Annotated in this window: 57 protein-coding genes and 1 pseudogene (2 of these 58 cut by a window edge); 21 read left to right on the forward strand and 37 right to left on the reverse strand. The window is 58.0% G+C overall.

The window, feature by feature from the left end; all coding sequences use genetic code 11:
- The 4 genes in view from phnF to arsJ are tightly spaced (at most 59 nt apart) and all read left to right on the forward strand, a layout consistent with a single transcriptional unit that may run on beyond the window.
- A protein-coding gene (gene phnF / locus Z945_RS0110415; protein ID WP_025052046.1) for a phosphonate metabolism transcriptional regulator PhnF crosses the window boundary here: on the forward strand, window positions 1-561 show its 3' portion. It extends 159 nt beyond the left edge of the window; the window shows 561 of its 720 coding nt (coding positions 160-720); its start codon lies beyond the left edge, outside the window; the stop codon is at window positions 559-561.
- A gap of 59 nt (window positions 562-620) precedes the next feature.
- The gene (locus Z945_RS0110420) at window positions 621-1463 is read left to right on the forward strand and encodes an arsenate reductase/protein-tyrosine-phosphatase family protein (protein ID WP_025052047.1); all 843 of its coding nucleotides are present in this window, start codon (window positions 621-623) and stop codon (window positions 1461-1463) included.
- Complete coding sequence (locus tag Z945_RS0110425) at window positions 1460-2458, forward strand: ArsJ-associated glyceraldehyde-3-phosphate dehydrogenase (protein WP_025052048.1); 999 nt, start codon at window positions 1460-1462, stop codon at window positions 2456-2458. The genes Z945_RS0110420 and Z945_RS0110425 overlap by 4 nt, the downstream gene beginning before the upstream one ends.
- A complete protein-coding gene (arsJ, locus tag Z945_RS0110430) occupies window positions 2455-3717 on the forward strand; it encodes an organoarsenical effux MFS transporter ArsJ (protein WP_025052049.1) in 1263 nt (420 codons plus the stop codon). Before Z945_RS0110425 ends, arsJ begins: the two co-directional genes overlap by 4 nt.
- A gap of 3 nt (window positions 3718-3720) precedes the next feature.
- Here the strand turns inward: arsJ and Z945_RS0110435 are convergent, their stop codons facing one another.
- The 5 genes from Z945_RS0110435 to phnC form a co-directional block, all read right to left on the reverse strand.
- Window positions 3721-4338 (reverse strand): LbetaH domain-containing protein, encoded by a 618-nt coding sequence (locus tag Z945_RS0110435; protein WP_025052050.1) that lies wholly within the window; start codon window positions 4336-4338, stop codon window positions 3721-3723.
- Window positions 4338-5651 (reverse strand): phosphonate ABC transporter, permease protein PhnE, encoded by a 1314-nt coding sequence (gene phnE, locus Z945_RS0110440; protein WP_025052051.1) that lies wholly within the window; start codon window positions 5649-5651, stop codon window positions 4338-4340. Before phnE (Z945_RS0110440) ends, Z945_RS0110435 begins: the two co-directional genes overlap by 1 nt.
- Window positions 5648-6523: a phosphonate ABC transporter, permease protein PhnE gene (gene phnE / locus Z945_RS0110445; protein ID WP_025052052.1), complete on the reverse strand. Its 876-nt coding sequence runs from the start codon at window positions 6521-6523 to the stop codon at window positions 5648-5650. Before phnE (Z945_RS0110445) ends, phnE (Z945_RS0110440) begins: the two co-directional genes overlap by 4 nt.
- A 67-nt stretch (window positions 6524-6590) precedes the next feature.
- Window positions 6591-7502 carry a phosphonate ABC transporter substrate-binding protein gene (phnD, locus tag Z945_RS0110450; RefSeq protein ID WP_025052053.1) on the reverse strand — a complete coding sequence of 304 codons (912 nt, stop codon included), beginning with the start codon at window positions 7500-7502 and terminating at the stop codon, window positions 6591-6593.
- Window positions 7503-7577: 75 nt separating this feature from the next.
- Entirely contained in the window at window positions 7578-8393 is an 816-nt protein-coding gene (phnC, locus tag Z945_RS0110455; RefSeq protein WP_025052054.1) for a phosphonate ABC transporter ATP-binding protein, read from the reverse strand.
- 279 nt (window positions 8394-8672) lie between these two features.
- Between phnC and Z945_RS0110460 the strand changes: the two genes are divergently transcribed.
- Window positions 8673-8900, forward strand: a complete 228-nt coding sequence (locus tag Z945_RS0110460; RefSeq protein ID WP_152541109.1) for a hypothetical protein — start codon at window positions 8673-8675, stop codon at window positions 8898-8900.
- A gap of 93 nt (window positions 8901-8993) precedes the next feature.
- On the opposite strand, the gene Z945_RS0110465 is transcribed toward Z945_RS0110460, so the two are convergent.
- The 15 genes from Z945_RS0110465 to Z945_RS0110535 form a co-directional block, all read right to left on the reverse strand.
- Entirely contained in the window at window positions 8994-9494 is a 501-nt protein-coding gene (locus Z945_RS0110465; RefSeq protein ID WP_025052056.1) for a DUF3299 domain-containing protein, read from the reverse strand.
- Window positions 9488-9994, reverse strand: coding sequence for a DUF3299 domain-containing protein (locus Z945_RS0110470; RefSeq protein WP_025052057.1), 507 nt, complete (start codon window positions 9992-9994; stop codon window positions 9488-9490). The genes Z945_RS0110465 and Z945_RS0110470 overlap by 7 nt, the downstream gene beginning before the upstream one ends.
- Window positions 9995-10011: 17 nt before the next feature.
- The gene (locus tag Z945_RS0110475; protein WP_025052058.1) at window positions 10012-11262 is read right to left on the reverse strand and encodes an ABC transporter permease; all 1251 of its coding nucleotides are present in this window, start codon (window positions 11260-11262) and stop codon (window positions 10012-10014) included.
- Window positions 11259-11960, reverse strand: coding sequence for an ABC transporter ATP-binding protein (locus Z945_RS0110480; RefSeq protein WP_025052059.1), 702 nt, complete (start codon window positions 11958-11960; stop codon window positions 11259-11261). The genes Z945_RS0110475 and Z945_RS0110480 overlap by 4 nt, the downstream gene beginning before the upstream one ends.
- Window positions 11961-11974: 14 nt before the next feature.
- A complete protein-coding gene (gene zrgA / locus Z945_RS0110485) occupies window positions 11975-12607 on the reverse strand; it encodes a zinc uptake protein ZrgA (protein ID WP_025052060.1) in 633 nt (210 codons plus the stop codon).
- Window positions 12608-12889: 282 nt separating this feature from the next.
- Entirely contained in the window at window positions 12890-14626 is a 1737-nt protein-coding gene (locus Z945_RS0110490; RefSeq protein ID WP_025052061.1) for a SulP family inorganic anion transporter, read from the reverse strand.
- Window positions 14627-14683: 57 nt separating this feature from the next.
- Window positions 14684-16363, reverse strand: a complete 1680-nt coding sequence (locus tag Z945_RS0110495; RefSeq protein ID WP_025052062.1) for a bifunctional protein tyrosine phosphatase family protein/NAD(P)/FAD-dependent oxidoreductase — start codon at window positions 16361-16363, stop codon at window positions 14684-14686.
- Between the two features lie 17 nt (window positions 16364-16380).
- On the reverse strand, window positions 16381-17283 hold the full coding sequence (locus Z945_RS0110500; RefSeq protein WP_037970993.1) for an MBL fold metallo-hydrolase: 903 nt from the start codon (window positions 17281-17283) through the stop codon (window positions 16381-16383).
- A gap of 36 nt (window positions 17284-17319) precedes the next feature.
- The gene (locus tag Z945_RS0110505; RefSeq protein WP_025052064.1) at window positions 17320-17808 is read right to left on the reverse strand and encodes a ferritin-like domain-containing protein; all 489 of its coding nucleotides are present in this window, start codon (window positions 17806-17808) and stop codon (window positions 17320-17322) included.
- A gap of 32 nt (window positions 17809-17840) precedes the next feature.
- Window positions 17841-18722 (reverse strand): MBL fold metallo-hydrolase, encoded by an 882-nt coding sequence (locus Z945_RS0110510; protein ID WP_037970995.1) that lies wholly within the window; start codon window positions 18720-18722, stop codon window positions 17841-17843.
- A 95-nt stretch (window positions 18723-18817) separates the two neighbouring features.
- Window positions 18818-19249, reverse strand: coding sequence for a DUF6691 family protein (locus Z945_RS0110515; RefSeq protein ID WP_025052066.1), 432 nt, complete (start codon window positions 19247-19249; stop codon window positions 18818-18820).
- A 3-nt stretch (window positions 19250-19252) separates the two neighbouring features.
- Window positions 19253-19684: a YeeE/YedE family protein gene (locus Z945_RS0110520; RefSeq protein ID WP_025052067.1), complete on the reverse strand. Its 432-nt coding sequence runs from the start codon at window positions 19682-19684 to the stop codon at window positions 19253-19255.
- Between the two features lie 3 nt (window positions 19685-19687).
- Window positions 19688-19900 carry a YgaP family membrane protein gene (locus Z945_RS0110525; RefSeq protein ID WP_025052068.1) on the reverse strand — a complete coding sequence of 71 codons (213 nt, stop codon included), beginning with the start codon at window positions 19898-19900 and terminating at the stop codon, window positions 19688-19690.
- 92 nt (window positions 19901-19992) lie between these two features.
- Complete coding sequence (locus tag Z945_RS0110530; RefSeq protein ID WP_025052069.1) at window positions 19993-20655, reverse strand: Crp/Fnr family transcriptional regulator; 663 nt, start codon at window positions 20653-20655, stop codon at window positions 19993-19995.
- On the reverse strand, window positions 20652-21122 hold the full coding sequence (locus tag Z945_RS0110535) for an Rrf2 family transcriptional regulator (RefSeq protein ID WP_025052070.1): 471 nt from the start codon (window positions 21120-21122) through the stop codon (window positions 20652-20654). Before Z945_RS0110535 ends, Z945_RS0110530 begins: the two co-directional genes overlap by 4 nt.
- Window positions 21123-21242: 120 nt before the next feature.
- Between Z945_RS0110535 and Z945_RS0110540 the strand changes: the two genes are divergently transcribed.
- Both Z945_RS0110540 and Z945_RS0110545 read left to right on the forward strand, forming a co-directional pair.
- Entirely contained in the window at window positions 21243-21905 is a 663-nt protein-coding gene (locus tag Z945_RS0110540; RefSeq protein ID WP_025052071.1) for a peroxiredoxin, read from the forward strand.
- 196 nt (window positions 21906-22101) lie between these two features.
- Complete coding sequence (locus Z945_RS0110545; RefSeq protein ID WP_025052072.1) at window positions 22102-23214, forward strand: aminotransferase class V-fold PLP-dependent enzyme; 1113 nt, start codon at window positions 22102-22104, stop codon at window positions 23212-23214.
- A gap of 7 nt (window positions 23215-23221) precedes the next feature.
- Here Z945_RS0110545 and Z945_RS0110550 read toward each other — a convergent pair whose 3' ends face one another.
- On the reverse strand, window positions 23222-24385 hold the full coding sequence (locus Z945_RS0110550) for a pyridoxal phosphate-dependent aminotransferase (protein WP_025052073.1): 1164 nt from the start codon (window positions 24383-24385) through the stop codon (window positions 23222-23224).
- Between the two features lie 69 nt (window positions 24386-24454).
- Between Z945_RS0110550 and Z945_RS0110555 the strand changes: the two genes are divergently transcribed.
- Window positions 24455-25177: an SDR family NAD(P)-dependent oxidoreductase gene (locus tag Z945_RS0110555; RefSeq protein ID WP_025052074.1), complete on the forward strand. Its 723-nt coding sequence runs from the start codon at window positions 24455-24457 to the stop codon at window positions 25175-25177.
- A 36-nt stretch (window positions 25178-25213) separates the two neighbouring features.
- Here Z945_RS0110555 and Z945_RS0110560 read toward each other — a convergent pair whose 3' ends face one another.
- A complete protein-coding gene (locus tag Z945_RS0110560; RefSeq protein ID WP_025052075.1) occupies window positions 25214-25972 on the reverse strand; it encodes an MBL fold metallo-hydrolase in 759 nt (252 codons plus the stop codon).
- A 24-nt stretch (window positions 25973-25996) separates the two neighbouring features.
- Between Z945_RS0110560 and Z945_RS0110565 the strand changes: the two genes are divergently transcribed.
- Together Z945_RS0110565 and Z945_RS0110570 are read left to right on the forward strand one after the other, a co-directional pair.
- Entirely contained in the window at window positions 25997-27127 is a 1131-nt protein-coding gene (locus Z945_RS0110565; RefSeq protein ID WP_025052076.1) for a pyridoxal phosphate-dependent aminotransferase, read from the forward strand.
- A 138-nt stretch (window positions 27128-27265) separates the two neighbouring features.
- Window positions 27266-27598 (forward strand): hypothetical protein, encoded by a 333-nt coding sequence (locus tag Z945_RS0110570; protein ID WP_152541110.1) that lies wholly within the window; start codon window positions 27266-27268, stop codon window positions 27596-27598.
- Window positions 27599-27660: 62 nt separating this feature from the next.
- Here Z945_RS0110570 and hemF read toward each other — a convergent pair whose 3' ends face one another.
- The 3 genes and pseudogenes from hemF to Z945_RS19615 all read right to left on the reverse strand — a co-directional run.
- Complete coding sequence (hemF, locus tag Z945_RS0110575) at window positions 27661-28542, reverse strand: oxygen-dependent coproporphyrinogen oxidase (protein ID WP_025052078.1); 882 nt, start codon at window positions 28540-28542, stop codon at window positions 27661-27663.
- 130 nt (window positions 28543-28672) lie between these two features.
- Window positions 28673-29689 (reverse strand): polysaccharide biosynthesis tyrosine autokinase, encoded by a 1017-nt coding sequence (locus Z945_RS0110580; protein ID WP_052862647.1) that lies wholly within the window; start codon window positions 29687-29689, stop codon window positions 28673-28675.
- A gap of 109 nt (window positions 29690-29798) precedes the next feature.
- Window positions 29799-30116 (reverse strand): annotated as a pseudogene (locus Z945_RS19615) (transposase); the annotation flags it as partial.
- Here Z945_RS19615 and Z945_RS0110590 point away from each other — a divergent pair.
- Window positions 30115-30387: a hypothetical protein gene (locus Z945_RS0110590; RefSeq protein ID WP_025052080.1), complete on the forward strand. Its 273-nt coding sequence runs from the start codon at window positions 30115-30117 to the stop codon at window positions 30385-30387. The pseudogene Z945_RS19615 and the gene Z945_RS0110590 overlap by 2 nt on opposite strands.
- A 298-nt stretch (window positions 30388-30685) precedes the next feature.
- Here Z945_RS0110590 and Z945_RS0110595 read toward each other — a convergent pair whose 3' ends face one another.
- Genes Z945_RS0110595 through Z945_RS0110630 form a run of 8 tightly spaced genes read right to left on the reverse strand, consistent with a single transcriptional unit; the run spans window position 30686 to window position 40221 of the window.
- The gene (locus Z945_RS0110595; RefSeq protein ID WP_025052081.1) at window positions 30686-31339 is read right to left on the reverse strand and encodes a YjbF family lipoprotein; all 654 of its coding nucleotides are present in this window, start codon (window positions 31337-31339) and stop codon (window positions 30686-30688) included.
- Window positions 31336-33471 carry a YjbH domain-containing protein gene (locus tag Z945_RS0110600; RefSeq protein ID WP_338152110.1) on the reverse strand — a complete coding sequence of 712 codons (2136 nt, stop codon included), beginning with the start codon at window positions 33469-33471 and terminating at the stop codon, window positions 31336-31338. Before Z945_RS0110600 ends, Z945_RS0110595 begins: the two co-directional genes overlap by 4 nt.
- A 50-nt stretch (window positions 33472-33521) precedes the next feature.
- Window positions 33522-34316, reverse strand: coding sequence for an ATP-binding cassette domain-containing protein (locus tag Z945_RS0110605; RefSeq protein ID WP_025052083.1), 795 nt, complete (start codon window positions 34314-34316; stop codon window positions 33522-33524).
- The gene (locus Z945_RS0110610) at window positions 34313-35182 is read right to left on the reverse strand and encodes an ABC transporter ATP-binding protein (protein WP_025052084.1); all 870 of its coding nucleotides are present in this window, start codon (window positions 35180-35182) and stop codon (window positions 34313-34315) included. The genes Z945_RS0110605 and Z945_RS0110610 overlap by 4 nt, the downstream gene beginning before the upstream one ends.
- Window positions 35179-36030: an ABC transporter permease gene (locus Z945_RS0110615; protein WP_025052085.1), complete on the reverse strand. Its 852-nt coding sequence runs from the start codon at window positions 36028-36030 to the stop codon at window positions 35179-35181. The genes Z945_RS0110610 and Z945_RS0110615 overlap by 4 nt, the downstream gene beginning before the upstream one ends.
- Window positions 36023-37033 carry an ABC transporter permease gene (locus Z945_RS0110620; RefSeq protein ID WP_025052086.1) on the reverse strand — a complete coding sequence of 337 codons (1011 nt, stop codon included), beginning with the start codon at window positions 37031-37033 and terminating at the stop codon, window positions 36023-36025. The genes Z945_RS0110615 and Z945_RS0110620 overlap by 8 nt, the downstream gene beginning before the upstream one ends.
- Window positions 37034-37093: 60 nt before the next feature.
- Complete coding sequence (locus Z945_RS0110625) at window positions 37094-38620, reverse strand: ABC transporter substrate-binding protein (protein WP_025052087.1); 1527 nt, start codon at window positions 38618-38620, stop codon at window positions 37094-37096.
- Window positions 38621-38652: 32 nt separating this feature from the next.
- On the reverse strand, window positions 38653-40221 hold the full coding sequence (locus Z945_RS0110630) for a phytoene desaturase family protein (protein ID WP_025052088.1): 1569 nt from the start codon (window positions 40219-40221) through the stop codon (window positions 38653-38655).
- A gap of 115 nt (window positions 40222-40336) precedes the next feature.
- Here Z945_RS0110630 and Z945_RS0110635 point away from each other — a divergent pair, with 115 nt between their 5' ends.
- From Z945_RS0110635 to ispD, 6 genes are read left to right on the forward strand one after another with little or no spacing between them, the layout of a single operon-like run.
- Window positions 40337-41128 carry a cyclase family protein gene (locus Z945_RS0110635; protein ID WP_025052089.1) on the forward strand — a complete coding sequence of 264 codons (792 nt, stop codon included), beginning with the start codon at window positions 40337-40339 and terminating at the stop codon, window positions 41126-41128.
- A gap of 5 nt (window positions 41129-41133) precedes the next feature.
- Window positions 41134-42696 (forward strand): phytoene desaturase family protein, encoded by a 1563-nt coding sequence (locus tag Z945_RS0110640; RefSeq protein ID WP_025052090.1) that lies wholly within the window; start codon window positions 41134-41136, stop codon window positions 42694-42696.
- Window positions 42693-43172 (forward strand): MarR family winged helix-turn-helix transcriptional regulator, encoded by a 480-nt coding sequence (locus Z945_RS0110645; RefSeq protein WP_025052091.1) that lies wholly within the window; start codon window positions 42693-42695, stop codon window positions 43170-43172. The genes Z945_RS0110640 and Z945_RS0110645 overlap by 4 nt, the downstream gene beginning before the upstream one ends.
- Window positions 43173-43181: 9 nt before the next feature.
- Entirely contained in the window at window positions 43182-45332 is a 2151-nt protein-coding gene (locus Z945_RS0110650; RefSeq protein ID WP_025052092.1) for a thiamine pyrophosphate-dependent enzyme, read from the forward strand.
- Entirely contained in the window at window positions 45329-46867 is a 1539-nt protein-coding gene (locus Z945_RS0110655; RefSeq protein WP_025052093.1) for an indolepyruvate oxidoreductase subunit beta family protein, read from the forward strand. The genes Z945_RS0110650 and Z945_RS0110655 overlap by 4 nt, the downstream gene beginning before the upstream one ends.
- Window position 46868: 1 nt before the next feature.
- On the forward strand, window positions 46869-47537 hold the full coding sequence (ispD, locus tag Z945_RS19620; protein WP_037970999.1) for a 2-C-methyl-D-erythritol 4-phosphate cytidylyltransferase: 669 nt from the start codon (window positions 46869-46871) through the stop codon (window positions 47535-47537).
- Here ispD and Z945_RS19625 read toward each other — a convergent pair.
- Window positions 47534-47722 (reverse strand): DUF2783 domain-containing protein, encoded by a 189-nt coding sequence (locus tag Z945_RS19625; protein ID WP_037971001.1) that lies wholly within the window; start codon window positions 47720-47722, stop codon window positions 47534-47536. The two genes, ispD and Z945_RS19625, sit on opposite strands and share 4 nt — an antisense overlap.
- On the reverse strand, window positions 47719-49356 hold the full coding sequence (locus Z945_RS0110670; RefSeq protein ID WP_025052094.1) for an FAD-dependent oxidoreductase: 1638 nt from the start codon (window positions 49354-49356) through the stop codon (window positions 47719-47721). The genes Z945_RS19625 and Z945_RS0110670 overlap by 4 nt, the downstream gene beginning before the upstream one ends.
- A 210-nt stretch (window positions 49357-49566) precedes the next feature.
- Here Z945_RS0110670 and Z945_RS0110675 point away from each other — a divergent pair, with 210 nt between their 5' ends.
- The 3 genes from Z945_RS0110675 to Z945_RS0110685 all read left to right on the forward strand — a co-directional run bounded on the left by Z945_RS0110675 (window position 49567) and on the right by Z945_RS0110685 (window position 53628).
- Window positions 49567-50643, forward strand: a complete 1077-nt coding sequence (locus Z945_RS0110675) for an OmpA family protein (protein WP_037971003.1) — start codon at window positions 49567-49569, stop codon at window positions 50641-50643.
- Between the two features lie 22 nt (window positions 50644-50665).
- Entirely contained in the window at window positions 50666-52183 is a 1518-nt protein-coding gene (locus Z945_RS0110680; protein WP_241434496.1) for a caspase family protein, read from the forward strand.
- 131 nt (window positions 52184-52314) lie between these two features.
- Window positions 52315-53628, forward strand: coding sequence for a nucleotide sugar dehydrogenase (locus Z945_RS0110685; RefSeq protein ID WP_025052097.1), 1314 nt, complete (start codon window positions 52315-52317; stop codon window positions 53626-53628).
- An 11-nt stretch (window positions 53629-53639) separates the two neighbouring features.
- Here Z945_RS0110685 and Z945_RS0110690 read toward each other — a convergent pair whose 3' ends face one another.
- Both Z945_RS0110690 and Z945_RS0110695 read right to left on the reverse strand, forming a co-directional pair.
- On the reverse strand, window positions 53640-54977 hold the full coding sequence (locus tag Z945_RS0110690) for an aspartate aminotransferase family protein (protein WP_025052098.1): 1338 nt from the start codon (window positions 54975-54977) through the stop codon (window positions 53640-53642).
- 103 nt (window positions 54978-55080) lie between these two features.
- Window positions 55081-55608 (reverse strand): winged helix DNA-binding protein, encoded by a 528-nt coding sequence (locus Z945_RS0110695; protein ID WP_025052099.1) that lies wholly within the window; start codon window positions 55606-55608, stop codon window positions 55081-55083.
- A 340-nt stretch (window positions 55609-55948) separates the two neighbouring features.
- Here Z945_RS0110695 and Z945_RS0110700 point away from each other — a divergent pair, with 340 nt between their 5' ends.
- Window positions 55949-56586, forward strand: partial view of a Hint domain-containing protein gene (locus tag Z945_RS0110700; protein ID WP_025052100.1) — the 5' portion only. Its footprint extends 439 nt past the window's final position; the window shows 638 of its 1077 coding nt (coding positions 1-638); it begins with the start codon at window positions 55949-55951; the stop codon falls past the right edge of the window.

The following is a 56586-nucleotide window of genomic DNA, read 5'->3' on the forward strand; positions in this document are numbered from 1 at the left end:
GTTTCCGCTCTTGTCGAAGAAGGATTGATCCGCACCCGCCGTGGTGCAGGAGCCTTTGTCGTCGCGACCCCGACAGATTACCCGATCGGACATCGTGTCCGGTTTCACGAGAACCTGATCGCCGCCGGGCGCAGGCCCGAAAAGCGCGTGCTGGCTTTGGACGAACGTGCGGCAACCACGGGCGAGGCCAAGGCATTACACATCGCGAAGGGCGATACCGTCTGTGCGTACCACGGCCTTTCATTGGCTGACGGTCAACCGATTGCAGTGTTCGAAAGCCTCTTTCCACTGGCAAGCCTGCCCGGGATCACAGCGGCGCTGAAGCAGACCAGCAGTGTCACGGATGCGCTTGATCTGGTGGGCGTCACGGACTTTACCCGCGCCTCGACCCGCTTGACCGCAGTGCGGGCCACTGCCACCCATGCGCTTCATCTGCGTGTGGGTGAGGCGGATCCGCTGTTGCGTTCGACCAGTGTCAATGTGGATGCCAACCGCCAACCTGTTGAATATGGCCGCACATGGTTTGCCGGAGATCGCGTGACGCTGACGCTGGATGTCTGACGCGCACTGTTACAAAACCTTCATTATGCAAAAGCTCTTAATTCATATATTTGTGAATTATGAATACAGTGATTCCCAACCGCCTCTCGACACTCGGCCATCCGCAACGGTTGGCCCTCTTTCGTCTGTTGATGCGCCGCTACCCTGATCGGGTGCCCGCGACAGAGCTGGCACAGGCGCTGGGCCTGAAGCCAAACACACTTTCAACCTATGTGAATGCGCTGATGCAGGCTGAATTGATCACCCAGCAGCGTGTTGGCACCTCATTGCGCTACGCCATCAACATAGACGTCACCCGCGAGACCTTCGGCTACCTGCTGCAAGATTGCTGCCGGGGCCGTCCTGATATTTGCATACCCAATTCCGCGCCAGAAGGAGACAGCCAAATGGCCGACCGCAAGTACAATGTCCTGTTCATCTGCACCGGTAATTCCGCCCGTTCGATCTTTGCTGAAAGTATCTTGCGCGATCTTGCCGGGGAGCGTTTTGCTGCCTACTCCGCAGGCACCAAGCCACGGTCCGAGCTGAACCCATTCGCCGTCGAGGTGTTGCGCCAGAAAGGGCATGACGTGTCTGTTCTTCGGTCCAAGAATGTGGCGGAGTTTCAGGCACCGGATGGGCCGAAGTTCGATTTTGTGTTTACCGTTTGCGATCAGGCCGCAAATGAAGAGTGCCCCTCATGGCAGGGCCAGCCCATCAGCGCGCATTGGGGGCTGCCCGACCCGGTCAAAGCCGAAGGGTCGGACGCAGAAAAGAGCCTTGCCTTTCAGCGCACCTATGGCGCGTTGCGTAATCGCATGATCGGGTTTTCCGCCCTGCCGCTCGCTTCGCTTGACCGGATGTCACTGCAAAAGGCAGTGGATGAGATCGGTCAGGACCATGATGAAGGAACTCTTGCATGACCACCTATGCCCTTAACGGCCTTGGCCGCATCGGAAAGCTTGCATTGAAACCCCTGTTGGCGCGTGGGGCCAAGATTGCCTGGATCAACGACGCCGTCGGCGACCCCGAAATGCATGCACATCTGTTCGAGTTTGATACGGTGCACGGGCGTTGGGATGCCGAGTTTGCCCATGATCCGGATAGCGTGACCATTGATGGGGTGCGACTGCCCTTCATCGGCACGCGGGACATTGCCGATTTGCCGCTGGATGGCGTGGATGTGCTGATCGACTGCACCGGTGCGTTCAAGACAGAGGCGAAAATCGCGCCCTTCTTTGACGCGGGCGTAAAGAAAGTCGTCGTGTCGGCCCCTGTGAAGGACGGGGATGCCGCCAATATCGTCATGGGGGTGAACCATGACGTCTACGATGCCGAACGTCACAAGATCATTACCGCCGCGAGTTGCACGACAAATTGCCTTGCTCCCGTTGTGAAGGTTATCCATGAGAGCCTGAAGATTAAACACGGCTCGATCACGACGATCCACGATGTCACCAACACACAAACCATTGTGGACCGCCCGGCCAAAGACCTGCGCCGTGCGCGTTCTGCGCTGAACTCGCTGATCCCGACCACGACGGGCAGCGCTACAGCAATTTCATTGATCTATCCAGAATTGAAAGGCCGGTTGAACGGCCACGCCGTGCGCGTGCCTTTGCTAAATGCCTCGCTGACGGATTGCGTGTTCGAAGTAGAACGGGAAACCACCGCCCAAGAGGTCAACGCGCTTTTCAAAGCGGCGTTGGAAGGGGAGTTGAAGGGCATCCTTGGATATGAAGAGCGGCCGCTCGTCTCCACTGATTACACCAATGATGAGCGTTCAAGCATTGTAGATGCCCTGTCGACGATGGTCATCAACGGCACACAGGTCAAGATTTACGCATGGTATGACAACGAGATGGGCTATGCCCACCGTCTTGTCGATGTGGCTTTTCTGGTTGGCGAAAGCCTGTGACCGACACCTCCTCTCGGGCTGAAGGCCTCTCTGCCTACATTGCGGTGACTGCGGCCTATTGGGCGTTCATGCTGACCGATGGCGCTTTGCGGATGCTGGTGCTGTTGCACTTCCATACGCTCGGGTTCTCTCCAGTGCAGTTGGCCTATCTCTTTGTGCTTTACGAGATCGCAGGGGTCGTCACCAATCTTTCCGCCGGATGGATCGCGGCACGTTTCGGTCTGACCTCTACGCTTTATGCCGGTCTGGGCCTTCAGGTGCTGGCCTTGCTTGCACTCGCACAGCTCGATCCGGATTGGGCCGTTGGGGCCTCCGTTGTCTTTGTGATGGTGGTGCAGGGCGCGAGCGGGGTCGCGAAGGACCTCGCCAAGATGTCCTCGAAATCAGCGGTGAAGCTGCTTGCCCCGGCCGAGGATGGCGGCCTCTTTCGCTGGGTGGCCCTGCTGACCGGGTCCAAGAACATGGTGAAAGGGGCGGGATTTTTGCTGGGTGCCGCGCTCCTCGCGACCCTTGGATTTGTCTGGGCTGTGCTGGGCATGGCGGCGATCCTTGCCGCTATTCTTCTAACTGTGCTTGTCGCCATGCCGCCCGGCTTGCCTAAAGGGCGCAAAGGGACAAAGTTCTCGGAAGTCTTCTCCAAATCGCCAAATGTGAACTGGCTGAGCGCGGCGCGCGTTTTCCTGTTCGGCGCGCGGGACGTATGGTTTGTCGTCGGCATTCCGATCTATTTCTATGCGGTCCTGTCCGATGGCACGACGGCAGGCAACCGGACAGCCTTTTTCCTGATCGGTACGTTCATGGCAGTCTGGGTCATTCTTTACGGTCTGGTACAGGCGAACGCTCCCCGGATCCTGCGCGCTAAAATCAGACCTTCGGCAGAGCTTGTTAATGCGGCACGTGGATGGGCATGGTCCCTCGCTATGGTGCCTTTGCTTTTGACATCTGCGGCGATGCTGAGTGACGGGCCGACGATCTGGCTGACTGGGATCGTGGTGGCCGGATTGCTTGTCTTTGGTGCCATATTTGCGGTGAACTCCTCCCTCCACTCCTATCTGATCCTGTCGTTTACCAAAGCGGAGCGCGTGACGATGGATGTGGGGTTCTACTATATGGCAAACGCAGCGGGTCGGCTCGCCGGTACTTTGCTTTCCGGGCTGACCTATCAGGCGGGTGGGCTGCCTGCGATGCTTGGAACGGCAACGGTGATGGTTGGCCTATCGGCAATTATGGTGACGTTCCTTCGGGCGGAGGACGGCTAACCGCTAGCCGCCGTAGCGTTCCAGAAACGCCTCGGCTTCAAGCGATCTGAAGTCGTCCATCGCCATGCGCAGCGCTTCGTGCGGCCAATTCCACCACGCCAGCGCGATAAGTCTGTCGGCAATCTCGCGGGGTTGGCGTGGACGCAACGATCGGGCAGGGGTGCCCGCAACGATTGTGTAGGGATCGACGTCTTTTGTCACCACGGCACCGGCGGCCACGACGGCACCGTGGCCTAGCGTCACCTCTGGCTTGACCATCGCACCCGCACCGATCCATGTATCATGACCGATGTGGGCCACGCGGGATGTGCGCTGCGCAAAGAAAGCGTCGTCGGGTGATGCATCATCCCAATAGTCATGTGAGCGGTAGAGGAAATGGTGACAGGCCGCAGTGTGCAGCGGATGATCCGTGGCCCCGATCCGCGAAAAGGCCGCGATGTTGGAGAACTTGCCGATCCGCGCATTGGCGATGTCGGCGTAGCGGTCGCAATAGCTGTAGTCGCCCAGACTGCTGTGCGCGATGCGGCTGCCTTTGCCGATCTCGACATAGGCACCGAATGTGCTGTCGGTGATCTCGCAGTCGGCATGTAGGAACGGTGTATCCGCAGACAGGCGTGCCATCACTGGCTACGCCCGATCAGCCTGCCGCGCAGCCAGCCGGAGAACCAGTCCATGAACATGACCATCAGGATAATCAAGACGATGTAATAGGCGACTTCTTCCCAGTCTTTCTGGGTCTGGATCGCTTGGGTCAGCATCAGACCAATACCGCCGCCCGTGATCGCACCGATGATGGTGGCCGAGCGCGTGTTGGATTCGAGGAAATAGAGTATCTGTGCCAGCAACACCGGAACCACCTGGGGTATGACGCCAAAGCGGTAGCGTTGCAGCGGCTTCGCACCGGTAGAAGAAACGCCTTCAATCTGCTTTTGATCGGCATTTTCCAAAGCTTCCGAGAAAATCTTGCCGAAAGTGCCGGTATCGGTGATCAGGATTGCGAGCGCACCCGTCAAAGGGCCGGGACCAAAAGCCCGCGCCAAGACGACCGTCCAGATCAGCGCGTCTACGCCTCTTACAAAGTCGAACAAACGACGGGTGGAGGCGCGGATCTGCATCAGCGGTGAAAACCGCTTGGCCGCAAGGAAGGCGAGCGGCAGGGCGATGATCGCGGCTCCCATCGTCCCCAGAAACGCCATCAGGATCGTTTCGCCGATGGCCCAGGCCACATCCCTGTGACGCCACATCGGGTTGTTCCACCAATCCGATAACGCGCCGGCAACGTTGGATCGCGTCGGGTCGATTTGCTTACCAAACAGGATGCTACCCAAACCCTCGCCGTGATAGGGACTGTCGAGCGTGAACCAGAACAATTCCCACCCGGGGAAGTAGTTAAACACTTCGGTGCGTGCGCCCGTCAGCGTAATGCGTCCCTCAGGCGTTGTGATGCCGATGCGGCGGCTGGAGGCGGAAATCCAGTCTGGCAGATCTTCGGGCAGATTGCTGGTCAGGCTGCGGCCTTCGGCCTGCACTTCGATAAGCGGGAAGCCCGGAATATCAATCTCTGTGCGGTTCTGGGGCAGATACCGCACGATGTGGTCACCGCCCAGATCAATGGTGGTGACCTCGTCTCCGCTCACCCAATCGGGGCGCTGGCCCTCGGGATACCGTCCTTTGCGTTCGCCCTCTACCGCATAGGAAACCTCACCCGATCTGTTGTCGCGGGTGACATGCACCTTGTGGGACCAACTGTCAGACGCCAGCTTGACCGCGTTGTCCATACTGGCGCGCTGGGCGAGGCCGGGCAGGTCAAACGCGAAAAAGATGTAGGCGAGGTAGAGCGCGATGACCGCCGGAATACCAAAGGCGACCAGTCGCTTGCGCTGAAACAGTTTCTCGGCTGCGAATTTGGTCTGGTTTAGGTCAATTGCGGTCATTGGGCTTGCCCTTCGGTCAAACGATTGCGGTAGCGGCTTGAGACTTGATCAAAAAAGACGATCGTGCCGAACAGAAGAATGAAGATTGCCGCGGCCTCGTCAAAACGACCGGGCCCCCATGCCATTGCATTGCGCAGTTCGTAGCCAAGACCCCCTGCGCCGACAAAGCCGAGGATCGCAGAGGCGCGGATGTTGATCTCGAACCGGAGCAACGTGTAACTGACATAGTTCGGCGCAACCTGTGGCAGGATGCCGATGAGCATGCGCTTGAACCACGTCGCCCCGGTTGATTCCAAACCCTCAAGCGGTTTGAGGTCGGCATTCTCGGAAACTTCTGAAAACATCTTTCCAAGCGAGCCAGCGGTGTGGATTGCAATGGCAATCATCGCAGGCACCGGGCCGCCCCCCAACACAAAGATCAAAACGAGGGCGACCACAATTTCAGGCACGGCCCGCATGATGTCGGACAGACGGCGGAAAAGCAGGATCAAGCGCGGCCATTTGGCCAGTCCACGGGTGCCAAGCAGGGACAGAAAAAGCCCGCCGATCGCCCCGATCAACGTGGACACGGCCGCGATGTTCACGGTCTCAACCAAAGCCGGAAAGTATTTCACGACCAGGCCGGGCAGATCTGCACGTTGTTCCCAAGCCTCGGAAAGAACATCCGTGGGATAGTCGCCAACCTGATGCAGCCCGTTCCAGAACCCGCCTGCATTACGATCATCCGCGATGGTAAAGCCGGACACCATCAAGACGATAAAAATCAGAAGCGTCAGCCCGCCATAAAGACGGCGGCGCTGGACTTGCGCCAGATAGCTGGACTGGATGCTGTCCACGCCGAGTGACGCGCCGCTGAGTGATACATCTGCCATGAAGGCCCCCCGCACAAAGAAAGACCGGCAGCCAACAATGGCTACCGGACATGTCATGAAGAATTGCTTAGCCGCCGATTTTGGCTTTGCGTGCTTCGACGATGGAAGTGTAGGTGTCATGCGTGACGGGCTGGAAGCCGCGTGTTTCACCCGATGCTACACCATAGGCACAGTCTGGATCCGCTTCAAAAAGACCGTCGACCAGTGCTGTCATCTTTTCACGCACGTCTGAAGGCAGGGCCTTGCGCAGGACAACAGGGCCTTCGGGGATCACTTTGGATTTCCAGATTTGGACCATGTCGTTCATGTCAACGAGGCCTGCATCAACCGCCTTGCGCAGGGCGCCGGAGTTATAGCCGTCTTCCCAGTTGCCCTGGCCGTCGGCCCACGTCACGCCAGCGTCGATGTCGCCGTTGTTAACCGCAACGATTGTCTGCTCGTGACCGCCGACAAACTTGACCTCGCCAAAGTACTCTCCGGATTCCATCGTCACGCCGTCTTTGTACTGCGGGATCTCGATAGATGGGATCAGGTAGCCGGAGGTGGAGTTCGGATCACCAAAGCCGAAAATTTTGCCTTCCATGTCATCCAGCGTTGTCACGCCACTGTCCTTGCGCGCAAACCCGATGGAGTGGTAGCCGACGGACCCGTCAACGTTCACTTTGATCAGCACAGGCTCGACCGCTTCGGGGTCTTGTAGGAAGGTCGCGGCATAGGCGGATGCGCCCAGCCATGCCATGTCGATATTGCCGCCCAGCAGGCCCTGGATCACGCCGTTATAGTCAGCAGGGGCGAACATTTTCGTTTCGACGCCCAGTTCCTCTGACGTGTAATCGGCCAGACACTGATAGGAATTCATCCGGTCCTGGGCGTTCTCACCACCGAGGATACCGATGCGGAATTCGGTGATCTCCTGGGCGAAAGCACCTGAGCTGAGGGCGGTTGTGGCGGCAAGCGCCAGTGCGAGGGTCTTGTTCATCGTGATCTCCATTGGGTTTGATGAATGGTTAGGTGTGATGAGAATGTCCTGCGCGGCTGCGCAGAGCTCACTGGCTCAGACGTAGGCTTCGGCTTTGCGCACTTCTGGTCTGTCCAGGGTTTCGATTTCGGTTGATGTGGCCGCCTCTGAAAAGTCGGCACCAGCGCCGTAGATGTCGCGCGCAACGCCTGTGGTCAGCTGCGCGGGCGTGCCGTCAAATACGATCCGCCCGTCGCGCATCCCGATGACCCGGTCGCAGTAGCGGCGCGCGGTATCGAGTGTATGCAGGTTTGCAATGACCATGCGGCCGTCTTCTTCGTGAATGCTGCGCAGGGATTGCATCACGACCTGCGCGTTCATCGGATCAAGCGAGGCGATCGGTTCATCCGCAAGAATGATCTTGGGATCCTGCATCAGCGCGCGGGCAATTGCGACGCGCTGCTGCTGGCCACCTGACAGTGCCTCCGCCCGTTTGGGGGCCTGCTCTGCAATGCCCAAGCGATCGAGAATTTCGATGGCTTTGTGAATGTCCGCCTGCGGGTAGAGGTTGAACATCGTCGCAAAAGTGGAGCGCTTGTTCAGTGTCCCGTGCAGCACGTTCGACACCACATCCATACGCGGCACTAGGTTGAACTGTTGAAAGATCATCGCGCAACGGGATTGCCAATCCCGTTTGGCCGCTCCTTTGAGCGTTGTGATGGACTCGCCCTGAAACGTGATGGTGCCGGTCGTCGCATCACTCAGCCGGTTCAGCATCCGCAGCAGTGTGGATTTGCCTGCACCGGATCGTCCGATGATCCCGATCATTGTAGGTTCACTCACAAAGATATTGGCCGCATCCACGGCCGTCTTGTCTCCGAAGCGCTTTGTCAGCATATCGATTTTCAGCATATCGCCCCCATGTTCAGGGGAGCGGATAAGCGTGCTGCGCGACAGTTGCGTGACAGTTTTGATGCAGTTAATTTACAGATATACGAAGAAATTATGACAGACGTCTGTCTGCCCGATCAGCAATTTGTTGTGCCTCTGCACCTGTAAAACGATTTATCCACAGGGCGTCATAAACTTGTTACTTTCCTGGTTTTTCGCGACTACCGTTGTTTTATGGCCAAATTCTTCGCCCTCGCGATCTCATGCATCCTTTTTTCGCCCGCTATGTCGTGGGCGCAGGTGGCTGACGTCAGTTGCGACGACAGCGAGCGCCTGACCCAAACACTGACAATAGTGATGGGGGCCAAACGTCACGGCATCGGCCTACGCGATCCGGATACAACGCTTGAAGTCTGGGTGACGCAGACAAACGGCGACTGGATGATTGTGCAGAACTACGCCAATGGCACGTCCTGCATTGTTGCAATGGGTGAGCATTGGGAAGGTACCAAAGCTAACCCTGCGTAAACGTGATTACTTTTGGCTTTTGGGTGTAGATCGCGATAACGGCGCCTGCATCCTTAGGCGGCAGTAATTTCAACCCACCACTGTTTAACCGCCCTAAAACGGTTCGATGTGATCCGCCGACAGGGCATAGGCGATGTCTGCGAGTTGAGTGGAGGTCGAAGCTGTGCCGAACATGCCAATGACATTGACCGCCTCGAACAGGCCGGAAGTTTGATAGGGCATCGTTGTGGTCACGAAAACCAGCTGGTTCGCGGGCGGTGGGGGGACGTGCACGCAGGCGCCGACGAAGGGGACCAGCATAAAAGCGGTGACGCCTGTTCCCGAATATTCGATCGGCACGATATATCCCGGCAAGCGCACGATTTCCCCGTTCCAGTCTGTGCGCACACCTTGCGAGGGCGGTTGCTGACTGGACGGGGTGCTGTTGTCGTGCTGCAATCCCTGCAGGAACGGCGGAACAGCGGCTTGACCGTCTGGAACCAGATCGCCCCAATCCAGATCAATATAGTCTTTTGCAAAGGCCATCGACGGGACTGCCCTCAACGCTGCGAGGGCAGCAAGGATGGCCCTGCGGTTGTGGACCGATGCTACCATTCGTAGGCCTCGATCAGATCAGCCTCCATTGCATAGCCAATATCGGCCAGCGATGTGTGCTGCAGCTCATGCCGCATGCGGCCAGTGACCCAGACCGGAGACCACATTTGATCGCCGGGCCAGGGTTTCTTCGTCTCGACGAAGACAAGCTGGTTTGCGGGGGGCGGGGGCGTGTGGATGCACGCACCGGCATAGGGGACCATCAGAAAATTCGTGACACCCGCCGCAGACATATCGATGGGCAGCATATAACCGGGCATCTTGATATAAGCGCCATGCAAGACCTTGTTCAGCTTAGTCGCGTTTTCATCAAACTCGGGCAGCCAGGTATCCTTGATCGCATCAATTTCGCCTTGTCCGATGATCTCGGCATAGGGCACGCCGGGGGGGATTAAATCCTCCCAGGTGATTACCCGTGGGGCTTCGTCCGCACTGCCAAAGCGCGGAACTGCCGCACATGCGGCCAGCGTAGAATTGAAATGGCGGCGTGATACAGTCATTGTGTCATACCTTTTTCCTAGTTTCTCACCATCATACCATCTGCCAGTGACATCCGGTAGGCGCGGAATGCAGGCAGCAGGCTCACAATCGCGCCAGCGGCGACAACGGCCAGCACCACCCAAAGCTCCTGCATGGAAGGTTGTTCGATGGGCAACCACAAGCCGAAAGCCGCATCAACAAGGGGCTGAGCGACAACCAGCCCCGCATAAAATAGCCCAAGGCCGACCACTGCGCCGATCGCTGCCATCAATGCGGCCTCCAGGACCAGCAAGCCCAGGATCACGCGCGGCCGTGCGCCCATCGCACGCAGGATCGCCATTTCGCGACGCCGTTCGTTCAAACTGGAAAAGATCGTGGCCATCATGCCCATCAGGGCGGTGATCACCACCATGCCTGACACTGCAATCAGGGCAGTTTCTGCGATGCCGACAATTTGCCACAACTCCTGCAATGCGACCCCCGGCAGGATCGCCAACAGCGGCTCTGACGGGTAGTCGTTGATCGCCCGTTGCAGGCCAAAGATCTGAAGGCGGCTTTTGACACCGATGAGCGCAGCGGTGACCGCTTGTGGCTCAAGCTCCATCTGGCGCAGCGCATCGGCAGGTGTTGATTGTCCCGGAACCTGCGCGCCGCTGCGCCAATCCACATGAATGGCTTCGATGGCTTGCAAGCTGACGATGACAGTGCGGTCGACGGGTGTGCCTGTCTTTTCAAGAATACCCGACACGCGGAACAGCTGATCGTCATGCTCAATGAAAGACGCCAGCCCATGCGCCACCACAATCGGGTCGCCCACTTCATAATTCAGCGCCGCGGCGACATCCGCTCCGATGATCGCATCGAACAGATCATCCATGACTTCACCCTCTGCCAGGGCAAGCGATCGGCCGGAGCGGTACTTATAGCGGTCAAAAAAGGCACCCGTGGTGCCCATGACCCGGAACTGGCGGTGGCTGTCGCCCAACGAGATCGGCACGATCCACTCCACTTCGGGGCGGGCGGCAAGATCAAGGTAGCTTTCCCAGGTCAGATTGTTCGTGGCATTGCCGATGCGAAACACGGAATACAGCAGCAATTGCACAGAGCCGGAGCGCGCTCCGACGATCAGATCCGTGCCCGATATCGTATCGGCAAAACTCGCCTTCGCACCGGTGCGGACTTTTTCAACGCCCAGAAACAATGCAACAGAGAGTGCAATGGCAAGCATTGTCATGCCTACTGTCAAGGCGCGCGCCATCAGCGATCCAAGAGCCAGCCTCAAAATCATGCCGCAGCCTGCGCCGTTCTGGCGATGTCGGCCATTTGCACAACCCGGTCAAATTGCGGTGCCAGTCGTGCATCATGGCTGACCATCAGCAACGTGCTTCCGGCGTTTCGGGTCTGCTCAAAAAGCAAATCCAGAAAGGTGGCCTGCGTTGCAGCATCCAGGGCAGAGGTCGGCTCATCCGCGATGATCAGCGGGGGCGCTCCGATCAGGGCACGCGCCGCAGCGACACGTTGCTGCTGGCCGACGCTTAGCGTCCCGGCTTGGGCGGTAAGGGTGTCTTTGGGCAGGCCAAGATCCATGCACAGCTTTTGCGCTGTCTGTTGTGGGTGTGCCACCCGCGCTCGGCGCTGCGGGGCAAACCGTAAGGACAACAGGATGTTGTCCAGCACCGTCGCATAGGGCAGCAAGTTGAATTGCTGGAATATCAATCCGATATGCTCGGCGCGGAACCGGTCGCGTTTGCCTGCTGAAAGCGACGCGATGTCGGTGCCTGACAGCAATACACTACCGGCGTGCGGCGTGATCGTACCGCAAATGAGCGAAAGCAACGTCGACTTGCCCGAGCCGCTTTCCCCAAGCAGCAGTACCCGTTCTGAGGTGGCGATAGAGAACGCAGGAACGTCCAACGCGAACGAGCCGCGCCCCGACCAGCGGTAAGAAACGCCTTTCAACGCCAGAATAGACGGGCCTGACCCCATGACCTTTGTCTGCCTCAGAACATGTCGCGCAGATCGAGGGTAGGGGCATCGCGTGCGACCTCAAAGCCTGTCGCCCCACGATCCGAGATGATCTGCACTTCCAGCTCCAGCGCATTCGGGAAACTTGCAAAATAAGCAAAATCAATCTTTGTCGCTTGGGCGGGGTCAGCACATTTCAGCATGTATTCTGCGTGGAATTCGGTGTGGCTTACAGCATCGTGATCGTCATCAGCATGCGCAGCATGGTCGTCGTCATCGTGACCCTCATCTGCGTGTTCTTCATGGTCGTGATCGTGGTCATCATCCGCATGCGCATCGTGGTCTTCATCTTCTTCGCTTTCCAGCGATGCACTTGCCTCGATCACACTGCATCCCGCGGCAGCGGGCAGGGCAAATAGGTCAAGCGGGCGGGCGAGCGTCGCCACTGCTGCATCCACGGCGGCACGATCCTCGGCGCTTTTTGCGCCGTATTCAAAACCTACGATATCGGCACCCGGTGCGTGCAGTTCCATCGCAATCCGGTCGCCGTCAAAAGCAATATCAAGCGTGCCGGTGCCATGCTCATGCGCGTCCAGCTGGCGCGTTTCTTCGGCAACTGCGGCAGTCGCAGCAAGAATGGCGAGTGCGGTATAAGAAAATTTCAGCATGTCAAATATCCCTTATTCAATGGTTTGGGCCCTGCAGGTGTGGCTGCCTGCTTTTGGACAGGACGCGAGTCTTCATGGCAAATCCTGCGTCATTCTGCAAAGTAGAACGCATCTGGTGAAGCGATGCAATTTGACTTTGTTGCTGCGGCGGCGTGGGGCGCATGTCATCTTGTCCAGTGACTTCTCACAATGGAATTGCCCCTGTTTTGGCCAGGTCTACACAGGAAAATTGTCGCTCCCGCTTTTGCGTAGGCTTTTGGTCCACCGACAGAAGTTGACGTATCACTTCGACTTAGCACCGGCATCCCCTTGCCCGGCAAGGCTGTTCCAAGCGTCGAACTGGGACAGGAATACCTCACCATTCAGAACATCCATCAGATGGGAGCGGCGCAGGCGGTCCATCACGGGGCCTTTGACCTCAGAAAGGTGAAGCCCGACGCCCATGTCGGTCAAACGGGCATTGATCGCTTCCAGACTTTCCAACGCGGAATAATCAACTTCGTTCACAGCCGAGAACATCAACACGACATCGCGCACATCGGAACCTTCGGTCACCCGTGTCTGGATCAGATCTTCCATGAAGCGGGCGTTCACAAAATAGAGGCTTTCATCGATCCGCAATGTCACCATGGACGGTACCGTTTGAACCTTGTGGCGGTGTATGTTGCGAAAGTGTTGCGTGCCCGGAACGAGACCCACCTCTGCCACATGCGGACGCGAGGTTTTGTAAAGATGCAAGAGCACAGAGATCGTGACACCGGCAGCCACGCCAACTTCGACACCAAGTCCAAGCGTCAAAAGGATCGTGACTGCGACTGCAACAAAATCGGCACGGCTGTAGCGCCATGTCTTGTTCAGTATCGACAAGTCAACAAGTGACAACACCGCGACAATGATGGTTGCGGCAAGCGTGGCGTTGGGCAGGTAAAAGACCAACGGCGTCAACGCGACGGCGGCAATCGCCAATCCCGCCGCAGTAAAAATGCCCGCGGCGGGCGTCTCTGCTCCGGCGTCATAATTCACCACCGAACGGGAAAACCCGCCCGTTACCGGAAAGCCGCCAGTGAAGGCGGCACCAAGGTTGGCAGCACCCAAACCGATCAGCTCCTGATTGGGATCAATGCGCTGTCGTTTCTTGGCGGCCAATGTCTGTGCAACCGATACGCTTTCCACAAAGCCGATCACGGAAATCAGAATGGCAGGCACCAAGAGGGCACCAAGAAGGTCGCCGGAGAAGCCCGGTAAGGTCAGTGGCGGCAGGCTGCGTGGCACATCCCCCACAATGCGCACCCCTTGACCCGCCAGATCGAACCCCCAGACCACCAACGTTGTGACCACCACGGCAACCACCGGACCTGCTTTGGCTATGAGATCAGTCAGCAGTGGTCCGGTGCCAAGCCGCTTGAGCAGGGGTTTGAAGTTACCGCGGACCCAGAACAAAAAGGCCGTTGCGCTGAGCCCAAGGCAAAGCGTGATCCAGTTGATCTGGCCCAGTTGCCCGAAGATCGAGTCTAGCATTTCGGGCAGGGTATGTCCCTGTGCGGTGACCCCAAGAAGGTGCTTGAGCTGGCTTGTCGCGATCAGAATACCCGACGCAGTGATAAACCCTGCAATGACCGGATGGGATAGGAAATTCGCCAGAAACCCCAGCCGTAGAACGCCCAGGAGCACCAGAAAGGTCCCCGACATAAAGGCCAGAGTGAGTGCAGCCACGGCATAGCCTGCGGTCCCTGTCTCGGCGACCTGTCCGATGGCCGATGCCGTCAGCAGCGACACAACCGCAACCGGACCCACGGCTAAAGCGCGGGAGGTTCCGAAAATGGCATACAGCACGATCGGCGCAATGGAAGCATATATCCCCGCCTCGGGCGGCAGCCCGGCAAGCAAAGCGTAAGCAAGGGATTGGGGGATCAGCATGATCGTTACGATGACCGCTGCAATCATGTCATTCGACAGGGCCGTGCGGTCATAACGACGGCCCCAATCAAGGATCGGGAGATATTGGCGCAGGAGGTTCATAGAGGGTGTGACTTCAATAAAAGGGGAGGCCCGTCAGGGCGACGGGCCAGAACGCAATCACTCTGCCGAGACTTTGAACTTTTCTGGTTTGGCCATCCATTCTTTGCCCTTCAGCATCGCCTGCCAGTAGATCGGTGGCAAAAGCTTTTCCTTTAGGAACCACGCAGCGCGTGATGGTTTCGTGCCGTCCAGCAAAAACGAAGGGAACGACGGTTTCAGCGCACCGCCATAGCCAAATTCAGCCAAAACAATCTTGCCACGCTCGACCGTCAATGGGCATGACCCATAGCCATCGTATTGTGCCACAGCGGACCGCCCGGCGATGTCGGAAATGATGTTCTCAGCCACCGTCGGGGCCTGTTTGCGTGCGGCAGCCATGGTTTTGGCATTGGGCGCATTCATCACGTCCCCAAGGCTCCAGATGTTGTCGAACGTCTTGTGGCGCAGGGTCGCCTGATCCACGTCAACCCAGCCTGCCGCATCCGCCAGTGGTGAGACTCGGATAAAGTCAGGCGCGACCTGCGGTGGGCAGACATGCATCATGTCGAAATCCACAGTCATCGTTCGGGCGTCCGTGTCAGGTTCGGCGATCTTGAAGGTCGCCTTTTTTGCGGGACCATCCACAGACACAAGGTTGTGGAAGAAATTGCAGGTCGCGCCGTATTTCTCGATATATTCCTCAAGCGCGGGAACGTAGTCTTTGACCCCGAACAGAACACCACCAGCGTTCATGAACTGAATGTCGATGTCTTTGAGCCGCCGGTTGCGGAACCACGCATCACCTGACAGGTACATCGCCTTTTGCGGCGCACCCGCACATTTGATCGGCATCGGTGGCTGGGTGAACAGCGCACGCCCTTCTTTCAACTCTTGCACCAACTGCCAGGTATAGGGGGCCAGATCATAGCGGTAGTTTGAGGTGACCCCATTGCGGCCCAACGTCTCCTCGAGGCCTTCAATCGCCTCCCAGTCGAGCTTGAGCCCCGGACAGACGATCAGACGGTCGTATTTGACCACACGGCAGCCATCAAGAATGACAGCATTTTTCGCAGGCTCAAACGCCGCCACCGCCGCCTTGATCCACTTCACGCCGGGCGGTATCAGCGAGCCCATGGTCTTGGCAGTCTGGCTTGCCTCAAAGATGCCGCCGCCGACCATGGTCCAACCCGGCTGATAATAATGGATATCTGCCGGATCAATGATCGCAATCGACAGGCTCGATTTGCGCGCATGCAGGCTGGCCGCAGCAGAAATGCCACCCGCGCCACCGCCTACGATGACGACGTCAAATTTGGCATCACCCATGTCGGTAGGTGTCTTGCCACCGTTTGCGATCCGACGGGCAACGCCGTTCATATCATAGCCTGCCGCCATCGTCGCGGCGAGGATTTCAGGCATGGGTCGTTTCTTGGATTCGTGGAACGACCAGAGCGTTGCTGACCGCGTTCCGGATCGGCAATAGGCCAGAACCGGACGCTGCAGTTCTGTAAGCGCGTCGGAAAATGCGGTAACGTCATCGTCTTGCACCATACCGCTTTGGATCGGAACGTACCTCGCCTCGATCCCTGCGGCTTTGGCGGCGGTTTCGATTTCTTCAAAGGAAGGCTGATCGGCGCCTTCCCCGTCGGGGCGGTTGCAGATGATGGCACGAAAACCTGCTGCCTTGATCGCCACCATATCATCGGCGGTAATCTGGGGGCTGACCGAGACCTTGTCTGTGATTTTATTCAGTTCCATGTTCTCGATCCTCTCGATCAAAATTTGTTCACAGGCATTTTCAGATAGCTGTAACCGTCATTTTCGGCTTCTGGCAGCCGCCCATCCCGCAGGTTCACCTGCAGCGCGGCGAGCATTCGGTTGGGCAGGCCAAGCGTCGCGTCGCGCTTCTCGCGCAGTTGGACAAAATCCTGTTTCGATACGCCGCCGCCCAGATGAATGTTATCGGCTTTCTGTTCGCCAACGGTGCTTTCCCACGCCGGTTCTTCGCGGGTTTTGGTGCCATAGTCGTGTCCGATGAAAATCCGGTGATCGTCGGGGCGATCAAGGATTGTTATGATGCTGTCGTAGAGTTCCGATGCAGACCCTCCGGGGAAATCGGCGCGCGACGAACCCGCGTCCGGCTGCATCAGTGTATCGTGTGCAAAGACCGCGTCGCCTGCCACATAACTGATGGAACCCAGCGTATGGCCCGGCGACAGCATCACACCGACGTCAAGATTGCCGATCTTGAAGCGGTCGCCGTCGGCAAACAGATGGTCAAAATGTGGATCAATCGGAAAGGCATCGGGCAGGTTGTAGTACCCGCGCCAAAGCTCTGCGATCTCGCGTACCTTTTCGCCAATGGCCGTCTGCACGCCGGTCTTGTCCCTCAGCCATGCCGCAGCAATGAAGTGATCCGCATGAGGATGCGTGTCGAGTATCCATTCCAATTTCAGATCGTTGTCCGCAATATAGTCTAACGCCCATTGGGGATGGTCGAATTTGGTCGCGAAAGATTTGGGATCGAACTCCTGGACGACGTCGATAAGAGCGCATTTGCGGGTTTGATCGTCAATGCAGATGTACTGGCAACTTCCGGTATCGGGTTCGTAGAAACCGACGACAGTGGGGCTGTTTGGTCCGCGGGATGGCGACACTTTGTAAAGGATATCTGACACGTTTTTGCTCCAATAACGCGCATCATTGAAAAGACTTCAGGCCTCCGCGCTGGCCTCTGCCGGTGTCAGGAAACGCGCGCTGTAAAGGGCCTCTCCCAACCGGTCGAGAAGATCGAGTTGCAGTTCAAGCCATGCCTTGTGGCCTTCCTCTTCCATCGCGATCTGCTCGAACAGTTTGCGCGATCCGATGTCATCTTCCGCGTCAGCGTCTTTGGCGGCACGTTTGTAGAAGGCAAAGGCTTCCTCTTCGTCTGCCAGATCTGTCTCGAACATTTCTTTGAGGGAATTTACCCGAACAGGCTGCTTCTGGAACGCGATCTGGGGATCGCCTTTCAGCGCAAGGATCCGTTCGATAAACAAATCCGAGTGGCCCAGCTCCTCGGCCTGCTCTTCGCGCATCTGTTCGGCCAGACCGACAAGGCCCCAATCCTCAAGAACATGTGCGTGCATCTGGTATTGATGGGTCGCAGACAGCTCCATCTTGAGGGCCATGTTCAGGTTTTCGATCGTTTTCGCATTCGACATTGTATTACTCCGATTCATTTTCTCATCTCTTCTCAAAGCCCGTTGACAGGCACCTTGAGCATTGGATTGCCATTGGTATCTTTCGGTACTTCACCAGCTCGCATGTTCACCTGCAAAGACGGAATAATCAGCTTTGGCATGGCGAGCTGCGCGTCCCGTTCGGTCCGGAACTTCACAAAGTCTTCTTTGGTTTTCCCGCCGCCCACATGAATGTTATGCGCCTTTTCCTCTGCGACAGTGGTTTCCCACCGGATGTCGCGCCCGTTCGGGCCGTAGTCGTGACACATGAAAAGCCGCATCTCATCAGGCAGGGTCAGCACCTTCTGGATGCTGTCATAAAGCGTGCCTGCGTCCCCGCCGGGGAAATCAGCGCGTGCCGATCCACCGTCTGGCATGAACAATGTGTCGCCCACAAAAGCTGCGTTCCCCATCACATGCACCATGCAGGCAGGCGTATGGCCGGGGGTGTAGATGGCCGTCGCTTGCAGGTTCCCGATGCTATAGGTGTCGCCATCCTCAAAGAGCGCGTCAAACTGGCTGCCGTCGCGCTGGAACTCGGTGCCTTCGTTGAAAACTTTGCCAAAGGTTTCCTGAATGACGGTAATCTTCGCTCCGACGCCGATTTTGCCGCCCAGTTTATCCTGAATATAAGGCGCAGCACTCAGGTGATCGGCGTGAACATGGGTCTCGATGATCCACTCAAGCTTCAACCCTTGGGTCTCGATCTCTTGGATCAGCCGGTCTGCGTGGTCAAAGGTGATACGGCCCGCGGCATAATCAATGTCCATCACACTATCGATCACGGCGCAGGAGGCGCTCGACGGGTCTTTGACGATATAGCTGATGGTGTTTGTCGCTTCGTCAAAGAAGGCGTGCACTTCGGGCTTGATACTCAGGTCGGTGGCGATAGTCATTGTCGGTCTCCTGTCTAAGAAAAACTGGCGGGCTTAGTGGCCGCGACGGTTTTTCATTATTGTGTTATAGGGGGCAGCCTGACCGCGTGACCGCGTCATTGCGCTGGCTCTGATCTGAACGGCATGGTCAGCACCCGCCGCAGAATGATGCCCCCGGCAACGGCGATCAAAAATAGCACCACTTCCCACCGGCCCGTCCCAAGCGCGGGAATGGCAGCACCGGGACAGAAACCCGCGATCCCCCACCCGACCCCGAACAGCGCCGAGCCTCCGATGAGTTTGGCGTCGATCGTGGTCGAGGTTGGCACCTGAAAACGCCCACCAAACAAAGGTGCTTTGCGGCGCCAAACAAGTCGATATCCCAAAGCGGTCACAATCAGCGCTCCGCCCATCACAAAGGCAAGGCTTGGATCCCATGAACCTGCAATATCAAAGAAGTTCAGCACTTTGGCAGGGTCCATCATGCCCGACAGGGCGATACCAACGCCGAAGACGACACCGGTAAAGAGGGCGTAAACAAGTTTCATGGCTCAGGCTCCCAAAACATGACGGATGATAAAGACAGTAATCGCAGCGGTTGCCATGAATGTCGGCACCGCAACAATCGAGCGCAGGGAAAGGCGCGACAAACCGCACACGCCGTGACCGGAAGTGCAGCCCGACCCCAAACTTGCGCCGAGACCAACGATCACACCGCCCACGACAATCATCACGGGGCTTACCGGCACGGCAATCTCTGGAAGCGTACCTGTCGCCACAAAAATCAACCCGGGTGCGAGGATCATTCCCAGCACCATAGCAGCGCGCCACGCAAATTCATCGCGACCCTCAGGCAATATCAGACCGGACATGATGCCCGTCGCCCCAAGGATACGGCCAAGGCCCAGCATCAATAAGACGGCACCAAGCCCGATGGCGAGGCCACCACCGAAGGATGCGATAGGTGTGAATGCGGTTTCCATATTTTAGGCCTTGCAGGTCTTGATGCCGAAGATTGAATAGATCGGGCATACCCGGACTGCTGCGACAATCAACATCACAACGCCGACAATGGCCGCTGCGAACTTTAACAAACCGCCATCAAAGGCGGGCAAGCCGCTGAAGAAGGCAAGGTAAAGCAGGCCGAGGCCAAGTGCTGCGCGAAAAATACGGTCGAGTGTTCCAACATTGGTGGTCATGATGCTCTCCAGTTTGATAACTTGAACAACAGATATAACTTTGACGCCGACGCTTCAGTGACTTTGTCACCTAAGATGTAAAAAGCCGAATATTACCTGCTCTCCGCCAACACGCGGATGGCCGATTTATCCAGTAGTGCGATGCGCCCACGCGATTGGGCGATCATGCCACGCTTTTGAAAATCGGACAAAACCCGGCTGACAACCTCGCGTGCTGTGCCGAGTTCGCTGGCAAGCTGTTGATGTGTCGCCGATATCTCTTTCAAGCCATCCCCAAGGACCAGGAGCCGTTCCGCTAGGCGCACATCCATATGGCCAAAGGCCACGTCATCAACGACACGCAAGAGATCAATCAACCTGCGGGAATAGGCGGCGAATACAAATTTACGAAAAGCTTCTTCCTCAGCGACTAGACGGTCAAAGGCGGGCTTTGGCAAGACAATTGCCGTGATGTCCGTCTCCGCGATGCCTTCAGCGTTATAGGCCTCCTCGGACAGCATGCAGGCTGTCGTCAATACACAGCTTTCGCCGGCGTCGACGCGGTACAGGACAATTTCGCGCCCGGAGTCAGAGCTTTGTGACACGCGAATACGACCATCATATAGGAAAAACAGGCTGTCGGGCACGTTCTCGGGTCCGAAAACCTGTGCACCGGCTTCCATGCGCTGGATCCGCGCAACCTTGATCAGCCGATCACGCACCGCACGTGGCAGCGCCGCGGTGCCTTGAAACTTCTCTGTCCAATCCTGAATCATCTTGTCTTGCGCATCGGTGCGACGATGCCCTCTTCCAGTGGTGCAATACGGGCCAACAGATCGCCCCGGTTCGATGCAATATCTGCCAACGTGAGATCATCGAGAACAGCCATAAAGGCATCTGCCGCAGTTTGAAGCGCCCGCGACAGTTTGCAAATGCCAATCAACGGGCAGGTGTTGGTATCAGGGCTGAAACACTCAACCAGATCAAGCGGCCCTTCGGTCAACCGCACAACATCGCCGATTACAATGTCGGAGGCTGGTCGTGCCAATCGAAAGCCGCCCCTGCGTCCCCGCTGGGTGTCCACATACCCCGCGACCCCCAGCGCATGCACGATCTTTACGATGTGCGGACGTGCCAATCCATGAACGCGTACAACGTCATCGACTCGGATCAATTCGGGCGCCTTCAGCGCTGCCAATTGCAACGAACGCAGGGCAAAAGTTGTATAGGACGTAATCTTCATACGGGCACCTCTGCAGTAAGTTATATTTTGAATATATGTTTTTGCAAGTTCGGTGACATTGTCACTGAACCCGTGCGGGCGCTTGCATACATCACGTTCAAACAATCAATGGAGAGCGACATGACACTTTTACTCGGCGATACTGTGCCTGACTTCAAAGCGGATACCACGACAGGTCCAATCTCGTTTCATGACTGGATCGGCAACGAATGGGCTTTCTTCTTCAGCCATCCCGCAGATTTCACCCCGGTTTGCACGACCGAAATGGGACGCACCGCGCAACTGGCCGAGGAATTCGCGAAGCGCGACGTGAAACCGATCGGATTGAGCACAGATACCGTCGACGAGCACCTGAAGTGGATTGCTGATGTGAATGATACGCAGGACACCACGCTACGGTTTCCCATTGTGGCCGACCCGGATTTCGCAATCGCCAAGCGCTACGAGATGATCCATCCCGGCGAGTCGCAAACTGCTGCTGTACGGGCTGTCTTTATCATCGACCCTGATAAGAAACTGCGTTTGTCGATGACCTATCCGATGAGTGTGGGCCGAAATTTTGATGAGATACTGCGGGCGATCGACGCCTTGCAGACCGGCGACGCAAAAGGCGTGGCCTTGCCCGCCGATTGGCGGCCCGGCGCACGTGCGATCATTCCGCCGTCACTCTCCAATACTGAGGCAACTGCCAAATTCCCGCAGGGCTTTGACGAAATCGGCCTTATCTGCGCACAGTGGATATTAGCACGACCTGACCCGCGCCTGACGGGCACCAATTTTTGACAGGTAAAACTGTATCGCCCGACCTGCGGTTGAGCACAGAAGCAAACTGTGTATCAGCCGCAGGTCAGGCGCCGCGCGTGTAAGGCTAATTTACATCAATTCTCCATACATCTACTGATTGACGCCGAATGGTGCTTAACCCCGCGCGGATTGTCGGCACTTTGTTTCAATTGCCTAACGCGGAACCGGGAACACCATGCAGAACGATCCAGCCTATTTTCTCTACCATTCCATTGGCCTGTACCCTGAGAAGGCCGAGGATATGGCCGCGGCTTTGACCACATTCTCGCAGGATTGGTCGGCAACAGATGATGGGCAATGGCCCACCGTACTGACAGCCCGGCAGGAGTTCATAGACCTGTGGAGCAAACTGATCAACGCGCCGCAAGGCACGTTGACCTCCGCCGAAAACGTGACTGCCGCGCTGTTCTCGGTGCTGGGGGGGCTGCCGCCGGAGCGGTTGCGCGGCAAGAAGGTTCTGATTGCGGCCGATTGCTTTCCTTCGCTGCATTTTATGTTGAACGGCATGGCACCACGTCTGGGGTACACGCTTGAAACTGTTCCGATCCGGCAGGGAGCCTTCTGGGTTAGTGACGAAGATATGCTGGCCGCTTGGGACGCTGACGTCGGGCTGGCGCTGCTGACTTTTGTCACCTCCACATCATCGCACCGATGCGATCTGGATCTTCTTATCGAGCACGGCCACCGTATGGGGTCGCTGATCGGGGTGGATCTGACCCAAGGCATTGGAGTTCTGCCCTTTTCTCTGAACAAGACGCCGGCGGATTTCGTCATATCGACCACGCTCAAATGGCTTTGCGGGACACCGGGCGCAGGGATCGTTCAAATGCGCCCCGATCTGATCCCCGAAGTGAAGCCGGAGCTGCGCGGCTGGTTTTCGCAGGACAATCCGTTTTCCTGGGATCTGGATGCCTTCGACTATGCGCCCGATGCGCGACGGTTCGAGAATGGAACACCTTCGGTTCTGGCCTGTGTCGGCTCGGTTCCCGCGCTGAGGTGGCACGCCGCGCAAAGAGATTTGCTGAGCCACAATCAGCACCTGACCCAAGCGATCATCGCAAGGGCACAGGACGCAAAGATGACCATCGCAACGCCATTGGAAGACGCGCGGCGCGGGGGATCGGTGATGGTGCAATTGGCGGATAATGCGCCGGGGCTGGTAGACGCGCTGCGCAACCAGGGCATTCACGTTGATATGCGCGGGCGAACCTTGCGCATCTCCCCGGGTGCAGTGACCGAAATGCGCCATGTCGACAGATTGTTCGACGCTCTGACGACGTTGATCTGACCAAGCGCTACAGCGCGTTAAAGAACCGCTGCATCCGGTCCATTGCGTCTTCGAGTACAGCCATCTCTGCACAGCCGAAGCAGACCCGCAGATGTCCTTCGCCGGCGTCGCCGTAGAAGCTGCCAGCCTCGACGACCACGCCGGTCTGTTCGAGCAATTGATCGGCACAATCCTGCGCTGAAAGCCCCGTCGCGGATATGTCGGGGAAGGCATAGATGGTCCCTTCGACCTCGGCACAGCGTACGCCGGGCATCTGGTTCAGCCGGCCCACGACCAAATCGCGCCGTTCCCTGTCACGGGCGACCATGCCTGCCAAAACGGACGGATCGCCCGTCACCGCCGCCAGCGCCCCATGTTGGATAAACGTATTCACATGGGTCACTTCGGTGGTTGTGATCTTCATCATCGGACCAATCAACGCGGCATCGGCGGCGATATATCCCAACCGCCAGCCGTCCATCGCATAGGCCTTGGTAAAGGCACCCATGGTGATAGTCCGTTCTTTCATTCCCGGCAGGGATGCGATGGAAATATGCTCGGCCCCGTCATAGGTAATTTCTTCATATACCTCGTCCGAGAGCACCAGAAGATCATGCTCCAGTGCGATATCGGCCAGAATTTCCAGTTCGGCCCGCGTATAGACACGGCCCGTCGGGTTGCACGGATTGATCAGCGCGATGGCCCGCGTGTTTGCTGTGATCTGCGGCTCGATCAGGGCGCGATTGATAGCAAAGCCGTTCGCAGCATCCAGCGGCGCGACGGTGACCGAGGCCCCGGCCATTTCCGCTTTGCCGATGTGTTGTGGATAATAAGGGGCCAGCAACAGGCACTCATCGCCTGCATCCAGAAACGCCATGAAGGCGGCGAAGGACGCTTGTGTCAGACCGTTGGTGATAATCACCTCATTAGCGGTGACATCCATTTTGTTCTTGTCGCGCAGTTTGCCCGCAATGGCGGCGCGTAATTCGGGCATGCCTTGCAGGTCTGAATAATGCACATCGCCCGCCTGAAGGGCCGCGACGGTTGCCTCTTTGATATGCTGCGGCGTGTCCTCTGCCGGCATACCAAGCTCGAGGTGAATAAGGTCGCCTTCCATTCCTACCGCTTTGGCAAACATGCCAAAATTCTTGGGCGAGGTATTGGTAATGCGGCGGGCAGGGCGGATCGGCATCGCGTGTTCCTTGGCAAGGGTCGGTGGCTTGGCTACACCTAACGCAGATAAATCAGAAAGGGCAGGGGTATGAGCAAGGTAGCAGTCGTGACAGGGGCCGCAGGTGGCATGGGACAGGCGATTGTGACGCGCCTGTTGGCCGATGGCTGGGCGGTGGTGGGCTTTGACATCGACGCCGAAGGGCTGGCCGCGATGGCACAAGACGGGTTTGCCGCGATGGTCGTTGATCTGATGGACCCGGAGGCGATCAGGGGCGCCTTTGCGGAGATCAACTCAATGCTGGGCGGCGTTGATGCCCTGGTGAACAATGCAGGCACCTGTTTCATGTCAGACTTCCCCGACATCCCCGAGGATGAGCTGGAGCGCCAGATGCAGCTCAATTTTTCCTCTGCCTTTCACTGTTGTCAGGCTGCGGTCAAGCTGATGACAGGGCGGGACGGAGTGCGCAAAATCGTCAATATCTCTTCCAACGGGGCGTATAATTTCGACGTCTTCGATCCCCCCCACTACCGCGCCTCCAAGGCGGCTTTGGACACATTGACCAAGGATCTGGCCCGCCGCTACGCCACCGAGAAAATCGCCGTCAATTCGATCGCGCCCGCGATGACGGAGACACCGCTTTTTGGTGTGCTGACCGAGGATGTTCTGGCAAAGGCGGTCGCCGCCATGCCGCACGGCCGCGCAATGCAACCGGAGGAGATCGCCGCCTGGGTCGGCTTTTTGATGTCTCCTGCTGGCGATGTCTCAAGCGGGAATGTGATCATTCTTAATCAGGGGCGCGATGTGCGGTAGGATCGAACCGATTGTTTAACGTCAGCGCAAGGAAGGTCACTCGAACCAATGCGGCGCTTTCTTCAACTCGGGCCATTGCTCGGGCGAATGGCCAAAGATCACAAAAGCATCCCGCGCGGCGGCCATCGCCATCAAACGGTCTCCATGAAGAATGGCCTGATCCACATCCCATGATCCGGCAAATTTTTCGTTGATCTCGGACGCCCGGCTTATGGCATCCGAGGTCAGCAGGACCCAGCCCGTCTGTGGCAATGCTATCATAAAGGCCAATTGCCCCGGCGCGTGACCGGGGCAGTGCAGCACCTCAAACCCGGTCCCAAATGTCATATCCCCCTCAACCAACAGATACTCCCGATCCGGCCATTCCATCGGCTGTTTGCCAGACCAGTACAGTGGGCGTGGCAAGGCACGCTCGGCAGCAGAGATCAGAATAGGCGCGTGGGGATAACCCGCCATATCGCCCAGATGGTCGATATGCGTATGGCTTTGGATCATCAGCGTGACGTCGGTTTTTGACAGACCAAGCTTGCCCAGCTGCGCCTCCGGCAGGTTCTCCGGCGTGACAGAAAGCACTCTGCCAAAGCTCCCCAATGCATCTTGCTCTGTCGCGGCGTCCGCATCATGGGCATATTTTTCGGGAAAGCCCGTGTCGATCAGAACGACCTCATCCGCATCAGTTTCGATCACAAAACCACAGATGCCAATGGTGCGCGGTCCGGCGTGGACTTCGAACAATCCATAGTCCAGCACAGCCAGACGTTTCGGTTTGCCCCTCAAGGTGAATTGGGTACTCATGCCGGCATTGAGGAGAGAGGCACGATGAAAGTCAAGATACACAGATTGTTCCAGTATTTACTGGAAACCACCGAAGCGGCACCGGAAGCGATTGTCGGATTTTCGCTGTCGCAGTCGCCCGTGTTGGGCGATTTTCTGGATGATCTGGATCCGGCGCAGACGCTTGACTGGAACAACCGCGACTTTCGCGGCCTGCCGGAGTTGCGTGAGCATGTCTTGCGGCAAGCAGGGTTGGACCGCGTGTGCAAAGCGCAGGACGTATTGATCACGGCAGGCGCGGCAGAGGCGAATTATCTGGCAATTATGCAGCTGCTACAGCCAGGTGACGAGATCGTTGTAGAGACCCCTGGCTGGCCGCAAGCGGAGGTTCTGGCCAAGGCCATCGGCGCAAAGATTATCCGCGTAGAACGGCGCGAAGCCAATGGCTGGGCTTTGCCGCTGGATGAGATGCGCGATGCAGTCACGCCGCGCACCAAGCTTGTCTTTGTCAGCAATCCTAACAACCCGACGGGTCATCTTTTGCAACAAGCCGAAGTAGAAGAATTGGTGCGGATTGCCGACCGCGCAGGTGCGTGGCTGCTGGTGGACGAGGTCTATGCCGGGCTGGAATGGCAAGGGCCGCGCGCGCCCTCTGTCGCCGGTCTCTATGAGCGCGGGATCACCACCGGTTCCGTCAGCAAAGCGCTGGGCATGCAAGGTCTGCGGACAGGCTGGCTTATTTGCCAAGACGCAGAACTGATGATGGATGCGGTGATCCTGCGCGAAAATGCATCTGAAATCATGAACATTATGGGCGAGGTCATCGCAGAGATTGCCTTGCGCCCCGGCCGCTATGAGTCAGCGATGCTCAAGGCGCGAGAGGAAGGTGCCGCGAACCTTCGGCAAATGAACGCTTGGGTCGATGCGCAAGAGAGCTTGAGCTGGGTTTCGCCGCAGGCCGGGTTAATTGGCCTTGCCCGGCTGCCGCAGGCGATCGACAGCGATGCCTTCGCCACAACGCTGCTGGCTGAGCCTTATCGCACCTTCCTGCTACCCGGCAGCGCCTACGATCAACCCAATCACATTCGTCTGGGTGTGGGGGGCGGCGCGGCGGTCAATCTGGACGCGGGGCTAGAGCGCGTGGCGCTAGCATTGCGAGAATGGGAGACAACCTGAGCCTCTTTGGCTTTTCCTAAGTTTGAGCCAATGCCGTCATATTTGGTGCTACGATAGCGTTTCTGCTACCTGAGATAGAAATTCTGCTAATATAACCAAATGGTTATCGTCACTGTCGCGTTTAGGCTCTAATCAAATGTGATGGATGTTGCAGGCTGGGATTTTTTCGAAGAGCGGATCGCAACTCTGGTTCTGTTGGAAAACCATTCTTTGCCACAGGCCATCGGTGCACTCTGTGACGCCTATCCTGAAAGCAGCGCTGATCAGCTTCTTCTGGCCGCGATTTCCTTTGCGACCCACTTGGATACAACATCTGGCCATGTCGAGGATAAAGCGCTGGCGCAATCGCACCGTCGTTATCGGGTCATCGCTGCCTTGGCGGCAGATTTGGCACTTCTACCCGACGGCAAACGACAATGTGAGGACCTGCGGCTGTTCTGGCAGGCATCTGGAAGTGAGGTCTTTTTCTGACAGGCATGACTGCCTGCCATCTTATCAGTTAGGTATAGGAGCCAGCCTTGCCGGTGGCCGTGCTAGTACCACTTCGCAACCGGCGGCAGGCTCATCAACACGGCCTCAGGATCATGGCCGGTTTCCAGACCAAATTTGGTGCCACGGTCGTAGACAAGATTGTATTCGGCATAAAGCCCACGATGCTGCAGCTGTACTTCCTTGTCTGCGTCGTCCCACTTGGTATTTCGCCGTTTGTCGACCAGCGGCACAAAGGCTGGCAAAAAGGCCGCCCCCACATCCTGCGTCAATCTGAAATCCGCTTCCCAGTCGCCTGTATTCCGATCATCATAAAAGATGCCGCCAACACCGCGCGCCCGTTTGCGGTGCGGAATGTAGAAATACTCGTCGGCCCAAGCTTTGAGTTCGTCATAAAGCGCATCACCATGAGGGTCGCAGGCCCCCTTCATCTTGCCGTGAAAATATGCGGTGTCTTCTGCGTACTCAATACAGGGGTTAAGGTCGGCCCCGCCGCCAAACCACCAGGCATGCGGTGTCCAGAACATGCGTGTGTTCATATGCACGGCAGGGACATGAGGATTTTGCATGTGTGCCACCAGCGAAATGCCCGAAGCCCAAAAGCGCGGATCGTCCTGCATGCCGGGGATTCCCTTGCGCGCCGCCATCGCCGCCTGCGCCCGTTCGCCCAAGGTGCCATAAACGGTCGAGATATTGACGCCGACCTTCTCGAAGACACGGCCCCCGCGCATCACACTCATTTCACCGCCGCCCGCATCCGTGCCGTCATCAGACGTGCGCGAGGTCTTGCGCACCTCAACCCGGCCTGCCGCACCGTCGCTTTCGTGTCGGTCTTCCAGCGCGTGAAACTCTGTCACAATATCGTCCCGCAATTGGCGGAACCATGCAGCCGCACGGGCTTTTTCGATGTCGAAGGTATCTGTCATGATGTCTGTTCTCAGTTTGTTTCCGGCGTAGCCTAACGCTGCGCCGCCGCAGATAAAACAGACATCTGCCCCCCGATCTTTGATCTAAATCAGTCTTTGTCCGCAAACAATTCGACGCAGGGCAGGGGGATCAGTTATCGTAGTAAGCGCTATAGGCTCCATAGCTGTCACCATAGCCATAGCGCTTCATCTGGCGTGCGTTGATTTGGCTGAGCACCAAACCAGAAACCTTGATGTTCACATCTTCAAATGACCGCAGCCCCTCGCGCACCTGCCGATGCGTCGTGCTGTCCCATTTTACGGTATACACAATAGCATCCACAGCTTGCCCGATAATCCGTGCATCCGGCACAGCCAGAACTGGTGGCGTATTAATGATAATACAATCATATATTTCACGCGCTTCGGTAAGGAAGTCTGTGAACCGATCGGAAGAAAAGATATCGGCGGCGTTTGTCTTAGCTTTTTCGCCGACCAAAACATCCGCGCCTAGGTCATCGACAAATATCGTGGCTTCTGACAGCGCGCGGTCTCCTGACAGTACTGACAACAGGCCTACGTCCCCTGGGACATCAAAGTACTGGCTGAAAACACGGCGCCGAATATCGCCTTCGATCAACAAAACCCGCTTCCCAAGACCGGTCAAATTTTGCGTGAGTGCAAGGGATTGCGTCGTCTTGCCTTCCTGAGGGATGGAAGAGGTCGACATGATGACCTGTGGGCGTCGGTCAAGGTTGGACAACAACACTGAAGTTCGAAGATTGCGGATCGCCTCAGCCGCCGCAGAGGTCGGCTTGTCGACCAGATATTTAAGAACGTTCTTACGACGCTGGGCCGGAATCGTAGGAACCTGGCCGATCACAGTGTAACCGGTTCTACCTTCCAATTTAGAAGCGTCGCGGAAGGTCGTCTGAGCAAATTCGCGCACCAGAACATACCCAGCCCCAAACATCAGACCCAACATCATAGAGAGCGCCAGTATCAGTGATTTACGCGGAGCAGATGGGAGGTTGGGCACCACTGCACGCGAGAGAACGCGGCTGTCGGCCTGCTGTATACCTTCCTGAACACTGGTTTCTTTCAACCGGCTGAGGAAAAACTCGACAATCAGGCGGCTCGCCTCTGACTCGCGCTGCAGTTGCTGCAAGCGAACCAAATCCTCGGACTGGCTTTCGATCTGCTGTTCTTGCTGGCTGATCGTATCCTGAAGTGCTGCAATTTGGCTTTCTGCACGGTCAACTTCGAGCTGGGCGCGCCATGCTGGTCGCTGTACGGTGGGCCTTGAGATAGGTTGCGTCGATCAGCACGGTCTTCTCTTCGCCGTGGCTGGCCGCCAGACCGACCGTCATCTGCGCTCAGATGCCCTTATTGCTCTAGCGCTTCCAACGGTTGTAGAGCGCATTGTGAGAACCGTACTTCCTCGGCGTATCGCTGAACTTTAAGCCATTGTTATTGATGAAGATAATCCCCCTTAGCACATGCTGATCGTCAACGCGTGGTTTGCCATGGGGCTTTGGCAAATAGGGTCTCAAAAACGCCATCCGCGCATCGCTCAACCAGAAAAGATCAGCCATGTCACCGCTCGTTCTTCAACGGTGGGTCATACAGCTTTCCGGAAATGAATGGGTCCTATCGCTAGGATCATCCAATCCGGCGGACTTTGGTGCTGTGACAGCTTGGCATCTGAATGCCCGCAATGCCACGAACATGACATTGGCCACTCGTTTCATGATGCAGCCGAATGATGTTGTCTTCATCGCTGAGCAGCTAATCACCCGTTGGAACCGTGCGCTGAGACAGATCTTCCCATCGCTGATCGGTCTGGCAAATGTCGCCACGAACTAAGTCTGAGCGGGGTAAGCCCCGCTCGTTCAGATCACTCGGCATGAGATCGTCATAAAGTTCTACTGATCCACAAGACCGGTGCACCATACGGTCTAGTGGGACATGCTCAGGTGAGCTTCACGCTTCTGCACCCAGCCGCGCTTCCTGCGGTCCTTTGGATGTATTGTATGGAAGCGGGCGGACCAATTTCAGCGGCACTGCTTGATGTGTTTTGTGGCGCATATAGCGGCGACTTCAGATCGCCGCTCGGGAGGTATCCCGAGCGCTCCCACGCTAACCGAAGACCGCAACATGCTCGTCAGTAGTTGTGAACCGTCTTGATCTGGAACTCACCGAAAAGCTCACCACTCCACTGTCGCGACTGCGCAATGCGGCCCCTGCTGGTATCGACCCAGTAGGTGTTGGTGAAGGATTGATCGAGGTTGTTACATGTCTCGACCATACGCCGGGTCCGGGTTGCGCCATTGTGCAACTGGATCGTTTCTGACCCTTGGTTCTCGATGGTGCAAATATAGGCCCGCGTGTCGGTCGTATTGTTTCCGGTCAGGAAGGTGTGCACCCGCTCTACCTGGCCCGAGCGGCCTGCAAGAATGGCGCTGGCTGACGCTGATACATCAGAGGCCAGCATGCCTGCACCCACACCGCGTGTGCCATGCAAGACGCCACGATCAAACGTCAACGCAACGCCGTCAGTGCCCAGCCATGTTTCAATGCTGCCACGGCCGCTTTCGCGTAGAAAGCCACCCTGGATCCCGGATGAGGTGATCGTGACCTGCAGTGCAGGACCACCACCGGCCTGCAAGAGGGGACGGAACCGAGGGAACTGGCCATCGTAGGACGGGCCAACAGGTTCGTCCAACAACACGTTCAACGCGCGGTCCTGAAAGCTCTGTTCACCGCAGGCACCAAGGGCCAGTGCTGCACCGAATGCTATGCTAAGGGACCATTTCATCGCAGATACCGTCCCCAACCATCGCGCAGCTCTTTGCCGCGGTATTCCCGAACCTGACGGTGCAGGCGATTTTGCACGTTCAGCCTTGCACCACCATCACGCTGCACCGGCCGGATTGTCTGGCTCACGATGGTTTTGCTTGGGTTGCCGGTAAGGAAGGACAGCGGCACTTCAAACCGGATGCCCTTGTCAAAGGACCCTTCGCCAAAATCAGTCGAGCTGACATCGGTCACTGTAAAGAAGCCCCCTACACGGAAGCCGTTGTTAAACTCGCGGTCCAGAGAGAACGTGGCCCCCCAATCGCCCGCAAGGTAGCGTCCCGCGTCGACCTGACCCAGAAAGCCGTTGCCGAAGTCATAATAGGCGGAGGCATGTCCGGTTACGACATCGTAGTCCTGAAAGCCGAATAGCTTGTCGAAATCGCGTTGTTTGGCATAGTTTACTTCGGCCCCGAGCGCGAGACGACTGCCAACTGGATACCACAGCAATTCCGCCGACACGCCGCCGAACATGCTTTCCAGGTAGCCACCCGTGACCCGGCCGAACAAATCCTCTCCCGGGCGGAATTGGTATTCAGAGGTCAGCCTGTTTACCTCGAAATCAGATTCCTGCGCATAGCGCACCGCATTTGTGCGCACCGGTTCGATGAGCGAGTCCGACACGCGATCTGAATCTTCGATGTTGCCTGCCACCGGATAGCGGAACTGGCCTGCAAACGTCATCCCCGGTGTCGGGCGGAAAGACACATCAAACTGTGCACCGACCTCGACCCGGACCGGATTGTCGGGATCAAAAAATGAAAACGCGGCATAGGGTTTCAAACCGTAGTCAAAAATCGGGTAGAGGTCGGACAATTCGCCGTTTCTGCCCTGATCTGCAGCGTCCTCGATCCGGGCGCGGGAATAGGTCCGCCACGCCCCGTCGTAGTCATACTGCAAGTCTTCCAGATCGGAGCGCTTCGTCACAACCCGGCTGATCGGGACGCCGCGTTCCTGAAACACTACGGTCAGCTCTTCGACATGTGGTGGCAGTGTTGTGGCCATCGCGCGTGCTGCTCGGCCTGCGGCCTGCGCCTCGGCACCAAAGAGGTTGTTCTCGATACGTACGGTGGCGCGGGTGCGCTCTAGGGTAAAGCCTTGCAAGACCATGCTGTTCTCGGCCAGTTTTGCGCGCAGCACTTCCTGCGCCGCGTCCTTGCCTCCGCCAAGCGCCGAATTGTTCCAGGCCGCCACTGCCAGATCATTGCGTGACCCGACCGGTCGGGGCGACGCATCGCGTCCACCGGGGATCGCTGGCTTTCTCGGGTCGAGCACATAGCTGAATTGCGCACCGATCTCATTGCCGCCTACAACGAACGCCTTGAGATCGACGCCGTTATCGAACCGATGCTGAAGCCCGACGTTCAACGGCAATGAAATATCAATCAAGTCCAAGTTTGATGCGCGATCGTAGGTATCGGTGGAATACTCGGCAAAAACCTTGGTTTGTTCGTTGAATTTATAGCTCGCACCGGCAAAAAACGATGCCGGTCCTCGGAACCATTCATCTGATTCCAGTCGCCCACCGTCACCCGAAGTGCCAGAAGGTCTTGTTTCGAAACGATCGTCGATCACGCCAAGCGGGTTGGTGAAGCTGCCGCGTCCGGCAAACCTTCCCCACCCGATCCCACCAGTCAACTCGAACCGTGACCCAAAAGACTTGGTCGCGACGACATACTCTCCGCTAAATCTTCCTGTGCCCAAAAAGTCGCGCAGACCAACGGCAACGGCAGGACGTATGCTCTTTTCATCTAGGAGATTGATATGAATGTCGAAACTGCGATCGAATGTGGCCCCACCGTCTCGCGCTTGATCATCGAGCCTGCTGTAGCGAAAGCTGCCGGAGACACGAGGCAGAACCTGAAAAGTGACCGTGTTACGAATAGTAGGGCCGACAATACTGCTTGTGAAAGCGAGTTCGCCATCATTCAAACGACGGGCCGTGGGCATTTCAACAATGCCGGGCGTGCCGTATGTCGAAAGCGAAGTGCGGTTAGATTGGGCGGTCGCGCTGGTCAGAGCCAGTACGGAAGCTGATCCGAAGGCCAGCAGGAAAAATGGAGAAGTTCGAAGGCGCGATATTGCGCTAGCTATGCAACAATATGCCGTTAAGCCGCAATTTGTTGCCCCGGAGTATCAGTATCTCAATCCCACGGCTGGTCGGGATCAGGCAGTGGAATAGACGCGAGAAGTTCGCGGGTATAGGCGGCTTGGGGCGCAGCAAACAATGCATCTGTATCACCTTGCTCGACGACTTCGCCGTGATGCAGCACAAGAACGCGATCGCAGAGCCTGCGGATCACCGACAGGTCGTGGCTGATGAACCCTAGCGTCAGCCCCAATTCGCCCACCAGTTTACCCAGTAGATTCAACACCTGCGCTTGGCTTGATACATCAAGGCCCGAAACAATCTCATCGGCGAGGATGAAATCGGGCCGCAGGGCGATAGCGCGGGCAATGCCGACGCGCTGGCGCTGACCGCCCGAGAGTTCATGCGGGAAACGGCGTGCAAAGCTGCGGGGCAGGCCGACCATGTCGAGCGCCTCATTCACGCGGGCAGTCAGTCCATCAAAGCCGTACAACTTCAACGGCCCTGCAATGATCCCGCCGACCCGGCGGCGCGGGTTCAACGACGACATCGGGTCTTGAAAGATCATCTGAAAACGCTGCCGCATCCCGCGCAACTGATCTTCGGTTTGGTGGGTGATGTCGGTGCCATCAAATGCAATTGTACCGCTATCAGGCTCCAGCAGGCGCAGCATCGCGCGGCCCAAGGTGGATTTGCCGGAGCCGGAACCACCAACAATGCCGAGAACGGCCCCTTTCGGCAAATCAAAGCTGATCCCTTTGAGCACGGGCGTACGCGGTGCCGCCCCCAGCAGGGGTTTGCGCGTGAGATCAGGAAAGGAAAGCCGAAGATCGCGGACTTGATACATCATGTGCCCGCCCTCGCATCGTGCCAGCGAACTTCAGCCTCAACCTCTTCGATCACCGTATCAGAGACCGGCGTCAGACTTCCCAACGGATCTTCGTAACTGGGTGTGGCCGAGAGCAAGGCGCGCGAATAGGAATGGATCGGTCGCATGAAAAACCGCTGCATCCGGGCCTCTTCGACCACTTTGCCGGCATAGAGAACACTAAGAGTATCACATACCTTGGACACCACGCCCAGATCGTGGGTGACAAAGAGCAGCGCCGTACCATGCCGCGCCTGCATTTGAGCGATCAGTCGAAGGATCTGCTTTTGCACCGTGACGTCCAGCGCGGTCGTCGGCTCATCTGCGATGATCAGCTTGGGTTCGGCGGCAAAGGCAGAGGCAATGAGGATGCGCTGGCGCATACCGCCTGACAATTCGTGGGGGTAGCTGCGCATTACTCTTGCGGCATTGGGGATCTGCACCTCGTCCAGCAGTTCCAGCGCGCGGGCCTCGGCCGCCTGCTTCGTCCAGCCAAGGATATCGATCAGCCGCCGCGTGATCTGTGGCCCGATCCGTTTCGAAGGGTTCAGTGCGGTCAGCGGATCCTGCGGGATCAACGCAGCCGTAGCCCCGATGCGCCGCCGCCGTTCGGCCGCGGACAGCGACAGCAGATCGACACCGTCCAGCCAGATTTCTCCGCCCGTGATCTGCAAAGCGCGGGGCAGGGTGCCCAGCACCGCTTTGCCGATCATCGATTTACCCGCGCCGCTTTCGCCGACCAGCCCGTGCACCTGACCCGCCGCAACATTCAGCGAAACGGACCGCAGGATCACCGGGCCAGAGCGCAGCCGCACCGTCAGGTTCCTTATGATCAGATAGCCGCTCATCTCAGCACCGGATCAAAGCGGTCTTTCAACCCTTCGCCCAATTGGCTGAAACTCAGCACCGTGAGGAACAACGTGATAAGCGGGAAAACCAGCACCCACCACGCCTGATGTACCGATGTGCGCCCTTCGGCAATCATGCCCCCCCAAGTAGGGCTGTCGGTGGATATCGAGAGGTTCACAAAACTCAGGATCGCTTCGACGATCACGGCAATGCCCATTTCCAGCGTCAGCAGGGCCACGATGGTGGGCAGCACGTTGGGCAGGATCTCGGTCAGCATGGTGCCGAACCGGGTGCGTCCGGCCACTTGGGCAGAGGCGACGTAATCCATCGCCCCCTGTGTCATCGCCTCGGCTCGGATTACGCGCGCAAAGCGGGTCCAATCAATCACAACGATGGCGATGATGATCGAGATCAGACCGGGACCCAGTACCGCAATAAGCAAAATTGCAAACAGCACGGGCGGAAAGGCCATCCAGATGTCGACAAAACGGCTGATAATCCGGTCGGGCCAGCCGCGATAATAGCCCGCGATCAGGCCCAGCGTCGCACCGATGACGCAGGTCAGCGTACCTGCCACCAGCGCCACAATCAGCGCCAGCCGCGTGCCATAGAGGATACGGCTTAGCACATCACGGCCCAGCGAATCTGTGCCCAGCAGATACCCCGGTTCCGCTCCCTGCACCCAGAAAGGCGGCATGCGGCCCAGAAACAGGTCTTGCATCAGCGGATCTTTGGGTGCGATCCACGGGGTGAAAAGTGCGCCGAGTGCCAGCAAAGTCAGCCAGCCGCCCGAGAGCCACAACCGTAGACCGATAGGTCTGCGAATATCTCCGCGCGCATCACGCATGACGCAGCCGGGGATTCAGTACAACATAGAGCATATCGACCACCAGATTGACGATGGTAAACAGGAGCGCAAAGAGGATTACGATCCCCTGGATCAGCGGCAGGTCGCGGTTGATCACCGCGTCGATGGCCATATTGCCAAGCCCCTCGTAGCTAAAGAGCCGTTCGATGATCACAGTGCCGCCGATTAGAAAGGTGAATTGCACGCCTACCAAAGTCAATGTGGGCAGGATTGCGTTGGGCAGAGCCTCGCGCGTGATGACGTGGTTCTCACCATATCCCTTGGTGCGGGCAAGCGTCACATAATCCAGATGCATGGTTTCTTTCAGCGATTGCTTCAGTAGTTGCGCGATGATGGCGGCTAGCGGGATGGCCAAGGCCAGCGCGGGCATGAACATGTGGCCAATGAGGTCGGCGAGGACGTCAAAGCGAAGCCGCACCAGGGCCTCGAAGAAATAGAAATTCGTGTTGAAATCAATGTTTAGCGCGGGCGAGATGCGGCCCGAGATGTGGAACACCGGCCAGAGCACGCCGAACAACAGGATCAGCACCAACCCCCACAGAAAATCCGGGATCGACAGCGCCATGCCGGCGCTGATGTCAACCGCGCCTTCGGTCTTGGTGTCGCGGTAGCGGGTGCCCAAGAGGGCCATCGTTCCGCCGATCACAATCGCGATGGACAATGCAAAGATCGACAGCTCTAATGTGGCGGGCAGGCGGCCCAGCACGAGCCCGGCTACCGGTTGGCGCAATGAAATGGAGGTGCCGAAATCGCCCTGCATCACCCCGCCCAGCCAGATCACGAATTGCTCAAAGATGGATTTGTCGAACCCGTATTGGGTCTGCAACCGCGCGATATCGGCTTCGGTGGCACCGGGTGGCAGCATCATAGCAATCGGATTGCCGGGCACCACGCGGATCACGACAAAGACAATCACCGCCACGCCGATAAGCGTCACAAGCGTCGTCAGCAGACGGATCAAGATGTTGCGGAGGAGTGTCATGTATTCTGCTCGAAAATAGGCGGGGCCATCTGCGCAGCCCCGCCTGTATTAAAATCTAACTCAGGACCGCGTCATCAGGTGGGGCAACAGCGCACCCGAGCGGTGGGGCGTCACCTTGACCCGCGCATCATGAATGATGGGCTGGACGTATTGCAGCAACGGGATGACTTCGGCGTTTTCAGCCACCAACCGGTCCACCGCTTTCCAGCCTTCGATGCGCTTGGCCTCATCTGTTTCGCCCCACAGCGGCAGGATCGCGTCAAAGGTCTCCTTGCCGTCCCAGACCGAATGGGGGGAGGGGCCGAACATTGCGAAACCCGTCGATGTTGTCGGATCGCCGACGGAGTTGCCCCAATTATAGAAGGCAGCAGGAGCCAGCTGATCGGCGGCACGCAGCTCGAAATGTTTGGCGATCTCGTAGACTTCAATCTCGGCCTCAATCCCGACACGGCGCCATAGGCCCACAATGGCCTGAACCATTTCATAATCCTTGGGTTTGAACCCCTTGGTGGTCTGGATTTTGAATTTCACAGGATTGTCCGGGCCATAGCCGCTGTCGGCCAGCAGTTTTTTGGACAGTTCCGGGTCGTAGGCCACTTTGATCGTCTCATCAAAGGCCGAATAATCCGGGGTCTGCAGCGTGTCGATGGGGACGCCGTAGCCTGACAGCAAGCGCTCTATTATCAGCGGTTTGTCGATGGCATGGGCGGCCGCCTTGCGCACGTTAGGGTCTGTCATGACCTCGATATCATTGAGAAAAATCATCCCGATATCGGAAACCGGCTCGGCCACGCCCGCCAATCCGTCCTTGGCCTTGAGCCGGTCGAATTCCTCATAAGGGATTTCCAGCGTGACATGGGAGTTGCCGGATTCAACTTCGGCCACACGGCTCGCCGCATCGGTCACGAACTTCACCGTCACCGTCTTGAACTCCGGCGCGCCGCCCCAGTAATTCTCGTTGGCTTTGAGGCGCACAAAGGCGTTCCGCTCGAACCGCTCGACCATATAAGGGCCGGTGCCAATGGGTGCAGCCTCGAACCCGTCCGCGCCGACTTCTTCATAGTATTTCTTGGGCATGACATAGCCTGTCAAAAAGGACATCCACTTGAAGAACGTGGGATCATATTCTTTGACATCAGCCGTCACACGATTGCCGTCAGCCATCACGTTTTCAACCTTGCCCCAGACGAACTGGATCGGGCTGCCGGTGTCCGGATTGGCGACGCGGGTCAGCGACCATGCCACATCTTCCGCGGTCAGCGGGTCGCCGTTGTGCCATGTCACGCCTTCGCGCACATCCATCCAGATCTGACTGTTGTCATCGTTCCAGCCATAATCAGTGATGATGCCAGAGCCGAAGGAAAGGTCTGGGTTCTGCGGGATGAAAAGGTCAAAGACAGACTGGTAGAACCCCTGAATGGTCGGATTCACCGCAGAAAGCCCCACTGTCGGATCCCAGCTGGGCAGGTTCACATTGTAGGCCACGACCAGCTCATCAATTTCCTGCGCAAAGCTGGGAAGACCGATGGTGGTCAAGGCCGCCACGGCGGCCGATGTCTTGAGCAGGCTTCTTCTGGATAAGGTCATTAAAATTTCTCCCTGTTATGGTCTTTTGTTATTCAGTTTCCGGCCAGTTTCTTGGCCAATAATGTGCCTGGCCCCGCGCCTGTGCCGCCGCCGGGCCAGACGGCCGCGCCGGTATGATAAAGGTTTCGGATCGGCGTTGTGCCATCGGCGTAGCCGCGTGCGGGACGGTTCATGAAATGCTGATGCAGGTGGTGGCTGCCGCAGACCTGATCCCCGCCGACAAGGTTGGGGTTGTCGGCCTCCAACATAGTGGGCGTCACGATATGCTGGCCAAGTATTTTGGCGCGGGTGCCCGGTGCATAACGCTCCAGAATACCCAACGCGCGATTGGCAAAGGGTTCCGCAGCGCTTTCCCAATCGGTTGCGGCATTCTCGCCTTTGGCGTCGCCCTTTATCTGGCCGGGGGCCATGCGCACCTGCAACCACAACACATGTTTGCCCTCAGGCGCACGACTGGGGTCCACGACGGTGGGCTGGCCGCAAACGATCACCGGCTCATCCGGCAGCAAACCTGCCTTGGCCTGCGCGTAGGTGCGGGCCATTTGATCCATGGACGGTGCCATGTGAACATAGGCAAAGCGCTTTAGTTCGGGCGCAGACCAGTCGGGCAGGGCATCCATTGCCAGATGAATCATCATTGTGCCGGGGGCGTGCTGGAAGCTTCTCAGCTTCTGGTCATATTTTGTATCACTGGTGTCGCCTGTAAGCTTGGCCAACGCGGCAGGGGACACGTTGGCGATCACGGCTTTCTCAGCCTCGACCAGCGTGCCATCGGCCAGGATGATGCCAAAGGCGCGGCCCGCGGCCTCTTTGATACCGGTCACGTTGGCGTCGCAGTGCACGCTGCCGCCGCGCGCTTCGATCATACGGACCATGGCATTGGTGATCGTGTTCGCCCCGCCTTGGCCGAGGACCATGCCAAAGGCCTGCCCCGCCATTGCCTCGAGGTACGGAAACACCGCACCGCCCGCGATATCAGGGGCAAAATCCAGATGCATGCCCCAGGCGGCAAGGGTCGCCTTGACGTGCTCGGATGTGAAGGTTTCATCCAGCCAGGCACGGGGCGACATCATCAGGAATCCGGCAAGGTCTAGCGTGCCGCCACCGCCGTTCTTGCGCCACAGCTTCCAACCTAAAGATGAAACTGCACGTAAATTCATCGCGCTGCCCAAGACGCCAAATATTGATTCGGCTTGCGCTGGAAAGTCATCGGTCAGTTGCTGCCACGTCTGTGCATCCGCATCTGAAAACCCGCGCACCCGCGCTGTTGTTAAAGCATGATCATTCGAGATGCCCAGCCAGCGGCCGTCTGGAAAAACACTGGCAAAGGGATTGGCGGTTGGCGCAAAAGCCAGTCCGTATTTTGCCAGCTCTGCCGCGTTTTCAGTGTGAAATGCCGATCCCGCAAACATAGACAGGTTCATCGCAGCCCAGTCGTGGCGAAACCCCGGCAGCGTATAGGCGCCTGTTTTGACGGCCCCTCCGGGTTCGCCGGCCTGTTCGTACACGGCGACTTTCCAACCGCGTGCGGCAAGGTGACAAGCACAGGCAAGCGAGTTGTGGCCTGCGCCGATGATCACTGCATCCGGGTTTGTCGCCATGCGTTCCTACATCTTTCTATCGATAAGATAATTGCAAACGCATATAATTTTGTCTAGCTTTTGATTCACAGATACAACTGCGGGGGGAACCTGCGGACTTCAGGGAGATTACAAAATGAGCGCATCTGATGTAGTGACCAATTTAGGGGCGATGCTGGCCTCTGGTGGTGTAGAGGTCGTCGATTGTTCGGGCGTCTTGGGACCGGAGACGCCAATTCTGCAATTGCCGCCGGATTTTGCCAAGAACACGCCCAAGGTCGAGATCCATAAGATCAGTGAGTACGACAACGATGGCCCGTTCTTTGCGTGGAACTGGATGGTACTGGGTGAACACTCTGGTACGCATTTCGACGCGCCCCATCACTGGATCACCGGCAAGGATTACGAGGACGGTTATACCGACAAGCTGGACGTGCAGCGGCTGGTGGCCCCGGTGAACGTGATCGACTGCTCCGAACAAACACAAGAAGACCCCGATTTCCTGCTGACTGCCAAAGGCGTGAAGGAATGGGAAGATGCCCATGGCGAGATCGGCAAGGGCGAATGGGTCGTGATGCGCACCGACTGGGACCAGCGTGTCGACGACGAGGACAAATTCCTGAACGCAGATGAAACGGGGCCGCACTCCCCCGGTCCGACACCTGATTGCATCGAATACCTTCTGAGCAAAGGTATTGTCGGTTGGGGCACCCAGTGCATCGGTACCGACGCAGGGCAAGCTGGCGGGATGGAGCCGCCTTATCCGGCGCATAATCTGCTGCACCGCGATAATTGCTTTGGTTTGGCGTCGCTGGCCAATCTGGACAAACTGCCTGCCAAGGGCGCGATCCTGATTGCGGCACCGCTCAAGATCAAGCACGGCACCGGCTCTCCGATCCGCGCGCTGGCGCTGGTTCCCAAAGGCTGAACGCGGTGGCGGCGTTCGATCATCTGATCATCGGGTCGGGCATCAATGCCTTGGTGGCCGCCGCGATGCTGTCGCGCAAAGGCGATAGCGTGTTGGTGATCGAACGCGAGAACCGCGTGGGCGGCTGCATGTATACGTCTGATGACGTAACACTGCCGGGCTTTCATCACGACGTGATGGCGGCAACCTTTGTGTTGTTCCTGACCGGCCCCGCGCACGAGGCGTTAGGGGCCGATCTGGCCGAGCACGGACTGGAGTTCTGCCATACCGCGCACCCCACGGCCGTATTGCGCCCTAATGGGTCTGCGCTGGTGCTGAGCACTGACAGGGCTGCAAATGTCACAGCGTTCGACAAGTTGTCCGCAGGTGACGGCGATCAACATGCCGCCGATGTGGGCGCGGTCGAGGCGGATGCGCCGTTTCTCTTTGCGCTTCTGGGTCAACCGCTCTGGTCCCGCCAGACGATAACGCTGCTGGCGAAACAGGCGTGGAAACGCGGGCTCGGCCCTCTCAAGACATGGTTCGGCGAGGCGATGGAACCTGCGCGTGGCCGGCTGGAAACCCGCTATGCCGCGCCAGAGATCCAAGCGCTTTGGGCCCCTTGGGTGCTCCATGTCGGCTTGACCCCCGAAGCGACCTATGGCGGGCAAATGGCGCGGGTCATCGCCTTTGCGCTGGAGGCTGCCGGCGCACCGGTGGTCAAAGGCGGTGCCGGACAGGCAGCAGCGGCGTTTCAGTCCTTGATCGAGGCGAACGGCGGCACGTTCCGCACCGGGGTCGAAGCGACCAGGATTATCGTAGAAAACGGCAAGGCAATCGGTGTCGAGACATCGGAGGCCGAGCGCATACTGGCCAAGAACGTGATCGCCAGCACGGCCCCCGGACAGTTGTATGACAGGTTGCTCGGGGATCAGCCGCGTCCGCAAACTGCCAAGAAATTCCGCCACGGACGGGGAAACTTCCAACTGCATTATGCGCTCGATGGCCCGATTGAATGGAACGCCGAAGGGCTTGAGGATGTGGCCCTGATTCATCTGGCCGATGGCATCGATTCGGTCTCAAAATCCTGCAATGAAGCGGAACGCGGCATGCTGCCTGTGCGCCCGACCATCTGTGTCGGCCAACCCCACAGGTTGGACCCGACCCGCTGTCCCGAGGGTAAAGGCGTGTTGTGGCTGCAAATCCCCGATGCACCGGGCGTGATCAAGGGCGATGCTGCGGGTGAAATCGAGACAGAGACGACCTGGACCGACACCATGCGCGAGGCGTTCGCCGACCGGATCGAAGCGATCTTGGCCAGCCACATACGCAATTGGGAACAGATCAAACTGAAACGCCGCGCCTATTCGCCTGCCGATCTGGAACGGATGAACGTAAACCTCGTGGGCGGTGACCCTTACGGCGGGGCCTGTACGCTGGACCAATTCTTTGTCTGGCGGCCCTATGCCGCACAAACGAACAACAGCACACCGGTTGCGAACCTCTATCACATCGGGGCTTCCACCCATCCCGGTCCCGGTCTGGGCGGTGGATCGGGCTTGAACGTGGCGAAGGGATTGGGTGCATGAACAAGGCAGAACCGACCATCGCCCAAGCCCCCCGGCTGGGCGAAATGGGTCTCGAGAATTTTGCACCCTATCTGATGAACCGGATCATTGGTCGCTACAACGCAGCCCTGTCCTCCGAGATGGCAGAGATGGGGTTGACCACGCCGCAAATGCGGTCGCTCGCTGTGCTTTCGGTGATGGATGGCTTGCTGATCCGCGAACTCGCGGTCTATGCGGTGGTGCAGCAGTCCACGCTTAGCCGCGCACTAGAGACGTTGGACCAGAACGGCATGATCCGCCGTGCCCCCGATGAACAGGACAGCCGCGCCACCCGCGTTTTCATTACCGACGCGGGCCGTGAGGCTTATATCCGGCTTTGGCCACAGATGTCTGACGCCTCGGAAGCGATGTTCAAAGGCATCAGCGAAGAGCAGCGGCGAGCCTTTGTCGGAACATTGCAAACCATGTTGCGCAACATCCGCAAACACGATTTCTAAGGAGATAGCATGGCTGAACGCTCGTTCAAAGCCGAGGTGGAACACCTGCGCAAAGGGGATGGCGACGTCTTTACCGGCGAAGGGATTTTGGCCATCACCAAAGCACTTTTGGAAAACGGTGTGGGCTATGTCGGCGGCTATCAGGGCGCGCCGATTAGCCATCTGATGGACGTGCTCGCCGACGCCGAGGAGCTGATGGGCGAATTGGGCGTGCGGTTTGAAGCGAACGCTTCAGAGGCCGCCGCCGCGGCGATGTTGGCGGCGTCGGTGCATTATCCCATTCGCGGTGCGGTGACCTTCAAAGGACCGGTCGGGGTCAATGTGGCATCTGATGCTTTGGCCAACCTGTGTTCAAGCGGCGTGAACGGTGGCGCGCTGATCATCGTTGGCGAAGACTATGGCGAGGGGAGTTCCATCATGCAGGAACGCTCCCACGGATTTGCAATGAAATCGCAGTTCTGGATGCTGGACCCGCGTCCCAACCTGCCCTCAATCACGAAGGCGGTGAAGGACGGGTTCGAGCTGAGCGAGGCGAGCAACACGCCGGTTATGCTTATGGTGCGCATCCGGTCTTGCCATGTGACGGGCAGTTTCGCGACCAAGGACAACGTGCCGCCGCCGCTGACCATGAAGCAGGCGATCGCCAACCCGCAGTCCGATTTCCGCCGCGTGGTGCTGCCACCGATGAGCTATCTGCATGAACAGGACAAAGTGCAGAACCGCTGGCCCGCCGCCGAGAAATTCATCGTCGAGAATGGGCTGAACGAACACTTCGGCCCCAAAGACGCCAAGCTGGGTATCGTGGTGCAGGGCGGCATGTACAACGGCGTGATCCGGGCCCTGCAACGGCTGGGGCTCGCAGATATCTTTGGCGAAACGCAAGTGCCGATCTACTGCCTGAACGTCACCTATCCCATCGTCAAAGACGAATTCGACGCCTTTTGCGCGGGCAAGGATCACGTCATGATCGTGGAGGAAGGCCAGCCCGAACATATCGAACAGATGCTGGGCAACTTCCTTTTCAAGTCGGGCCGCAAGATCAAGCTTTATGGCAAGGACGTGCTTCCGATGGCCGGCGAATACACCGGTCAGGTGATGCTGGACGGCGTGACCGCGTTTCTGCGCAAAGCCGCTCCCGACATGCTGCCGGGTCAGGTGCGCGCTCCTAATCAGGAAGCGGCCGCGATACCGGACCTCAGCAAGACCGTGCCAATCCGCCCACCCGGTTTTTGTACGGGGTGTCCCGAACGGCCAATTTTTGCAGGGATGAAGCTGGTCGAGCAGGAGTTGGGCAAGCACCAGATCACCGCCGACATCGGCTGTCATCTTTTCGGTTCCCTTCCGCCCTTCGAGATTGGTGGTGCTACCATGGGCTACGGCCTTGGGCCTGCGGCCAATGCGGCCTTTGATGGTGGGGGTGAACGGCGCGCCATCTCGATCCTCGGGGATGGCGGGTTCTGGCACAACGGGCTCAGTTCCTCGATCGGGAACATGGTGTTCAATAAATCCGACAACGTGGTGATGATCGTCGATAACTATTATTCCGCCGCCACAGGGGGGCAGGATATTCTTTCCAGCCGTGCGCAGAATGACACCAAGTCGACGGGCAATCCCATTTCGGCAGCGTTGAAAGGGGTCGGCGTGGAATGGATACGCCAGATCGACCACACCTATGACGTGGGCAAAATGCGCGACACTTTGAAAGAAGCGCTCACCACCGATTTCAAAGGACCGAAGGTGATTGTCGCCTCCTCTGAATGTATGTTGAACAAGCAGCGCCGTGAAAAGCCGATCCGCACCGCGGCCATCAAGGAAGGCCGCCGCGTGGACGTACCGCGCTTTGGCATTGACGAGAACATTTGTACTGGCGACCACGCCTGCATCCGTCTGTCGGGCTGTCCGTCCCTGTCGCTTAAGCGGTTGGACGATCCGCTGCGCGACGATCCAATCGCGCATATCGACCAGACCTGCGTAGGCTGCGGCAACTGTGGTGAGGTGGCCGATGCCGCCGTGCTTTGCCCGTCGTTTTACCGTGCTGATGTGGTTCACAATCCCGGCGGTTTTGAGACATGGCGCGCGGGCCTGCGCGCGGGCATCATCGGCTGGCTGCAAAAACGCCGTGACCGCAAGCGGCTTCGGCTGGGCGGGGCTGCCGCATGAACATGGTGTTGCCTTCCAAAACGACGGATGCCCGTGTGGCGCAGATCATCAAACTGGCGGTGATGGCCGTTGGTGGGCAGGGCGGTGGGGTGCTCACCGGCTGGATCGAAGCGCTGGGCCGGGCGCAGGGCTATGCCGTTCAGGCGACAAGCGTGGCAGGCGTGGCCCAGCGCACGGGTGCGACGATCTATTACGTGGAGATGGCTTCGATGGATGGTGGTACGCCGGTCTTCGCGCTGGCCCCTTCTGGCGGCGATGTCGACATCCTGATCGCGGCCGAAATGATGGAAGTGGGCCGCGCCGTGATGCGCGGCTTTGTGACGCCGGATCGCACAACATTGATCGGCTCGACCCACCGCGCTTTGGCGGTGTCTGAAAAGACCATGCCGGGTGACGGCATCGCCAATGCGGACGAAGTTCGCGCCGCGGCAGAGCTTGCTTCTCAGCGGATGATTTTGGCCGACATGGATCGGCTAGCCGTCGATCAGGGGTCTGTGATTTCCTCCAGCCTTTTCGGCGCTTTGGCCGGGTCCGGTGCCCTGCCTTTCCCGCGTGAAGCGTTCGAACAGGCAATCCGTGACGGCGGAAAATCGGTAGATGCATCTTTGCGAGGGTTTGAGGCAGGGTTTCAGGCGGCGCAGGGCGAAACAGATCCTCTCGAGGACGTCAGTGCACCGCCCGCGACGCCCAAGATCGTGGGGCCGAAGGCCCGCATGGGCAACTGGCAAGCGCTGATCGAACGCTCGCAAAGTTTGCCCGCGCCGGTGGTTTGGATGGCGCAGGCCGGTCTGATGAAAGTCGTGGATTTCCAGGATTGTGGCTATGGCCGCGTCTATCTGGACCGGTTGGATCAGGTGGTTGCACAGGACAGCGCAGATCACGATTGGCAGTTGAGCGTTACCGCCGCGAAATATATCGCCAATGCTATGGCCTATGATGACATCATCCGCGTGGCGGACCTGAAGACCCGCGCGCCCCGCCTGCACCGCATTCGCGGTGAGATGGGCGCGAAAGACGGCAATTTGGTTGAGCTGACCGAGTTTTTCCATCCCCGTGCCGAAGAAGTTGCCAGCCTGATGCCCGCCAAGATGGGCGCGCGTTGGGAGGCGAACCCTAAACGCATGGCGTTGCTGAACAGGCTTTTCAACAAAGGACGGCGTTTGCGGACCCATACGCTCAGGTCCTTTCTAATGCTACATTTTCTGGGTGGGCTGAAAGGCTACCGGCTAAAAACCCGCCGCCATCAGGTAGAGGTCGCGCATCTTGAAGGCTGGCTGCGCGACAGTCTCGCGGTGCGCGGCCAGGACTATGCATTGGCGGTCGAGATGTTGAAAAATCGCCGTCTGGTCAAAGGCTATTCCGACACGCACGCACGCGGGCTGACCAAATTCGGCACCGTGATGGGGGCCGCGACGCTTTTGCAGGGTCGCAAGGATGCAGCGGAGTGGATGAACCGCCTGCGCGAAGCGGCTTTGCAGGACCCCGAGGGCAAAGCTCTGGACGGGGCGATCCAGACAGTGCGCAGTTTTGTCTGATATGAAAGTCGCTATCCTGATTGTCGCTGCCGGACGCGGCCGCCGCTTTGGCGATCCGCTGCCCAAGCAGTACCTACCTGTCGCGGGGATCTGTGCGCTGCGCCGGTGTCTGGATACATTCTTGGGCATGGTGAATGTGGGCACCGTCCAAGTTGTGATCCACTCGGATGATGCAGATCTTTACGCCGGGGCAGTGGCGGGCGTGTTTGATCCACGTTTGAACCAGCCCGTAGCGGGGGCAGAGACCCGCGCAAAATCTGTGATGCGAGGGCTACTGGCCTTGCAGGATGCTGCACCCGATGTGGTTCTGGTCCATGATGCCGCGCGGCCTTTCGTGACGGAACGGATTGTCGCGGATGTGCTGACAGCTCTCGAACATGCGGACGGGGCATTCGCCGCCTTACCCGTGGTCGATGCGCTTTGGCAGGCCGAAGATGGGCTTGCCCTGACACCAGTCGCGCGGGACGGATTGTGGCGCGCGCAAACACCGCAGGGGTTTCGGTTTCAGGCTCTGCTGGACGCACACCGCACCTATCAGGGGGATGCTGCCGACGACGTAGAAATTGCCCGCGCGATGGGCATCGACGTTCGTATCGTGCACGGTGACACGGCAAACTTCAAAATCACCACGCCCGAAGATCTTGCCCGCGCAGAACGCTTTCTGCGCTAGGACGCCGCTGCGTCAAGGGCTTGCTTCAGAATTGCGCGGTCGCCGATGTGGTTGGCCAAAATGAGCACCAACCGCGCATTGATGGCATCGCTTTCCTCTTTGCTGCGGCCTTCGTGCAGGGCCAACAGGTCGGCGTAGAAATCGTCAGGTCTGTCGATATTGGCTGTCAGGTTTAGGGTGCTCATGCCGTGGCCTCCTGTCCGGTCGCGCGGCGGATCGCGGCGCGCAGTGCCTCTTCGTCAAATGTGGCCATCCTTGCTGCAACGTGCTGATCGGGGCGGATCAAATAAACCGCGCTTTTTGTGTCGCCCAGATACCGTGCGGCTAGCTGTCCTGACGGATCATCCTCGGCAGACAGGCTCACGGCCTTTGCAGTGATCCCGCCTTCCGTCAGGCTCTCTGGCACATCGGTTTCCAGCGCCAGAACGGTAAAGCCGTCCCCGAGAAGCGCTAATAGATAGCCTTCACCAAGCGGTGCGTCGGGGCAGGGGGCGCCGGGGCGCGTGCGTGCGGGACCTGCTGGCAGGGCGTCGGCACTGTTCAAAGGCGAGCCATCATAAATGCAGGGCAACGACAGACGGCCCGAGTTCACGAGCGGGCGGGCGAATTCGTACCGCTCACTCAGATGCAGGACCGCGTCACGGAACAGACGGCTGGTGTCGGACTTGGGCGTGATGAAATCGGTGGAGCGGGTGGAGTTGAGGATGTTCTCGTCCGCGCCGAACATACGTTCGTCGTTATAGGTGTCGATCAGGCTGGCGGGTGCCTTGTTCGCTACAACCAGCCCCAGTTTCCAGCCCAGATTATCCGCATCCTGCATGCCGGAATTTGCCCCGCGCGCCCCAAAGGGCGAGACCTGATGTGCGGCGTCCCCGGCAAAGATCACCGGCCCCTTGCGGAATGTCTCCATCCGTTTGCACTGGAATGTGTAGATCGAGGACCAGACCAGCTCGTATTCCACATCCGCACCCAAAAAGGCGTCCAGTCTTGCGCGGATGTTCTCCTCTTTCATCTCTTCACTGCGGTCAATGTCCCAGCCGATCTGGAAATCCACCCGCCAGATATCATCGGGCTGCTTGTGCAAGAGGGTCGAGGCACCGGCAGATTTGAACGGTGGATCAAACCAGAACCAGCGTTCGGTCGGAAATTTGGTGTTGATCATCTTGATGTCGGCAATCAGGAAGTTGTCTTGGAATACGCGGCCCGTGAAGTCGAGGTCGAGCATCCCGCGTAAGGGCGAATTGGCACCGTCGCACCCGATCAGCCAATCCGCTTCGAGGGTGTAGGGGCCATCGGGCGTCAGGATGGTGATAATGACGTGATCATCCTTCACCTCCACGCCTTCGACACGGTTTTTGCCGCGGATCTGGATCGGTGCGCCCTGCGCTTGCAGGTCAAAAGCGCGTTCGATCATGAACTGTTCGAAATAGGGCTGCTGCATGTTGATGAACGCAGGAAATTTATGCCCCTCTTCGGGCAGGAGGTTGAATTCGAACACCTGTCTGTCTTCGTGAAACACTTTGCCGATGTTCCAGACCACACCCTTGTCCACCATCCGTTCGCCGCACCCATAGCGGTCTGCAATTTCGAGGCTGCGTTTGGCAAAGCAAATCGCGCGGCTGCCCATGCCAACACCTTCGTGATCGTCTAGCACCACCACCGGGATGTTCTGCCGCCCCAGATCAAGCGCTGTAGCAATGCCCACCGGACCACCACCCATTACAACGACCGGATGGCGGACGGGTGTCGCCGCATCCTGATCCGCGTTGCGTTCGTAAGGATAGGCTTTGAAAGCAAGCGCATAGCGTTCATCGAACATGGTTCATTCCTTCGGGCAAAAGGGAGTTGGTTTCACTTGTAACGAATTTGGTTGCATTTGAAACCAATGTCAACAAGTCGCTGCGCGGCCCTCGGCATTCTTGCGTGATGCGGTTCACTAAAAAACGGGTTCTCATATGACGGCCATTGTGTAGACTGATCTTAATTTAAGACGTTCCAGATATTTTCAGCGACCATCGGGAAACCCAAAATGTTTAGCATCTCTGTTTACCGCAGTTTCGTTCTATTAATTATGGCCAGTATGCTGGGTATTGTGACCCATCTGACGGCCGCGCAAGCTCAGCAAAGCCCGTTTAGCGGCGGCTGGACCTTGCAGCCGGAAATGTCGAACCTGAATTTCCAATCGGTGAAAAAGCAGACGGTTGTAGAATCAAGCAGCTTTGCCACACTGGAAGGTGCGATCGACGACAGTGGCAAGACCGAGGTCAACGTCCTGCTCGACTCGGTTGATACCAAAGTTGACCTGCGCAATGTGCGGATGCGGTTCCTGTTTTTCGAGACGTTCAAGTTCCCCAGCGCCAAGATCACAACCCAGATTGATCCCGCATTACTGAACGATTTGGCAACAGTACGCCGCAAGACCTTGCCGATCAGCTATACGATTGACCTGCATGGCGTGACCAAGAGCTTCGACGCCGACGTGGCGGTTACGCTGCTGACGGATGATCTGGTGTCGGTTGCCAGCACGACGCCGATTTCGGTCAGCGTGGCAGACTTCAATTTGATGGAAGGGCTGGGCAAGCTGCAAGAGGCTGCAAACGTCGATATCATACCGTCGGCGACTGTTTCCTTTGATTTTCTCTTCGCCCGCAACAGCACCACGGCTGAGGCTGCGCCGGCGCAAAGCGCCGTGACAGAGCCGAGCTCAGTGGCGCTAGAGGTTGAGGGCGATTTTGACCGCGAAGCCTGCAAAGGGCGTTTTGAAATTCTGTCGCGCACCGGTAATATCTATTTCGCCTCCGGCAGCTCGCGCCATGACAGCAAAAGCGAACCTTTGCTGAATTCGCTGGCAGGCATCATCCAGCGTTGCCCTGATATGGTGATTGAAGTGGGCGGGCATACCGATTCTATTGGCAGCACCTCTTCCAACCAGCGCCTGTCAGACGCCCGCGCTGATGCCGTCCGCCGCTATCTGATTTCCCGCGACCTCGACCCGTCGGTTCTGGTGAGCAAAGGCTATGGCGAGACGACGCCACTAGCGTCGAACGACACCTCTGAAGGACGCTGGAAAAATCGCCGCATCGAATTCAAGGTGCTGAGCAACTGAAATGAAATGGGATTTTCGTAGAGTGACAAGTGTATATGGCCGACTGGCCAGCGTTCTGGGATTGTTATGCGTGCTGCTGACAGGTGGCGCATCAGCACAGGAACAAGGGCCGCGCATCGCGTTGATCGTGGGCAATGGCGGCTATGGCACCGTGACCCCGCTGGACAATCCCGGGCCCGATGCCACGCTGATGGCGCAGACGCTTGAAACGCAGGGCTTTGCGGTCACGCTGTTGATCGACGCAAACCAGATCACGCTGAACCGAGCGATCTCGCAGTTCGGTCGTGATCTGCGCGAAGCGGGGCAGGAGGCGACAGGCCTGTTTTTCTACGCCGGTCACGCTGTTCAGTCTTTCGGCTCAAACTATCTTTTGCCCACCGATGCCAGCCTGACCAATGCTGCTGACCTCAGCCTTGTGGCGGTGCCAGCACAGGCTGTCCTGCGGCAGATGTTCTCGGCCCGCAACCGCACAAATATCGTGATCCTTGACGCTTGCCGCAACAATCCATTTCAGGCGATCCCCGAGTTGAACGACAATGGTCTGGCGGAAATGAAATCACCCACGGGCACCTTCCTGTCCTATTCCACAGCGCCAGGTGCCGTGGCGCTGGACGGGTTGGATGGCAACAGCCCCTTCACTCAAGCACTGGCCCGTGAACTACCCACCCCCGGCCTGCCCATCGAACAGGTGTTCAAGAACGTGCGCGTCGCCGTGATCGAGAAGACGAACGGCCAGCAGACCCCTTGGGATACCTCGTCGCTCACCAGCAACTTTGTCTTTTCACCCGAGAAAGGCATCAGCGCGGGTGAGCAGGCCGAGCTGCAGCTCTGGGACTCTGTCAAAGACAGCACAGATCCGGTGCAGGTCGTTTTGTTCATGCGCGGTTATCCTGACAGCCCGTTCATCCCCGAAGCACGCGCTCTATTGTCACGGCTGATGGGTAGCACACCTGTGGTGCCACCGGCCCCTGCCGAAACAATCGCGGCCGCACCCGAACCCGAGCCCGAGGTCGACACAAGCCAGGACCAGCAACGCCTGATCGGCATCGCCCAATCCACCGGCGCGGCAGAGGATTATCAAGCCTACATAGACGCCTATCCCGAAGGCACCTACGCCGAGCTGGCGACCTTCGAGCTCAAGATCATCGCCGAGAAAGTCGAGCGTGCAGATGCGGGTACCGATGCAGGCGAAACCGTGGTTGCGGCCTTGCCCGAAGCATCCCGTGCGGCACCGCCTCCGATGGGGACCGAACTGACCTTCACAATGCCATTCACATCAGGTGGCGAGGCGATCATGGGCAAAAGCATCGAAGAATTGGTGACGCTCTCGCCGCTTTTTCCCCCGATCGAGGGCATCCCGGACGAGCTGTGGAAAGACCAGTCCTGCTCAAACTGCCACCAGTGGACCAAAGAGGCGCTGTGCACCCAAGGCACTACCTACGTGACGGCGGCTGACGACAAGGCGATCAGCAAAAACCATCCCTACGGCGGTGGGTTCAAGATGAATCTGCGGGCATGGGCTGACGGTGGCTGCAAGTAACTCTGGGACTGCTTAGCAAGCAAACGCCGGGACGGGTGCCCTGCTGGTCTGGTCATATCCAGTCTTCTGCCTATATGGAGGGGCGGTAGCGGCCCCTGCGGTCGCAACTCCCTATTGCAAAAGGCCAACGCATGACCCTGCTGAAACGGCTCACCGATAAAGAAGCGACCGTTGGCGTCATTGGATTGGGCTACGTTGGTCTGCCGCTCGCCATTGCAGCGGCAAAAAGCGGCTATCAGGTCATCGGTTTCGATGTCGATGTGACTAAGGTCGAGCGGCTCTATGCCGGCACGAGCTATATCGAGGCAGTCGCGGATACGGACCTATCCCTGACCCGACCCAGCTGCGCATGGACAACTGATTTTGCCCAAATCGCTACTTGCGACGTGGTGGTAATCTGCGTGCCGACCCCGCTGACCCAACACCGCGAGCCGGATCTGTCTTTCGTCGAAGATACCGCGCGCACCATCGCCGCGCATCTTAGCGCGGATACGCTTGTGGTGCTGGAATCAACCACATGGCCCGGTACCACTGATGAAGTGCTGAAACCCCTGCTGGCCGCCAGTGGGCTTGCCTTGGGTCAGGAAATTTTTGTCGGTTACTCCCCCGAACGCGAAGATCCCGGTAACACCAGTTTCCGCACCCAGACGATCCCCAAGATCATTGCAGGGGACGGTCCGCAAGCGCAGGCCATGATGGAGGCGTTCTATGGCGCCGTGGTCGAAACCATTGTGGCGGTGCCGTCCCCCACCGTGGCCGAAGCCGTTAAGATCACCGAGAACATCTTTCGTTCCGTCAATATCGCTTTGGTTAATGAGCTGAAGCTGATCTATGACGAGATGGGCATCGATGTCTGGGATGTCATCGACGGTGCCGCAACCAAGCCTTTTGGCTTTATGCCATTTTACCCCGGCCCCGGTCTGGGCGGTCATTGTATCCCAATTGATCCGTTTTACCTGACGTGGCGCGCACGAAAATTCGACGTGCGCACAAGGTTCATCGAGCTGGCTGGAGAGATCAATACCAACATGCCCGATCATATCGTGCACCGGACCCGCGAAGTGCTGGACCGTGCAAGCGGCAAGGGCCTGAACGGGTCGCGGGTGTTGCTGGTGGGTGTGGCCTACAAGAAAAACGTGTCTGACATGCGCGAAAGCCCTGCGATGCGGTTGATGCAATTGTTCAGCGACGCGGGTGCCAAGGTATCCTTTATCGACCCGCATGTGCCGCGTATTCCGCCGATGCGGGAGTATGGACTGTACGAGGGACGGCAGGCGCTCGATCCTGACGCGCTAGAGGTTGGCGCCTGCGATGTGGTGGTGATCGCAACGGACCATGATGCGATTGATTACGCTGCTCTGCTCACTCTCGGCGTCCCAGTTGTCGACACCCGCAACGCAATTGCAAAGCGGGGTTTGCCGATGAAGGATGTGACCAAAGCATAAGGGGGTCCACCCTAAACCGCTTTCGCCGTTTCCGTTTCAATCGCCGAAGCCATGACATCGACAATCAAATCGATTTCGGCATTTGTCGAGGTAAAGCAGGGTGCCAGCAGCACGTGGTCACCTGACGTGCCGTCGGCGCAGCCCTGCGATGGATAGCAGATGACCCCGGCTTCTAGCGTTGCTTTGAGGATGCGGCCTGCCATATTCAGTGACACGTCGAACGGCGTTTTGGATACGCGGTCGGCGACGATTTCAACCGTCCAGAACAACCCGCGTCCGCGGATATCGCCCACCTGCGGATTTTGGTGTAGCCTGCTGCGCAATCCGCTCTCCAGTCGTTGGCCAAGTCGGCGAACATCGGTCAACAAATCACGGTCTTCTATTTCTTGCATCACGGCCATTGCGCCTGCGGTGGCAACCGCATGCGACATATAAGTGTGACCGTTCCATAGTTTCCCGCTGCCCGAAAGGATCGCGTTCACCACTTTCTCGGATGCCATTACAGCAGCAATGGGTTGGTACCCTGCACCCAGCCCCTTGGCCATTGTTGTGATGTCGGCGGCAATGCCTTCTTGCTCCAGCGCGAACAGGCTGCCGGTGCGCCCCATGCCACACATGACCTCATCAGCAATATAGAGCACACCATAGGTGTCGCAGATCTCGCGGATCCGTTTGAAGTATCCTCGGGGCGCGGGCTGTGTGCCAAGGGACGCACCAACCACGGGTTCGGCAACGAATGCAGCGACGGTTTCAGGTCCCAACGCCAGAATGCGGGCTTCCAGCTGGTTCGCCATGCGCAGCGCAAAATCCGCTTCGCTCTCGCCTTCTTTTTGGAAACGGTAAGCATAGGCCGCTTCGATGTGCTCAACGTCGATCAACAGGGGCGCGAAGGGCGCACGTCGGCCCGCGTGACCACTGACCGCAAGTGCCGCCAGCGTATTGCCATGGTAACTCGGCGCGCGGGCGATGATGCGGGCACGTTCCGGTTGTCCGTTCTCGATATGATACTGACGGGCGAGTTTCAGCGCAGCCTCCATCGCCTCGGAACCGGACCCCAGATACATCACCCGACCTTCGCCTGTGCCGTCGGGCGCATGGGCGATCAGATAATCAGCCAACTGTTCGGCGGGTTCGTTCGTAAACAGACCCGTATGCGCAAAGCTGAGCGTCTCCATTTGGCGCGCCACCGCTGCACGCACAGCCGAGTTGTCATGGCCAAGGCTCGACACCGCTGCACCGCCACAAGCGTCCAGATAGCGCTTGCCGGTGCTGTCGATCAGAAACGATCCCTCCCCCCGGACGATGGTCGGCTGATCCCCGGTCAGGGTGCGGCGCAGGACATGGCTCATGTGACATTCCTAATTGTAACGGTGGGGCGGCACCTGTGATCAAAGCGTACCTATGCAGCCCATTATCGCGCAAGAGCAGGGCGCTGTCTGTACTGATTTCGTGCTAGAGCGAGGTCGCCGCGCGGCTGGCCTGGTCGTATTGCCCCGAGATCGCGCGCAAACCCGCCGCCATTTCGCGCAGATCGTCGCCGTTGGTATCTGTCCTACCCAGCCCATCCAGAAAGCAGGACTTTCGGATCGCGCGGTAGGCTTCACACAGCGCAGCCCCCTCGGATGAGGTGCTATAGAAGACCTCCTTGCCGCGCTTGTCGGTTTCCAGCAGACCTGATTTCACCAGTTTGCGCAGCGCGTAGTTCACGGTGTGGGTGTCTTCGATGTTCAGCAGGAAGCAAATATCGTTCAACCGCTTTTCGCGGTTGCGGTGATTGGTGTTGTGCAACACCAGAATTTCCAGAGGAGTCAGATCAGCATTGCCTGCCGCCGCCATGCAGCGCGACATCCAGCGTGTGAAAGCGTTGTAGGCGATGATCATCCCGTATTCGAGTTCTGACGCTTCCCATCCATCCCCTTCGGCAAGATGCCGGGAAGATACGATGCGTCTTTGGGGGAGGGATGGCTTGCGGTTCGGCATTTGGCGCTCCTTTTTTGCTCAAAAACGCTAACAACTTGTCGACAAATTGCAAGGATGGCCAAGCTATGCGGGTGTGGCCTCCCAGATATAACTCTGTGAGTTGTGGAGTGTGTTAAAAAACACGCGCTGCTGCAAAGTTCGTTTATGTGCTGATCTTACCCGATATTTGGCAGAACAAGCCAATATTCGCACGAAATGGAAGTTTCCCGCGTGGCGCGAAACTCAAACGACGCAAGATCACCCCACTTTCGTGAATCCATCTTGAAAAACGGTCTTTCCCGAAATGCGCGTTTTTGTTAACTTCGAGTTAATAAAAAAACTGAGGCAGGCAGAACGAGCAATGAAAACGGGCTTTAAGGGCACGTTTGTCATCAGCTGGTCGCAAACAGAGATAGACGGTCTTGATGCCGCGCCGGTGCAGAACCTCAAGGTAGGGGCAGCATGGGCATGGCGTGGGGACGCAGTTCGGGTCGATGGCCCGAATGATGTATTGCGGCTGGATCAGGCAGACGGCGCAGATAAACTTCGCAAACGAGCGGCACGCATGGTGCATCGCCTTGTCGGCGCGGCGTTGGAAACAGCACCGCCGGTGCTAAGCGAAGACCAGAAAGACATGCTCGAGACAACGGCGTTGATGGACAATAGTTTTGTCGTCACGGATGGGGGTCAAAGCTATACCGTTACGCTGATCGAGGTTGGTGGCGGAACGCAGCCGTTGTTGATGTTCCTGAATGAAATCCCGCCGCGAGACTGCGATTTGTGGATCGTGCATCACACACTGGGTGCCACGCCGCATGATGCCGATAGCGCCGGAAGCGGTGGGGTCATTTGCTTTACCCCCGGCACGCGGATCATGACGCCCGAAGGGTTGATGCTGATCGAGGATCTGCGTGAAGGCGACATGATCCAGACCAAGGACAACGGAGCGCAGGCAATCCGTTGGGTCGGCAGCCGGCGCATGACAGGTGCACGCCTTTT

This window comes from Sulfitobacter noctilucae (assembly GCF_000622365.1).
Classification (GTDB): domain Bacteria; phylum Pseudomonadota; class Alphaproteobacteria; order Rhodobacterales; family Rhodobacteraceae; genus Sulfitobacter; species Sulfitobacter noctilucae.

Coding starts and splice junctions, on each gene's coding strand:
- Z945_RS0110420 (WP_025052047.1), top strand. CDS start 621: ATGAATACAGTGATTCCCAACCGCCTCTCGACACTCGGCCATCCGCAA.
- Z945_RS0110635 (WP_025052089.1), top strand. CDS start 40,337: ATGAGCGCATCTGATGTAGTGACCAATTTAGGGGCGATGCTGGCCTCT.
- Z945_RS0110425 (WP_025052048.1), top strand. CDS start 1,460: ATGACCACCTATGCCCTTAACGGCCTTGGCCGCATCGGAAAGCTTGCA.
- Z945_RS0110670 (WP_025052094.1), bottom strand. CDS start 49,356: ATGTTCGATGAACGCTATGCGCTTGCTTTCAAAGCCTATCCTTACGAA.
- phnE (WP_025052051.1), bottom strand. CDS start 5,651: ATGACCGCAATTGACCTAAACCAGACCAAATTCGCAGCCGAGAAACTG.
- Z945_RS0110620 (WP_025052086.1), bottom strand. CDS start 37,033: ATGACACTCCTCCGCAACATCTTGATCCGTCTGCTGACGACGCTTGTG.
- phnC (WP_025052054.1), bottom strand. CDS start 8,393: ATGCTGAAAATCGATATGCTGACAAAGCGCTTCGGAGACAAGACGGCC.
- Z945_RS0110470 (WP_025052057.1), bottom strand. CDS start 9,994: ATGACTGTATCACGCCGCCATTTCAATTCTACGCTGGCCGCATGTGCG.
- Z945_RS0110690 (WP_025052098.1), bottom strand. CDS start 54,977: ATGAGCCATGTCCTGCGCCGCACCCTGACCGGGGATCAGCCGACCATC.
- Z945_RS0110475 (WP_025052058.1), bottom strand. CDS start 11,262: ATGATTTTGAGGCTGGCTCTTGGATCGCTGATGGCGCGCGCCTTGACA.
- Z945_RS19625 (WP_037971001.1), bottom strand. CDS start 47,722: ATGAGCACCCTAAACCTGACAGCCAATATCGACAGACCTGACGATTTC.
- Z945_RS0110545 (WP_025052072.1), top strand. CDS start 22,102: ATGCAGAACGATCCAGCCTATTTTCTCTACCATTCCATTGGCCTGTAC.
- Z945_RS0110435 (WP_025052050.1), bottom strand. CDS start 4,338: ATGGCACGCCTGTCTGCGGATACACCGTTCCTACATGCCGACTGCGAG.
- ispD (WP_037970999.1), top strand. CDS start 46,869: ATGAAAGTCGCTATCCTGATTGTCGCTGCCGGACGCGGCCGCCGCTTT.
- Z945_RS0110605 (WP_025052083.1), bottom strand. CDS start 34,316: ATGATGTATCAAGTCCGCGATCTTCGGCTTTCCTTTCCTGATCTCACG.
- Z945_RS0110530 (WP_025052069.1), bottom strand. CDS start 20,655: ATGATTCAGGATTGGACAGAGAAGTTTCAAGGCACCGCGGCGCTGCCA.
- Z945_RS0110645 (WP_025052091.1), top strand. CDS start 42,693: ATGAACAAGGCAGAACCGACCATCGCCCAAGCCCCCCGGCTGGGCGAA.
- phnD (WP_025052053.1), bottom strand. CDS start 7,502: ATGAACAAGACCCTCGCACTGGCGCTTGCCGCCACAACCGCCCTCAGC.
- Z945_RS0110520 (WP_025052067.1), bottom strand. CDS start 19,684: ATGGAAACCGCATTCACACCTATCGCATCCTTCGGTGGTGGCCTCGCC.
- Z945_RS0110595 (WP_025052081.1), bottom strand. CDS start 31,339: ATGAAATGGTCCCTTAGCATAGCATTCGGTGCAGCACTGGCCCTTGGT.
- Z945_RS0110555 (WP_025052074.1), top strand. CDS start 24,455: ATGAGCAAGGTAGCAGTCGTGACAGGGGCCGCAGGTGGCATGGGACAG.
- Z945_RS0110465 (WP_025052056.1), bottom strand. CDS start 9,494: ATGGTAGCATCGGTCCACAACCGCAGGGCCATCCTTGCTGCCCTCGCA.
- Z945_RS0110590 (WP_025052080.1), top strand. CDS start 30,115: ATGTCACCGCTCGTTCTTCAACGGTGGGTCATACAGCTTTCCGGAAAT.
- Z945_RS0110610 (WP_025052084.1), bottom strand. CDS start 35,182: ATGAGCGGCTATCTGATCATAAGGAACCTGACGGTGCGGCTGCGCTCT.
- Z945_RS0110525 (WP_025052068.1), bottom strand. CDS start 19,900: ATGACCACCAATGTTGGAACACTCGACCGTATTTTTCGCGCAGCACTT.
- Z945_RS0110535 (WP_025052070.1), bottom strand. CDS start 21,122: ATGAAGATTACGTCCTATACAACTTTTGCCCTGCGTTCGTTGCAATTG.
- Z945_RS0110630 (WP_025052088.1), bottom strand. CDS start 40,221: ATGGCGACAAACCCGGATGCAGTGATCATCGGCGCAGGCCACAACTCG.
- Z945_RS0110480 (WP_025052059.1), bottom strand. CDS start 11,960: ATGGGGTCAGGCCCGTCTATTCTGGCGTTGAAAGGCGTTTCTTACCGC.
- Z945_RS0110625 (WP_025052087.1), bottom strand. CDS start 38,620: ATGACCTTATCCAGAAGAAGCCTGCTCAAGACATCGGCCGCCGTGGCG.
- Z945_RS0110615 (WP_025052085.1), bottom strand. CDS start 36,030: ATGCGTGATGCGCGCGGAGATATTCGCAGACCTATCGGTCTACGGTTG.
- Z945_RS0110495 (WP_025052062.1), bottom strand. CDS start 16,363: ATGGAACTGAATAAAATCACAGACAAGGTCTCGGTCAGCCCCCAGATT.
- Z945_RS0110695 (WP_025052099.1), bottom strand. CDS start 55,608: ATGCCGAACCGCAAGCCATCCCTCCCCCAAAGACGCATCGTATCTTCC.
- Z945_RS0110510 (WP_037970995.1), bottom strand. CDS start 18,722: ATGACTATCGCCACCGACCTGAGTATCAAGCCCGAAGTGCACGCCTTC.
- Z945_RS0110565 (WP_025052076.1), top strand. CDS start 25,997: ATGAAAGTCAAGATACACAGATTGTTCCAGTATTTACTGGAAACCACC.
- Z945_RS0110685 (WP_025052097.1), top strand. CDS start 52,315: ATGACCCTGCTGAAACGGCTCACCGATAAAGAAGCGACCGTTGGCGTC.
- Z945_RS0110515 (WP_025052066.1), bottom strand. CDS start 19,249: ATGAAACTTGTTTACGCCCTCTTTACCGGTGTCGTCTTCGGCGTTGGT.
- Z945_RS0110655 (WP_025052093.1), top strand. CDS start 45,329: ATGAACATGGTGTTGCCTTCCAAAACGACGGATGCCCGTGTGGCGCAG.
- Z945_RS0110560 (WP_025052075.1), bottom strand. CDS start 25,972: ATGAGTACCCAATTCACCTTGAGGGGCAAACCGAAACGTCTGGCTGTG.
- Z945_RS0110540 (WP_025052071.1), top strand. CDS start 21,243: ATGACACTTTTACTCGGCGATACTGTGCCTGACTTCAAAGCGGATACC.
- Z945_RS0110490 (WP_025052061.1), bottom strand. CDS start 14,626: ATGAACCTCCTGCGCCAATATCTCCCGATCCTTGATTGGGGCCGTCGT.
- Z945_RS0110550 (WP_025052073.1), bottom strand. CDS start 24,385: ATGCCGATCCGCCCTGCCCGCCGCATTACCAATACCTCGCCCAAGAAT.
- hemF (WP_025052078.1), bottom strand. CDS start 28,542: ATGACAGATACCTTCGACATCGAAAAAGCCCGTGCGGCTGCATGGTTC.
- Z945_RS0110675 (WP_037971003.1), top strand. CDS start 49,567: ATGTTTAGCATCTCTGTTTACCGCAGTTTCGTTCTATTAATTATGGCC.
- phnE (WP_025052052.1), bottom strand. CDS start 6,523: ATGGCAGATGTATCACTCAGCGGCGCGTCACTCGGCGTGGACAGCATC.
- Z945_RS0110505 (WP_025052064.1), bottom strand. CDS start 17,808: ATGTCGAATGCGAAAACGATCGAAAACCTGAACATGGCCCTCAAGATG.
- zrgA (WP_025052060.1), bottom strand. CDS start 12,607: ATGCTGAAATTTTCTTATACCGCACTCGCCATTCTTGCTGCGACTGCC.
- Z945_RS0110650 (WP_025052092.1), top strand. CDS start 43,182: ATGGCTGAACGCTCGTTCAAAGCCGAGGTGGAACACCTGCGCAAAGGG.